The 47,011-nt window shown below is 70.4% G+C and carries 47 protein-coding genes; 17 read left to right on the top strand and 30 right to left on the bottom strand.

Features of this window, described 5'->3' with window-relative positions; translation table 11 throughout:
- Positions 1–120: 120 nt before the first annotated feature.
- From KUM49_RS37565 to KUM49_RS37550, 4 genes are read right to left on the bottom strand one after another with little or no spacing between them, the layout of a single operon-like run.
- Positions 121–798 (bottom strand): response regulator transcription factor, encoded by a 678-nt coding sequence (locus KUM49_RS37565; RefSeq protein WP_217241450.1) that lies wholly within the window; start codon positions 796–798, stop codon positions 121–123.
- On the bottom strand, positions 795–2,054 hold the full coding sequence (locus KUM49_RS37560; RefSeq protein ID WP_217241458.1) for a histidine kinase: 1,260 nt from the start codon (positions 2,052–2,054) through the stop codon (positions 795–797). Before KUM49_RS37560 ends, KUM49_RS37565 begins: the two co-directional genes overlap by 4 nt.
- Before the next feature lie 23 nt (positions 2,055–2,077).
- The gene (locus KUM49_RS37555) at positions 2,078–2,863 is read right to left on the bottom strand and encodes an ABC transporter permease (protein ID WP_217241449.1); all 786 of its coding nucleotides are present in this window, start codon (positions 2,861–2,863) and stop codon (positions 2,078–2,080) included.
- Positions 2,860–3,780: an ABC transporter ATP-binding protein gene (locus tag KUM49_RS37550; RefSeq protein WP_217241448.1), complete on the bottom strand. Its 921-nt coding sequence runs from the start codon at positions 3,778–3,780 to the stop codon at positions 2,860–2,862. The genes KUM49_RS37555 and KUM49_RS37550 overlap by 4 nt, the downstream gene beginning before the upstream one ends.
- Before the next feature lie 94 nt (positions 3,781–3,874).
- Between KUM49_RS37550 and KUM49_RS37545 the strand changes: the two genes are divergently transcribed.
- On the top strand, positions 3,875–4,435 hold the full coding sequence (locus KUM49_RS37545) for a GNAT family N-acetyltransferase (RefSeq protein WP_217241447.1): 561 nt from the start codon (positions 3,875–3,877) through the stop codon (positions 4,433–4,435).
- A gap of 5 nt (positions 4,436–4,440) precedes the next feature.
- On the opposite strand, the gene KUM49_RS37540 is transcribed toward KUM49_RS37545, so the two are convergent.
- From KUM49_RS37540 to KUM49_RS37490, 11 genes are all read right to left on the bottom strand, one after another.
- The gene (locus KUM49_RS37540) at positions 4,441–5,931 is read right to left on the bottom strand and encodes a type IV secretory system conjugative DNA transfer family protein (RefSeq protein WP_217241446.1); all 1,491 of its coding nucleotides are present in this window, start codon (positions 5,929–5,931) and stop codon (positions 4,441–4,443) included.
- A 20-nt stretch (positions 5,932–5,951) separates the two neighbouring features.
- Positions 5,952–7,367 (bottom strand): ATP-binding protein, encoded by a 1,416-nt coding sequence (locus KUM49_RS37535; protein ID WP_217241445.1) that lies wholly within the window; start codon positions 7,365–7,367, stop codon positions 5,952–5,954.
- 12 nt (positions 7,368–7,379) lie between these two features.
- Positions 7,380–8,939 (bottom strand): SCO6880 family protein, encoded by a 1,560-nt coding sequence (locus KUM49_RS37530; protein ID WP_217241444.1) that lies wholly within the window; start codon positions 8,937–8,939, stop codon positions 7,380–7,382.
- Complete coding sequence (locus KUM49_RS37525) at positions 8,936–10,264, bottom strand: hypothetical protein (RefSeq protein WP_217241443.1); 1,329 nt, start codon at positions 10,262–10,264, stop codon at positions 8,936–8,938. The genes KUM49_RS37530 and KUM49_RS37525 overlap by 4 nt, the downstream gene beginning before the upstream one ends.
- Positions 10,254–11,093 (bottom strand): hypothetical protein, encoded by an 840-nt coding sequence (locus tag KUM49_RS37520; protein ID WP_217241442.1) that lies wholly within the window; start codon positions 11,091–11,093, stop codon positions 10,254–10,256. The genes KUM49_RS37525 and KUM49_RS37520 overlap by 11 nt, the downstream gene beginning before the upstream one ends.
- 197 nt (positions 11,094–11,290) lie before the next feature.
- On the bottom strand, positions 11,291–11,599 hold the full coding sequence (locus KUM49_RS37515) for a hypothetical protein (RefSeq protein ID WP_019526682.1): 309 nt from the start codon (positions 11,597–11,599) through the stop codon (positions 11,291–11,293).
- A gap of 431 nt (positions 11,600–12,030) precedes the next feature.
- Entirely contained in the window at positions 12,031–13,362 is a 1,332-nt protein-coding gene (locus KUM49_RS37510; RefSeq protein WP_217241441.1) for a S53 family peptidase, read from the bottom strand.
- 478 nt (positions 13,363–13,840) lie between these two features.
- On the bottom strand, positions 13,841–14,494 hold the full coding sequence (locus KUM49_RS37505) for a DUF4328 domain-containing protein (protein WP_254402376.1): 654 nt from the start codon (positions 14,492–14,494) through the stop codon (positions 13,841–13,843).
- Positions 14,495–15,128: 634 nt separating this feature from the next.
- Complete coding sequence (locus KUM49_RS37500; protein WP_217241440.1) at positions 15,129–15,383, bottom strand: DUF397 domain-containing protein; 255 nt, start codon at positions 15,381–15,383, stop codon at positions 15,129–15,131.
- The gene (locus KUM49_RS37495; RefSeq protein ID WP_217241439.1) at positions 15,380–15,565 is read right to left on the bottom strand and encodes a DUF397 domain-containing protein; all 186 of its coding nucleotides are present in this window, start codon (positions 15,563–15,565) and stop codon (positions 15,380–15,382) included. The genes KUM49_RS37500 and KUM49_RS37495 overlap by 4 nt, the downstream gene beginning before the upstream one ends.
- A gap of 11 nt (positions 15,566–15,576) precedes the next feature.
- Positions 15,577–16,422, bottom strand: a complete 846-nt coding sequence (locus KUM49_RS37490; RefSeq protein WP_217241438.1) for a helix-turn-helix transcriptional regulator — start codon at positions 16,420–16,422, stop codon at positions 15,577–15,579.
- A 198-nt stretch (positions 16,423–16,620) separates the two neighbouring features.
- On the opposite strand from KUM49_RS37490, the gene KUM49_RS37485 reads away from it, so the two are divergent.
- The 4 genes from KUM49_RS37485 (at position 16,621) to KUM49_RS37470 (ending at position 20,063) form a co-directional block, all read left to right on the top strand.
- Complete coding sequence (locus KUM49_RS37485) at positions 16,621–17,058, top strand: ATP-binding protein (RefSeq protein WP_217241437.1); 438 nt, start codon at positions 16,621–16,623, stop codon at positions 17,056–17,058.
- Between the two features lie 227 nt (positions 17,059–17,285).
- Entirely contained in the window at positions 17,286–18,029 is a 744-nt protein-coding gene (locus tag KUM49_RS37480; protein ID WP_217241436.1) for a serine protease, read from the top strand.
- 151 nt (positions 18,030–18,180) lie between these two features.
- The gene (locus tag KUM49_RS37475; protein WP_374200248.1) at positions 18,181–19,125 is read left to right on the top strand and encodes an NlpC/P60 family protein; all 945 of its coding nucleotides are present in this window, start codon (positions 18,181–18,183) and stop codon (positions 19,123–19,125) included.
- 233 nt (positions 19,126–19,358) lie between these two features.
- Entirely contained in the window at positions 19,359–20,063 is a 705-nt protein-coding gene (locus KUM49_RS37470) for a phosphatase PAP2 family protein (protein WP_217241434.1), read from the top strand.
- Positions 20,064–20,082: 19 nt separating this feature from the next.
- Here KUM49_RS37470 and KUM49_RS37465 read toward each other — a convergent pair whose 3' ends face one another.
- Together KUM49_RS37465 and KUM49_RS49095 are read right to left on the bottom strand one after the other, a co-directional pair.
- Positions 20,083–21,645, bottom strand: coding sequence for an FAD-binding oxidoreductase (locus tag KUM49_RS37465; protein WP_217241433.1), 1,563 nt, complete (start codon positions 21,643–21,645; stop codon positions 20,083–20,085).
- A 196-nt stretch (positions 21,646–21,841) separates the two neighbouring features.
- Positions 21,842–22,030: a hypothetical protein gene (locus KUM49_RS49095; RefSeq protein ID WP_254402374.1), complete on the bottom strand. Its 189-nt coding sequence runs from the start codon at positions 22,028–22,030 to the stop codon at positions 21,842–21,844.
- A gap of 100 nt (positions 22,031–22,130) precedes the next feature.
- Here KUM49_RS49095 and KUM49_RS37460 point away from each other — a divergent pair, with 100 nt between their 5' ends.
- Together KUM49_RS37460 and KUM49_RS37455 are read left to right on the top strand one after the other, a co-directional pair.
- A complete protein-coding gene (locus KUM49_RS37460; RefSeq protein ID WP_217241432.1) occupies positions 22,131–22,973 on the top strand; it encodes a hypothetical protein in 843 nt (280 codons plus the stop codon).
- A 120-nt stretch (positions 22,974–23,093) separates the two neighbouring features.
- A complete protein-coding gene (locus KUM49_RS37455) occupies positions 23,094–23,273 on the top strand; it encodes a hypothetical protein (RefSeq protein ID WP_217241431.1) in 180 nt (59 codons plus the stop codon).
- Positions 23,274–23,547: 274 nt separating this feature from the next.
- On the opposite strand, the gene KUM49_RS37450 is transcribed toward KUM49_RS37455, so the two are convergent.
- Positions 23,548–23,907 (bottom strand): metal-sensitive transcriptional regulator, encoded by a 360-nt coding sequence (locus KUM49_RS37450; RefSeq protein ID WP_217241430.1) that lies wholly within the window; start codon positions 23,905–23,907, stop codon positions 23,548–23,550.
- Between the two features lie 199 nt (positions 23,908–24,106).
- Here KUM49_RS37450 and KUM49_RS37445 point away from each other — a divergent pair, with 199 nt between their 5' ends.
- The 3 genes from KUM49_RS37445 (at position 24,107) to KUM49_RS37435 (ending at position 26,244) form a co-directional block, all read left to right on the top strand.
- Entirely contained in the window at positions 24,107–24,727 is a 621-nt protein-coding gene (locus tag KUM49_RS37445; RefSeq protein ID WP_030043659.1) for a DUF47 domain-containing protein, read from the top strand.
- Positions 24,728–24,734: 7 nt separating this feature from the next.
- Positions 24,735–25,733, top strand: a complete 999-nt coding sequence (locus tag KUM49_RS37440; RefSeq protein WP_217241429.1) for an inorganic phosphate transporter — start codon at positions 24,735–24,737, stop codon at positions 25,731–25,733.
- A gap of 88 nt (positions 25,734–25,821) precedes the next feature.
- Complete coding sequence (locus KUM49_RS37435) at positions 25,822–26,244, top strand: hypothetical protein (protein ID WP_217241428.1); 423 nt, start codon at positions 25,822–25,824, stop codon at positions 26,242–26,244.
- A gap of 109 nt (positions 26,245–26,353) precedes the next feature.
- Here the strand turns inward: KUM49_RS37435 and pstB are convergent, their stop codons facing one another.
- From pstB to KUM49_RS37380, 11 genes are all read right to left on the bottom strand, one after another.
- Entirely contained in the window at positions 26,354–27,130 is a 777-nt protein-coding gene (pstB, locus tag KUM49_RS37430) for a phosphate ABC transporter ATP-binding protein PstB (RefSeq protein WP_217241427.1), read from the bottom strand.
- 39 nt (positions 27,131–27,169) lie between these two features.
- Positions 27,170–28,228 (bottom strand): phosphate ABC transporter permease PstA, encoded by a 1,059-nt coding sequence (gene pstA / locus KUM49_RS37425; protein ID WP_217241426.1) that lies wholly within the window; start codon positions 28,226–28,228, stop codon positions 27,170–27,172.
- Entirely contained in the window at positions 28,225–29,232 is a 1,008-nt protein-coding gene (pstC, locus tag KUM49_RS37420) for a phosphate ABC transporter permease subunit PstC (RefSeq protein ID WP_217241425.1), read from the bottom strand. Before pstC ends, pstA begins: the two co-directional genes overlap by 4 nt.
- 139 nt (positions 29,233–29,371) lie before the next feature.
- Complete coding sequence (gene pstS / locus KUM49_RS37415; RefSeq protein WP_217241424.1) at positions 29,372–30,490, bottom strand: phosphate ABC transporter substrate-binding protein PstS; 1,119 nt, start codon at positions 30,488–30,490, stop codon at positions 29,372–29,374.
- Positions 30,491–30,673: 183 nt separating this feature from the next.
- Positions 30,674–31,105 carry an NUDIX hydrolase gene (locus tag KUM49_RS37410; protein WP_217241423.1) on the bottom strand — a complete coding sequence of 144 codons (432 nt, stop codon included), beginning with the start codon at positions 31,103–31,105 and terminating at the stop codon, positions 30,674–30,676.
- 29 nt (positions 31,106–31,134) lie between these two features.
- Positions 31,135–32,322 carry a CHAD domain-containing protein gene (locus KUM49_RS37405; RefSeq protein ID WP_217241422.1) on the bottom strand — a complete coding sequence of 396 codons (1,188 nt, stop codon included), beginning with the start codon at positions 32,320–32,322 and terminating at the stop codon, positions 31,135–31,137.
- Positions 32,303–34,669: an RNA degradosome polyphosphate kinase gene (locus KUM49_RS37400; protein WP_217241421.1), complete on the bottom strand. Its 2,367-nt coding sequence runs from the start codon at positions 34,667–34,669 to the stop codon at positions 32,303–32,305. Before KUM49_RS37400 ends, KUM49_RS37405 begins: the two co-directional genes overlap by 20 nt.
- A 148-nt stretch (positions 34,670–34,817) precedes the next feature.
- Positions 34,818–35,645, bottom strand: coding sequence for a hypothetical protein (locus KUM49_RS37395; protein WP_217241420.1), 828 nt, complete (start codon positions 35,643–35,645; stop codon positions 34,818–34,820).
- On the bottom strand, positions 35,642–36,673 hold the full coding sequence (locus KUM49_RS37390) for an ABC transporter permease subunit (protein ID WP_217241457.1): 1,032 nt from the start codon (positions 36,671–36,673) through the stop codon (positions 35,642–35,644). Before KUM49_RS37390 ends, KUM49_RS37395 begins: the two co-directional genes overlap by 4 nt.
- Before the next feature lie 5 nt (positions 36,674–36,678).
- The gene (locus KUM49_RS37385; protein ID WP_217241419.1) at positions 36,679–37,569 is read right to left on the bottom strand and encodes an ABC transporter ATP-binding protein; all 891 of its coding nucleotides are present in this window, start codon (positions 37,567–37,569) and stop codon (positions 36,679–36,681) included.
- Positions 37,566–37,952 carry a GntR family transcriptional regulator gene (locus tag KUM49_RS37380; RefSeq protein ID WP_217241456.1) on the bottom strand — a complete coding sequence of 129 codons (387 nt, stop codon included), beginning with the start codon at positions 37,950–37,952 and terminating at the stop codon, positions 37,566–37,568. The genes KUM49_RS37385 and KUM49_RS37380 overlap by 4 nt, the downstream gene beginning before the upstream one ends.
- Positions 37,953–38,063: 111 nt before the next feature.
- Here KUM49_RS37380 and KUM49_RS37375 point away from each other — a divergent pair, with 111 nt between their 5' ends.
- From KUM49_RS37375 to KUM49_RS37355, 5 genes are all read left to right on the top strand, one after another.
- The gene (locus tag KUM49_RS37375; RefSeq protein ID WP_217241418.1) at positions 38,064–38,606 is read left to right on the top strand and encodes an RNA polymerase sigma factor; all 543 of its coding nucleotides are present in this window, start codon (positions 38,064–38,066) and stop codon (positions 38,604–38,606) included.
- A gap of 31 nt (positions 38,607–38,637) precedes the next feature.
- A complete protein-coding gene (locus tag KUM49_RS37370; protein ID WP_217241417.1) occupies positions 38,638–39,474 on the top strand; it encodes an anti-sigma factor in 837 nt (278 codons plus the stop codon).
- Entirely contained in the window at positions 39,471–40,334 is an 864-nt protein-coding gene (locus KUM49_RS37365) for an ABC transporter ATP-binding protein (RefSeq protein ID WP_217241416.1), read from the top strand. Before KUM49_RS37370 ends, KUM49_RS37365 begins: the two co-directional genes overlap by 4 nt.
- On the top strand, positions 40,331–41,875 hold the full coding sequence (locus tag KUM49_RS37360) for an ABC transporter permease (RefSeq protein WP_374200246.1): 1,545 nt from the start codon (positions 40,331–40,333) through the stop codon (positions 41,873–41,875). Before KUM49_RS37365 ends, KUM49_RS37360 begins: the two co-directional genes overlap by 4 nt.
- Before the next feature lie 66 nt (positions 41,876–41,941).
- Entirely contained in the window at positions 41,942–42,646 is a 705-nt protein-coding gene (locus KUM49_RS37355) for an ABC transporter (protein WP_217241415.1), read from the top strand.
- 238 nt (positions 42,647–42,884) lie between these two features.
- On the opposite strand, the gene mshD is transcribed toward KUM49_RS37355, so the two are convergent.
- Positions 42,885–43,811: a mycothiol synthase gene (gene mshD, locus KUM49_RS37350; RefSeq protein WP_217241414.1), complete on the bottom strand. Its 927-nt coding sequence runs from the start codon at positions 43,809–43,811 to the stop codon at positions 42,885–42,887.
- A 158-nt stretch (positions 43,812–43,969) separates the two neighbouring features.
- Here mshD and KUM49_RS37345 point away from each other — a divergent pair, with 158 nt between their 5' ends.
- Together KUM49_RS37345 and KUM49_RS37340 are read left to right on the top strand one after the other, a co-directional pair.
- Positions 43,970–45,784, top strand: coding sequence for a bifunctional UDP-sugar hydrolase/5'-nucleotidase (locus tag KUM49_RS37345; RefSeq protein WP_217241413.1), 1,815 nt, complete (start codon positions 43,970–43,972; stop codon positions 45,782–45,784).
- 81 nt (positions 45,785–45,865) lie between these two features.
- Positions 45,866–47,011: DUF2993 domain-containing protein (locus tag KUM49_RS37340; protein WP_217241412.1), on the top strand; the 1,146-nt coding region annotated here is incomplete at its 3' end.

Raw genomic sequence — 47,011 nt, 5'->3', positions numbered from 1 at the left:
ACAGCGCCGATGGTACTGCAGGGGGGACCCTGTGGGAGAGTAGGACGCCGCCGAACAATCATTCAGAAAAGGCCCACACCTCACGGTGTGGGCCTTTTCTGCGTTTCCAGGACGGCTTTATCAGGCTGGCTTTACCAGTCCCGTGTCGTACGCCAGGATCACCGCCTGCACGCGGTCCCGGCAGCCCGTCTTCGCGAGGACCCGGCCCACGTGGGTTTTCACCGTGGACTCGGCCAGGTGGAGGCGGGTGGCTATCTCGGTGTTGGTCCAGCCCTGGCCGATGACCGTCAGGATCTCGCGTTCGCGGTCGGTGAGGGGGGCGAGGCGAGGGTCGTTCTCCCTCTGGTCCGGGTTGTCCTTGGGGACTTTGGTGGGGAGGTGGTGGGCGTAGGTGTCCAGGAGCCGACGGGTGAGGCCGGGGGCCACCACCGCGTCGCCCGTGGCCACCGCGCGGATGCCGGAGAGGAGATCCTCGGGCTGGGCGTCTTTGACGAGGAAGCCGGAGGCGCCTGCGCGCAGGCCGGCGTAGGCGTACTCGTCCAGGTCGAACGTCGTGAGGATGAGGACGCGAGTGCGGGCGCCGGCGGCGACGATGCGGCGGGTGGCCTCGATGCCGTCCAGGCCGGGCATGCGGACGTCCATCAGAACGACATCGGGGTGGAGTTCGGCGGTCAGGCGGGTCGCCTCGGCGCCGTTCGTCGCCTCGCCCAGGACCGTCATGTCGTCCTGGCTCTCCAGCAGCATGCGGAAGCCGAAGCGTTGCAGGGGCTGGTCGTCGGCGATGAGGACCGTGGTCACTGCGGGGTTTCCTCCGGGAGGTGAAGGTGGACGCGCCAGCCCTGATCGGGGTGGAGGCGTGGGCCGGCCTCAAGTGTGCCGCCGTACAGGGCTGTTCGCTCGCGCATTCCGGGCAGGCCGCGGCCGCCGCCGGTGTCGTCCGTCTCGCCGCCACGGCCGGTGTCGGTCACCGTGGCGGTGACGGCGCCCTTCTCCTCGTACGAGATCTCTATCCGTGCCGTCGCCTCCGGGCCCGCGTGTTTGAGGGTGTTGGTGAGGGCTTCCTGGATGACGCGGTAGACGGTGAGCTGGCGGCCCTGGGGGAGGGTCGGGGTGCCGTGGACGGTGGTGCGGACGGAGAGGCCGGCGGAGCGTACGCCGTCGATGAGGTGGTCGAGGTCGGTGAGGGCGGGCTGGGGGGTCAGTTCCGGTGCCGGTTCTCCTTCGTCGTCGCGTAGGACGTCCAGGAGGCGGCGGAGTTCGGTGAGGGCCTGGCGGCTGGTGGTGGAGATGGCCGTGAGGGCCTGGGTGGCTCGCTCGGGGGACTTGGCGGACGCGTAGCGGCCGCCGTCGGCGAGGCCGGTGATGACGGAGAGGTTGTGGCCGATGATGTCGTGCATCTCGCGGGCTATGCGGGCGCGTTCGGCGGCGGCGGCGAGGCGTGCCTGCTGGTCGCGTTCGGTCTCCAGGCGGCGGGCGCGGTCCTCCAAGGCTTCGGTGTAGGCGCGGCGGGTGCGGACCGTGATACCGATGGCTGCCGCGACGACGATGGACATCAGTACCGGGACGATGTCCTGGTCGGGGCTTCCCCGAGGGTGGCGGGCGGCGGCCACCGCCACCGGCGTGATGACCACGGCCGTCGCCCACCACAGGTTGCGCGGGGGCCGGCGCAGGGCGATGTGGAAGATGACGAGCAGCTGGAGCAGGGAGGCCTGGAGTGTGGCGCCGGTCCAGGCGTTGACCAGGGCGGCCGGGGCGATGGCGAGGAGGACGGCCTGGGGGTGGGTGCGCCGCCGGAGGAGGGGGATCGTCAGGCCGAGGCTCAAGGTGAGGGCCAGCCAGCCCGGAGTGTCGGGGACGCGTGCGATGGTGCGCCAGCCGCCGTCGAAGTAGTGGAAGACGGCCGCCGTCACCCAGAAGCCGGTGAGGTGGAGGTCCCAGGCCAGGGGGTGGCGTCGGTCGAAGGCGCGTACGCGTCGGCTGACGCGTTGGACGTACTCGGTGAGGGGTTCCGCCGTTCGTTCCTCGGCCGTTCCTTCTTCCGCCACGGAGTCCATGGTGAGGGCTTTCTGTCGTGTCGTCACACGTCCCGTCGCTTCAGGACCGCCGCGGCTGCCGCGAGGGTGGCCGTCGTCCAAAGGAGCAGCGCCAGCAGTGCCGCGCCCGGTGCGACCGAGCCCGGCATCGGCTGGGCGGTGGTGAGGATTTCCAGGGCGCGGCCCGGGAAGTAGCGTACGGCGTCGTCGACGAGGTCGTACGGGAGCATGGCCAGGACTTCCGGCACGATCATCACGAGGCCGATGAACGCGCCTGTGGCGATCGGCACCGAGCGGGCCAGGGCGCCGATGCCGAGGGCCAGGACGGTGAGCAGGGCGAGGCCGGCCGCGTTGCCGACGAGGGCGCGCAGGATGCCCGGGTCGCCGAGGGAGGCGGCGTGGTCGGTGCCGGAGAGGAAGGACTGGGCGAGGGGGAAGGTGAGGAGGTTCGTCCACAGGGTGAGGACGAAGGCGACGGCGGCGAGGACGGCGGCTTTCGACCAGAGGACGGGCAGGCGGCTCGGGACCGCTGTCATCGTCGCCCTGATCTGGCCGGTGGAGTACTCGCCGGCGGTGGACAGGATGCCCAGGACGCCGAGGTTGACCTGGGCGAACTGGGTGCCGAGGAGGACCAGGACGACCGTGTCGAGCTCGGCTTCGCCGCTGCCGTCGTAGGCGGCGCTGATGCCCGCGCCCATGGCGAGGGTCAGGGCGCTCGTGGCGACGAGGGTGATCCAGGTGGAGCGCAGGGTCCAGAGCTTGTGCCACTCCGAGCGCAGGACCCGGGACGGGGTCACCCGGTACGTCGCCACAGGTGCGATGGTGCTCATGCCGCGGCTCCTTCCAGGGTCGCGGTGAACTCCACCGCGTCGCGCGTGAGGTCCATGAAGGCCTCCTCCAGCGAGGCGGTGTTCGGGGTGAGTTCGAAGAGGGGGATGCCGTGGGCGGCGGCGGTGCGGCCGATGTGTTCGGCGTCCGTGCCGCGGACTTCGAGGGTTCCCGGGGCGGGGGTGATGAGGTCGACGCCGGGTGCGGAGAGCAGTCGTAGGAGGGTTTCCGCTTCCGGGGTGAGGACCTTGACGGTGCCCGCTCCTGACTGTCGTACGAAGTCGGCGACCGTGGTGTCGGCCAGGAGGCGGCCGCGGCCGATGATGACCAGGTGCTCGGCGGTGAGGGCCATCTCGCTCATCAGGTGCGAGGAGACGAATACCGTACGGCCTTCCGCGGCGAGGGACTTGAGGAGGTTGCGGATCCACAGGACGCCCTCGGGGTCGAGGCCGTTGACCGGTTCGTCGAGGACGACGGTGGCCGGGTCGCCCAGCAACGCGGCGGCGATGCCGAGGCGTTGGCCCATGCCGAGGGAGAAGCCCTTGACGCGGCGGTGGGCGACTTCGGTCAGGCCGGTGAGGTCCAGGACGTGGTCGACGCGGGATTTCGGGATGCCGTGGGTGTGGGCGAGGGCGCGCAGGTGGTGGTGGGCGGTGCGGCCGGGGTGGACCGATCGGGCCTCCAGGAGGGCGCCGACCTCGTGGAGGGGCGCCGGGTGGGTGGCGTAGGCGCGTCCGCCGACGGTGGCGTGGCCGCGGGTGGGGGCGTCCAGGCCGAGAATCATGCGCATGGTCGTGGACTTGCCGGCGCCGTTCGGGCCGAGGAAGCCGGTGACCGTGCCGGGGCGGACGGTGAAGGAGAGGTCGGTGACGACGGTCTTGTCGCCGTAGCGTTTGGTGAGGTCCTGTGCCGTAATCATGCTTCGATGCTCGTCCGGGCGGGGGCGGCGGGCGTCCGACCGAGGGCAGTATTCGAGGTGAGAGGCGTAGTACCCGGGTATTACGGTGGCTGGCATGAGCAGCTATGTGATCCGGTCCGTGCGCGCTGACGAGTGGCCTGCCGCGAAGGTATTGCGGCTTGACGCGTTGCGGGACCCCGTGGCGCATCTCGCCTTCCTGGAGACGTACGAGGAGGCCGCGGCCAAGCCGGACTCGTTCTGGAAGGAGCGGGTGGCCGGGTCGGCGGAGGGCGCGGAAGGGGCGCAGCAGATCATCGCCGAGGGGCCGGACGGGCGGTGGGTCGGGACGCTGACCGTGCTGGTCGAGGAGCCCGGGACGACGGACTGGGCCGGGTTCGCGGTCGAGCGCAAGCAGACCCATCTCGTCGGGGTGTTCGTGCGGCCCGAGGAGCGGGGGAACGGGCTGACCGAGGTGTTGTTCGACGCCGCGCTGGAGTGGTCGTGGGAGCGGGGAGCCGAGCGGGTGCGGCTCATCGTGCACGAGGAGAACGGGCGGGCCCAGCGGTTCTACCGGAAGGTGGGGTTCGTGCCGAGCGGGGTGATCGTGCCGCTGGGGGACGCGGGGGACGCGGGGGAGCGGGAGCTGGAGTTCGTCCTGGACCGGGTGTGTGACTGAGGCCGCTACACCGGGAGTTCGGTGTCGGGCCAGCGGGTGCGGGCCTGTTCGCGGGAGCGGAGCAGGGCCAGGGTCGGCAGGCCGCGGTCGGTTCCGGCGGCCAGCAGGTCCGGGAGCTGGGGGAGCGGGGCCACGGCGGCGACGTCGTCCAGGACGAGGGTCAGTGGTGGGTCGAGGCGACCGGAGGATGACCGTTCGGCCATGCGCCGGCCGCGCTCGACCACGCTTGCGGCGAGAGCGGTGAGCAGAGGCATCGCGCCCGGGTTGGTCCGGGGGTCCTCGATGGATTCACCGACCACATAAAGCGTGCCCCCTTCGTCCACGAAGGAATCCAGGGCGAGGGCATCGGTTCGGTTGGGTGTGCAGGCCTCACGGATGTGGAGCGTGAAGAGGGCGGAGAGTGCCCTGCTCGTCAACTCCTGGGCGATGTCTCGGCGTTCGGTGTGGGCGGTGAGGGCGGCTTCGAGTTCGCCGGCGGAGCCGGGGGCTGCCTTGGGGTTCGTACGCAGGGTGCGTACGGCGTCCTGGATCTGGTTGCCCTGGGACCAGCGGTGGACGTGGCGGATGGTGCGGCCGTCGATGGCGGCGGCGTGCAGGTAGCTGCGCAGGAGCGTTTCGGCGGTGTCGCTGACCGCTTGGTCGAGCCGGGCGGTGGGGCGGATCGGGGCGAGGAGTGCGACGGCTCTCTTCGTTGCTGTCTGCTTGTCCTCGCAGCCCGAGGTGGGGGACCAGTGGAGGCGGGCCGGGGTGTCGCAGCGGTGGGTGGGGTCGTAGACGTGGACCGGGCCGAGTTTGGCGCGGGCGTCCTTGGTGTCCTGCCAGATGGCGGGGTTCGAGGTGACGACGAGGGCTGGGCCCTCCGCGTCGCGTACGGCCTGGGCCGCGGTTGTCCGACGGGTTTCCGGGGGGCCGTAGAGCACCGGGCCTTCCGCGCGGTGTGCTTCCCACCCACCTGCCTGTTCGCCGTTGCCCGAAAGGCTCGGCAGGGGAGCCGACTCCACCGGTGTCGCTTCCCGCAGCACCTTGGCCGGTTCCGGTTCCGGTTCCGGCTCGGCGCGTGGCACCGGGACCTCGGCGACCGTGGGCGTCCCGGGCTCCGGCACCGGCTCCACCAGTTGCATCCGCCTGCGCGCCCGCACCGCCCTCCAGCGCACCACCGTGCCGAGCACGAACACCGTCAGGACGATCAGGATCATGACCTGGCCGATGAACAGGCCCCAGAACAGGCCGTAGCCGGAGAGGCCGGACTCGGGCGCGTCGGGCCAGGCGCCGGGGATGTCGTGCGGCCGGGCGACGAGGTGGCGGATGGCCAGGGGGGTGCGGGTGAAGGTGACGCCTTCGGGCCAGGCGCCGTGGGCGAACAGGGCGGCCAGGCCCGTGGCGGACCAGGCCAGCAGGGTCATGCCGAGGAGGAAGGCGAGTATGCCGACCAGGAGGCCGTCGGGGATGCCTCCCTGGCCGCCCTGTCGCCGGTCGCGCTCGTCACCCGGTCTCATGGCTCTTCCCCCCGCTCTTCCTACGCCACCGTCGACTCGGAGTCGCCGAGGTGCTGTTCGACGAAGGCCGCCGCGCGTTCCTCGGCCTCCAGTTCGGCGGCGCGCAGGGCGTCGTCCGCGAGCTGGTGGTCGACGGACGACTCGGTCATGGCCCGGTCGGTGAAGACCAGGGGGCGTTCGGTCTCGGTGATCAGGTGTTTGACGACCTGGACGTTGCCGTTGACGTCCCAGACGGCGATGCCGGGAGTGAGCGACGGGATGATCTCCACCGCCCAGCGGGGCAGGCCCAGCACCCGGCCCGTCGCCCTGGCCTCGTCGGCCTTCTGGGCGTAGATCGTCCGGGTCGAGGCCATCTTGAGGATGGCCGCGGCCTCCTTCGCCGCCGCCCCGTCCACCACGTCGCTGAGGTGGTGCACCACCGCCACGAACGACAGGCCCAGTCGGCGGCCGAACTTCAGCAGCCGCTGGAAGAGCTGGGCCACGAACGGGCTGTTGATGATGTGCCAGGCCTCCTCGACCAGGAAGATGCGCTTCTTCCGGTCGGGGCGGATCCAGGTGTGCTCCAGCCACACGCCGACGATCGCCATGAGGATGGGCATGGCGATGGAGTTGCGGTCGATGTGGGACAGGTCGAAGACGATCAGCGGGGCGTCCAGGTCGATGCCGACCGTCGTGGGGCCGTCGAACATGCCCCGCAGGTCACCGTCGACCAGGCGGTCCAGGACCAGCGCCACGTCCAGGCCCCACGCCCGTACGTCGTCTATGTCGACGTTCATCGCCTCGGCGGACTCCGGCTCCGGGTGCCGCAGCTGCTCGACGATGTCCGTCAGCACCGGCTGGCGTTCGACGATCGTCTCGTTGACGTAGGCGTGGGCGACCTTGAGCGCGAAGCCGGAGCGCTCGTCGAGGCCGTGGCCCAGTGCGACCTCGATGATGGTCCTGAGCAGGGCGAGCTGCCCGGTCGTCGTGATCGCCGGGTCGAGCGGGTTGAGCCGGATCCCCATGTCCAGAGCCGCCATCGGGTCCAGCCGGATGGGAGTTATCCCCAGCTCCTGCGCGATGAGGTTCCATTCGCCCACTCCGTCCTCGCCCTGGGCGTCGAGGACGACGACCTGGCGGTCGCGGAAGCGCAGCTGGCGCAGGACGTACGTCTTCTCCAGCGCCGACTTGCCGTTGCCGGACTCTCCCAGGACCAGCCAGTGCGGGGCCGGGAGCTGCTGGCCGTACAGCTGGAAGGGGTCGTAGATGTACCCCTTCCCGGAGTAGACCTCGCGGCCGATGATGACGCCCGAGTCGCCGAGGCCCGGGGCGGCGGTCGGGAGGTAGACCGCCTGGGCCTGGCCCGTGGAGGTGCGTACCGGCAGGCGGGTCGTCTCGACCTTGCCGAAGAGGAAGGACGTGAAGGCGTCGGTGAGGATGGTCATCGGATCCCGCATGCGGCTGCCCCTCTACCTTCGAATGCCGGTGGCGAACGGAAGGGTGTTCACGAAGGCGCGATGGTGCTCGCGATCGCACCACTCCAGCTTCAGGTACGACTTTCCGGCCGAGGCCCGGATGGTCCGCTTGTCGCGGGCCAGGGCCTCGGGAGTGCGGGAGGAGACGGTGATGTAGCCGACCAGGTTGACGCCGGCCGCGCCGCTCGCGAGGTCTTCTCCCCGCTGGTCGAGGCGGTTGTGGGCGGCGATGTCGCGCGGGTCGACGGTGCGGTTCATCTTGGCGGCGCGGGAGGCCTCGGCCTCGTCGTTGGTCTTCTCGGTCAGCATGCGTTCAATGGCTACCTCGGTCGGCTCGAGATCCATCGTCACGGCGACCGTTCGGATGACGTCCGGGGTGTGGACGAGGAGCGGCGCGAGGAAGTTGACGCCGACCGGGGTCATCGGCCACTCCTTCACCCACGCCGTGGCGTGGCACCAGGGGGCGCGGGTCGAGGACTCCCGGGTCTTCGCCTGGAGGAAGTTGGGATCCATGGCGTCCAGTTCGGCCGGCCAGGCGTTGCGCTGGGTCATCGCCTGGATGTGGTCGATCGGGTGGTCGGGGTCGTACATGGAGTGGATGAGCGAGGCGAGGCGGCCCTGGCCCAGCGGCTGCCGGACCCGGATGTCGGCCTCCTGGAGGCGCGAGCAGATGTCGGTCAGCTCGCGGGCCATGACGACCGCGAGGCCCGCGTCCCGGTCCAGCTTGCGGCCGCCGTGCGGGCGTGCGGCGCGGGCCATGGCCTGGGCCTCGGCGGCGAGTTCGCGGGTGTAGTGCATGCAGGCGACCATGTAGGCGCGGTGCTGCTCGCTGCTCGTGGACACCATGGACTGCAGTTGGTCGTACGACTGCTGCAGCCAGCCCAGCGACTTCTCGTCGCCGCGCATGGCGACGTCCTTGGCGTGGGCGTCCGGGTCGGCGGGCAGGGTGCGGGCGAGCATCTGGAGCCGCGTGACGAAGCCGTCGCCGTTGGCCACGTGCTTGAGGAGGGTGCCGAAGCGGTCGACGAGGGATTCCTGGTCCTCGGAGTCGCGCAGGCCGACGCCGGGCCCCTCGATCTCGATCGCGGCGGTGACCGTGCGGCGGTCCGCGTGCAGCAGTACGGCGATCTCGTCGGGGCCGAACGGGGCGGCCAGCCAGTTGATGCGGCCGATGCCGGGCGGCGCGCCGATCTCCACCTCACGGCCGTCGAGGTGGGTGCCGGCCTCCATCACGCCGGAGCGGTAGGTGGTGCCCTGCTTGAGGGTGCGCTTGTAGCTGCGGTTGATCTCGAACCACTTGTAGAAGGTGCGGCGCTTGTACGGCACGTAGACCGCCGCCAGCGCGAGCATGGGGAAGCCCATCAGCAGCACGATGCGCAGGGTCAGTACCGGGACGAGGAGACCGCACATCATGCCGAGGAACGCGCCGCCGATGATGAGCGCGATCTCGCCGGTCTCACGATTCCTGCCGACGATCGCGTTCGGCCGGGCGCGGCCGATCAGATATGTACGGCGGGGCGTGACCGGATGGGACACGTGGGACTCGGTCGTCAACGCCCTTCACCTCCCGTGCGGTTGGTACTGCTGTTGCGTGTGTTGCTGGCGTGCGGGGTGTTCACCGGGCTGCCGGCGCGGGGAGCGGGTGCGGCGGAGGGGACAGATCCGCCGCCTCCGTTCGGTGTGCGGGTGCTGTGCGCGGCGACCCCGCCGGATACGGGGTTGCTCGGGCGGGCACCGCCGGAGTTGCCCCCGCCGCCGCCGTTGTCGGCGCGGGCGCTGTGCGTTTTGATGCCCTGGGCGACGAGGGTGGCGGGAGAGCTGATGGCGGCCGCCGCCTTGCCCTCCGCGCCCTGCATGATGCGGTTGCTGCGGGAGTTCGCGATCTCGTCGCCGAAGCCGGGGACGAAACGGTAGATCATCGCGCTGGCGAAGATCGCGAGCAGGATGATGGCGAGGCCGGAGACGACGGCGGAGAAGGCGTCGGGGCCGTCCTCCGCGGAGAGCGCGCCGGCCAGACCGAGCACGATGACGATGACCGGTTTGACGAGGATGACGGCGATCATGATGCCCGCCCAGCGGCGGACGTGGCCCCACAGGTTCTTGTCGACCAGGCCGGCGTAGACGACGGTGCCGAGGAGGGCGCCGACGTAGAGGAGCGCGGCCCTGATGACCAGCTCCAGCCACAGCACGCCGGCGGCCAGGATGCTGACCAGCGACACGACGATCAGCATGATGGGGCCGCCGCCGATGTCCTCGCCCTTGCTGAGGGCGCCGGAGAACGTGCCGAAGAAGGTGTCGGTCTGATCGCCGGTGGTCTTCGCGAGGACCTCTGAGACGCCGTCCGTCGCCGATACGACCGTGTAGAGGATCAGGGGCGTGAAGGCGGACGCCAGGACGGTCAGCCAGAGGAACCCGATCGCCTCGGAGATGGCGGTCGTGACGGGCACGCCCCTGACGGCTCGCTTGGCCACGGCCAGCAGCCACAGCAGAAGCGTGAGGATCGTCGACGCGGCGAAGACGACGGCGTACTGCTGGAGGAACTTCGCGTTCGTGAAGTCGACGTTCGCGGTCTCTTTCACGGCTTCGCTGAGCTTGTCGACGGTCCAGGCGGCGGCGTCGGCGCAGCCTTTGGCGAGGGAGGAGAGGGGGTCGAGGGTGCTGGTGGGGTCGAGGGTGGAGGTGCCGCCGGAACGGTCGGTGCCCTTGCCGTTTTCGCAGTACTTCTTGGCGGGGCCGATCAGGAGGTCGCAGGGGTTGTCGCTCGTCGTAGGCGTAGGCGTAGGTGCCGCGACGGCGCGGGTGGCCAGCAGGACGACGGTTGTCTGTACGGCGGCCAGCAGGCCGGTGAGCTTGAGTACGCGACTCGGGTTACCGGGCATACGTGAACCCTCCGTACTCCTCGATGGCCTTGCTGATTTCGTCCGAGCTGGCGGCCCTGTCGTCTCCTGGGACCGGCGCGGGTCCGTCCGTCTGGGTGTCCGCGTTGATCTTCCAGTCCCCGTCGGCCCATTGCAGGTCGAAGGTCCAGGTCTTCCACGTCGAGCTGACCGGGTCGGTGGAACCTTGGCCGGACATGCCGATGAGGCCCATGTACCAGACCGCCACCTTGGCCTTGGTGTCGCTGAACTGCTCGACCTTGGCGCCCACCGGAACCGTGCGGGATACGAACGTGCTTCCCTTGGGGGCGCTGCCGTTCACGTCGAGGCCCATCTTGCTGAGGAAGTCAGCCGAATACGCCTGATCCATGGCGCTCTGCAGCTTCGCAGCCGCGGTGGGTGTGTAGATGCCGTCCACGATGGAGTGCCGCGTGGCCTTGTTGAACATGCCTGTCGAGCCCAGGGCCACCGCGTAATTCGTCGCCGCACTCTGCGCACCCTGCTCGTCGTGTGCGAAGCCCGTCGGAATCCCGCCCGCCTTCTTGGTCACCGGACGGCTTCCGCTCGCCGCCGTCGACGCGGCCTCCGGCTGGGAGGCCGCGTCGTCCGTGGATGCGGAATTGTCTCCTCCGCGGTTCGCGAAGGCGATCGCTGCGATGAGGAGGACGATGACGCCGACGACCGTGACCAGGCTCCGGGAGGAGGAGCGGCCGCCTCTTCGCGCGCCGCCGTAGACGTCGTGGTCGCGGTCGGGCAGGCGGGTGGTGCGGGTCTGGCCGGTACCGCCGTAGCCGCCGGAGGCACCCGCCTCGTGGTCGTCCCCGAGAGTCATGCCGCGTACGCCCCCTCGACGTCGTGCGGAAACACGTAGGAGTACGACGGTAGCCGTGCTGGTTCCCGCGCGGGCGCGGTGTGGTGACTCGACATCAGGGAAACGCAACCTCAGCCGGTGGGCACGACGGACGGGTGGGGTAGGGGGAAACCGGGCGCGCCCGGCCGGAGTGGAGGTGCGTCGACCGGACGCCGTGCCTACACGGCCATGCCGTACACGATGGTGAAGAGCGTGCCGAGGGAGCCGATGATGAAGACTCCGGTGAGGCCCGCGATGATGAGGCCTTTGCCCTGTTCCGCGCTGAAGGTGTCCCGCAGGGCGGTGGCGCCGATGCGCTGTTTGGCCGCGCCCCAGATGGCGATTCCGAGGCAGAGCAGGATGGCCACCGCCATCACGACCTCGATCATCACCTTCGCCTCGTTGCCCAGGCTGCCGAAGGGGCCCCAGTCCGGAGCGATCCCCCCGATGATGGTGTTGATGTCTCCCTCGTCGGCCGCAAAGAGCATGTAAGTCACCGCCCCTGGTGGGTAGTCTGCGTCCCCTGCACGGACGCAGAGGTCAGGCATCATTCTCGCCGACAATGTCGCTGTCGTATGTCGACTTGGCGTCATCGGTTGGCGGTTTTCATACGAATACCTTGTCACCGGCCCGCGACGGTCCCTCGGACGGGTGCGGGACGGTATACGAGGAATCGTATCGTCACTCTGTGTATCACGGCAGGTCACGCCGGGCAATGAGGCCTGAGCGGAACCTGTCGTGTGGTTCCGTCGTTGACCCCTATTCGCGACCGGACGCGGTGGGTGACGGCCAGTCGGGTGAGTGGTCGGGAAGAATGTTCTCATGGCGAACGGGCCGCGGCGGGATGCCGCGGCCCGTTCGTCCCCATGCCGCCGGTGGGCCCCCACGGCCCGGTCCGGCGCGATCTGATGACGGTGAGTCAGCCGGTGAAGGCGCCGGTGCCCTCCGGGGTGCCCCAGCCGGTCGGTCCGTCGTAGCCGGAGCCGGCGGTGCAGAAGTAGCTCGTGGAGCAGCTGCCGTTGTTGCCGGAGGTCACGTCGTTGAGCGCCGAGGTGCCGGCGGCCTTGTACGGGAACTGGGCCGGGTAGGAGCTGCTGGACGGCGTGCCGGCGAGGGCGTAGACGCCCGCGATGATGGGCGAGGAGGCGCTGGTGCCGCCGAAGGTGTACCAGCCGGCGGTGATGCCGTAGGAGTCGTAGACCGAAACGCCGGTCGCCGGGTCGGCGACGGCCGACACGTCCGAGATCATGCGCTTGGTGCAGCCGGTGTCGGTCTGCCAGCTCGGCTTGGCGTCGTACTTGGAGCAGCCGGAGCCGGTGCCCTCGGTGGTGCTGGTCTTCCACACGCTCTCGGTCCAGCCGCGGGTGGTGGAGGAGGTGGCGAGCTTGGTGCCGCCGACGGAGGTGACGTACTTGGAGGCGGCCGGGTATTCGGCGCCGTAGGCGGAGTCGCCGGCGCTGACGGTGATGGCGACTCCGGGGTGGTTGAAGTACGAGGAGTCGTACGACGTGTCCGACGAGGACTCCGAGCCGCCGTAGCTGTTGGAGACGAACCTGGCGCCGAGCTTGACGGCCTCGTTCACGGAGGTGCCGAGGTCGGCCATGCTGGCGGAGGTCGCCTCGACGAGCGTGATGCTGCAGTTCGGGCAGGTGGCGCTGGCCATGTCGAGGTCGAGGGAGATCTCCTCGGCCCAGCCGCTGTCGGCGGCGGGCAGCGAGGTCGTGGAACCGGTCTGGCCGACCTTCTTGAAGCAGCCGTTGGCGGTGGTGCAGGAGGTGAGGCCGTAGTACGAGCGGTACTTCGCGAGGTCGGCCTCGGCGTTCGGGTCGTCGTAGGCGTCGACGATCGCGATGGTCTCGCCGGAACCCTTGGAGGCGGCGGCGGAGGTCAGGCCGTAGGCGGACTGGAGGTTCGAGGGGCCGTAGCCGGAGGGGCTGGTGGCGTCGGCGGCCTTCGGGGTGACGCCGTCCTTTGTCGCCTGCTGCTTCTGGAAGGCGGTGAGGCCGCCGGTGACGCGCAGGGAGTTACAGGCCAGTTCGCCCTTTTTCTTGGGCGTGGCGCAGGGGGTGGCCGACCAGGTGACCTTGGAGGAGGTGGTCTTGGCGGCGGTGGTGGCTTCGGGGGTGGCGTTCGCCTGGGCGGCCGCGGTGCCGAGTCCGGCGAGCACGAGCGCGGCGGTGGCCACGGCGGCGGATGCGCTGCGGGTCCATCTGCGGCGCGCGGCGGGGGGGTTGGGCGGTGTCGTACGCAACGTACAGCCTCCTGAGAGTGGTTGACAGGGGCAGTGCGGGTGCTGATGCCGCCGGTACGTGGTCCCCGGCGGCGGGCGGCGGCCCGCCGACGACTGTTGCTTGTTGAGTACGTGACAACAAGATGGGCTGCGGAATCCTGACTTCCGCCTTACTGAAGGGGGTTGGGTGATTGCTGATCAATGGCCGCGTGATGGCGGGGAGATGGCCGCGGCTTGACCCGGGGCACAGCCGGTGCACAGCTTCCGGCGGGGGCCGGCGGGCTCAGCGGGGCTTGAGGCCGTGGACCAGGTGGTGGATCAGGTCGCCGAGAAGAACCATCGAAGCCGGTTGGAGCGTGTGGCTCGGGAGGCCGGCCGAGCGCATAGCTTGCCTTCAGCGAGATCGACTCACCTCGACTTGCTCCGACCTACTTCGACGCAGGCTTCCGCACGGCCGTCCCATACGGCCCCTCGGTCGTCTTCAGCCGATGCATGGCCGTCAGCCGTACGGCGAAGTACACCGCGGCCGTCGCGGCGGCGAGGCCCAGGATTCGGCCGCCATGTACTGCATCACCGCGGTACGGATTTCGGCGATGCTCTCGGCGTCGGCGTAGCGCGATTCGGCGTACCGGTCGAACAATGTGCTGGAGACGAACAGTCCCCACCACAGATTCACCGGCCAGATCGATGATCGGTACGGCTCGCCGTCGTCCGGCAGCGGTGTGGCGGCTCCCCACATGTCGACGGCGACGCGGTACGGGATCCAGAAGTTCGCCAGCGGGATGAGCCAGCCCCCGATGGCCCAGCCGGCGCCCTTGCGGAATCGGTCGGGTGCCAGCAGTCCGGCGCTGCGGCGCATCAGGAAGAACCAGGTGACGAAGAGGATCGCGCACGGCAGGTACACCTGTACCTGGACGTTCCCGGCCGTCTGATACAGCGAGTACGCGGCATCCAGTCCCTGCTGCGGACCGGTGACGAAGCCCTCGTCCTCGTCGATGAGGGCGTAGACCCGGGCCCCGACGAACACAGCGAACAGATCGGTGAGGGCGACGACAGCGAGCCCCGCCGACACCGCGACCAGAAGGCCGCGCGACGAGCGCGGCACTCCGCCGGGCAGCAAGGGACGAGGACGGAGATCACTGGATCCGGACATGACGGCGGGTCCCCACGGGCGAGAGAACGGAATGGCCCGCGGAAGAACGCGTGCTGAGGCACGGTACGCCCGGCATGTGATTCCGTCCATGACAATCCGCAGGCCAGAGCGGTGCGGGGACGCGGCCGTCGCCCGCCGACTCACCGTTCGCCGCCGACCTGACCGGGCGTACAGGCGAGGCGCGACCGCGCGCCTCCCATCTCGCCGACTGCCGACACCGATGCAAGGGATCGCCCAACAGTTCTGCCCTCCCACGACCACCGCCTCAAAAGTGGTCCAGGCAGCGGCTTTTGGCCAGAACCGCGTTGCGGATGCAACGCGCCGATTGATACAGATGATCGAGTCGGTGGCGTGTGGGAGCAGTGGGGGCGAGTGGCGGGCTGCTCAAGCCGGGGGGAGATACCGCAGTTCCAGGGCGAGGCAGGCCGAGTTGTCGCGTCTCCCGGACGAAAACGGCTCGGGCCAGCTGAAGGCGACCGGCAGGCCGCGTCTCGCAAGCCTCTCCGACCTGTGAGAATCCGAGACCGGCCAGGGATCCGCTCCCGCGGAGTGATTCCGGCGGCGCCCCGAGCGCCGCCGACCATGGGCGGCCTCCTGCTCGGGCGCGTCGATCCGGAGCGCGTACACGCGGCTTCTATGCGTGCGGCGGACTGTCTTCCAGACCCTCGACGAAGTGGTCGAACTCGCCCGCCTGTACGCCGAGTACGAAGGCGTCCCACTTGCGGCGGTTGGTGGTGACCACGTTGTCCGGGGCGCTGGTCTCACGGAGGTAGACGGGGGCGTCCCCGTCGTCTCCTTCGCCGAAGGCGACCTCGATCCAGGGACCGGGACCGGTTGCCTCCGGCGGGGCGGCTCGGGTCCAGGTGAGGTCGGGGGGGATGTCGCTCAACGGTGGCTTCCCTTCTTCAGTACGGCGAGGAGGGCGTCGAAGGCGGCCGGGTGGGCGTCGAGTATGACCCCGCCGGGGTCGGCGCTTTCGGTGAGATGGATCGTTTCGGTTCCTTCGGCAACGTGCACGCATGAGTCGCCCTGGGCGCAGTAGGTCGACTTCTGCCAGGTGAGGTGTGTCATCTTGGTGTTCCTCACAGGTCCTTGGCGAGTTTGTGGATGAAGTCGCGCGACTGTCCGGGGGAGAGGGCGCCGGCCTCCATCCGGTCGAGAAGTACGCGGTACTTGTCGAGTTGGGCCTCGGAGTCGAGGAAGACCGGGCCGTGCGACTGGTCGAGGTGAACGGTGTCGAGCTGGGGTACCGATCCCGTGGAGTAGTAGAAGGACTGGCCCGATCCGGGAAGCGTGGCGGCGTCGAACGTGATCACGCGGACGGTGATGTGGTCGCGCTCGCTCATGTCCAGCAGGTGTCGCAGTTGCGCCCGGGTCACAGCAGAGCCGCCGAACCTCATGCGCAGCGCGGCCTCGTGGATGATCGCGTGGTGAGGTGTCGGCGAGTCCCGATAGAGGACGGTCTGCCGCTTCATGCGGAAGGAGATCCGGTGCTCGATGTCGGGAGGGGACATCTCCGGCACGTCCTGGCGGAAGATCGCGCGGGCGTAGTCCGTGGTCTGGAAGAGGCCGGGGATGTGCACGGTGAGGGCGGCGCGTAGCCGGGTTGCGTGGTGCTCGACTTCGGCGAGGTCCAGCAAGGCGGCAGGCAGGATCTCCCGGTACTCCTCCCACCAGCCCCGGGTCCGCTCGGTCGCCATGTCGCCGAGAGCCTCGACAAAGGCCTTGTCCCCGCAGTCGTAGTGGCAGGCAAGGGTGCGCACTCGCTCTGGGCTCACTCCTGCGCGTCCGGCCTCCACGTTGCTGATCTGGTTCTGCTGTACGCCGAGCAAGCGGCTGGCCTGCGTTGAGGTCAGGCCGGCACGCTCGCGCAGCTTCCGCAGCTCGGCGCCCAGACGGAGCTGACGACCCGTCGGATTGCTTCTCACGGGTGCCCTGCCTCCCTTTGTCACCCACACGGGTGGTCTATCAGTTCTTGCACCGAATCCGTATAAGACCTTTGACGTCTTCCGTTAGTTTATAGCTCGGCGCCCTCGCCCAGAAGCACACCGCCCGACGGGGCGGCATCGTCACTGGACGGCAACCATCCGCATGCCACCAACTCCCCTCAGTGATCGGAGACTTCCATGGCAACCGTATCCCCGTCCTGGGCCTACACCCTTCACCTACCGCACGATCCACGCGCACCGGGGATCGCCCGCGCAACCCTCCGTACCGTCCTAGCCGCCCACGACCTCACCGCCCTCGCCCCCACCGCGGAACTCCTCGCCTCCGAACTCCTCACCAACGCCCACCTCCACACCCGCGGCCCCTACGCCCTCCGCCTCCGCGCGATGGAACCCGGCCGGCTGAGGGTCGCCGTATGGGACAGCGACACGAGAGTCCCGCCCGGATTCGGCGTTGGGGACGGGCCCGGTGCCGTCCCTCCGTATGACGCTGAGGACGGTCGCGGTCTGCACCTTGTGCGGGCCTGTGCGGACTCGGTCGGCGTCTCCGTGCTGCGGGAGCTGGGCGCGTCGAAGGGCGGAAAGCTGCTGTGGGCGGAGTGTCATGGCGAAGGTTGAGCAGCGGCACGGGAGGGACGGTGACCCGCGCAGGCGCACCTGGGCCTTGCACACCCAGCCCGGACAAGGGCGCCTACCGGGACGTGGTGCCCGGGAAGTTCGGAGAGGTCGTGCGGCTTCCTGAACCTCTGGACATCGAGATCACCACCGACGGCTTCCCGGTGTACGGCACAATGCCCCCACCCGTTTGACGCTTCTCTCACCTTCATGCGGAACGCTGGGTTCCGATGAAGCGCACGCCACGCCCCTTCCTGTACGCCGTCGTTGTCCTGCTCGCCTTCACCTCTGCCTCCGAGGCGACCGCCGACGACGGTCCCGGCCCCTTCGATGTGACCGCCGTGGCCGCCCCGACCGCGCAGACCGCTCGAGTGGGGGCCCTGTTCACCGCGGGCCGGCACTTCTGTACCGCGTCCATCGTGGACAGTCCGCATCGGGATCTCCTCGTCACCGCGGCGCACTGTCTCGACGGGAGTGCCCGCGACCTCGTGTTCGTGCCGGGGTACCGGGACGGACGTGCGCCGTACGGGGTGTGGCGGGTGGAGCGGCGGTTTCTGCCCGGCGGGTGGGCCGAAGGGCAGGACGAGGACAGTGATGTCGCCTTCGCGGTCCTCGCCGACCGGGACGGCAAGGGCGTGGAGGACGTGGTCGGCGGTGGGAATCGGTTCGTTGCCGGGGTGGCTCCCGGGGCGACCGCGGTGACCGTCACCGGGTATCCCGACTCCCGCGAGGTGCCCGTCCGCTGCGTCAACAAGCCGACGGTCCATAGCCGTACGCAGCAGCGCATCGAGTGCCCCGGCTTCAGTGGTGGGACCAGCGGCAGCCCGTGGGTGAACGGGGACGGGGAGGTCGTCGGGGTTCTGGGCGGGCATGAGGGGGGTGGGGCCACGGCGGATGTTTCGTACAGCGTTGTTCTTGGGGCCGAGGCCACCTCGTTGTACCGGGCAGCGGAGAGGGGGACCGCGTCCAATTGATCCCCCTGACCACGAGAGCGTCGGTTGCACCGGATTCCCGGGGGGAAGCTCCTAGACTGACGCGGGACTCCCAGTGGCCGAGGGGCGGTTGACGGTGCGTAAGGCGTGGATCGTGGGGGGCGCCGCTCTCGCGGCGGGGCTCAGCTTCGTGATGCTGCTCGTCGTCGGGGTGTACGTCGTCGCCGGGAACCTCGTCAACGGCGTGAGCGGGGGCACCAAGGCGTTGGCCAAGGGGGCCGTGCCGGCCGCCTACCAGTCCCTTGTGCAGAAGTGGGGCAACCTGTGCCCCGCCATCAACCCGGCACTGCTCGCCGCCCAGCTCTACCAGGAGAGCGGATTCAACCCCAAGGCCCAGAGCCACGCGGCGGCCCAGGGGATAGCGCAGTTCATCCCCGGGACCTGGGCCACGCACGGAGTCGACGGCGACGGGGACGGCGACAAGGACGTATGGGATCCGAATGACGCGATTCCGTCGGCCGCGTCCTACGACTGCTCGCTCGCCTCGTACGTGAAGGACGTCCCGGGGAATCTGACCGAAAACATGCTGGCCTCGTACAACGCGGGGGCCTACGCGGTCATCAAGTACGGGGGCGTGCCGCCGTACGAGGAGACCCAGAACTACGTGAAGACGATCACGACCCTGGAGGAGAGCTTCGCCGCTCCCGTCAGCCGGGTCGATCCGTCGAAGCAGGCCGCCGGTGCCATCTACTACGCGCAGAAGAAGCTGGGCACGCCCTATCTGTGGGGCGGTACCGGTACCGCCGAGCAGGGCGGGCGGTTCGACTGTTCGGGGCTGACGCAGGCCGCGTACGAGAGTGTGGGGATCACGCTGCCGCGGGTCGCCAACGACCAGTACAACGCGGGGCCGCATCCGGCCAGGAGCGAGCTGCTGCCCGGGGACCTGGTGTTCTTCTCGGACGACCTGACCAACTCGCGGGCCATCCGGCATGTGGGCATTTATGTGGGTGGCGGGTACATGATCGATGCGCCGAGAACGGGTGCTGTGATCCGGTTCGACCCGATCGACACCCCTGACTACTTCGGAGCCACCCGGGTCACCGAAGATGGCGCGAAAGCGCTGCCCACAACGGTGTGAACCGAGCGTGAACCTGCCCCCTGAGCTGCAGTGATGAGTCTCTCTTCGATAACGTCTGAGTGATCATTCGGTGGAGTGTGGAACGTATCAACGGGAGTCGTGCGTTCCTGATGACGTAGCTGAGCGGACGACGGACGTCACAGTCGGCGTATGCGGATCTACACACCACGGGGGTGGGCAACAGCGATGCGCGCAAGGGCGCGCCGGGAGAGACGACGAAGGGGCCGTGCGCCATGGCTGGACTCGCAGAATCCGGGTCGAACCCTGACGTCGATCTGCTGTACGACATCAACGGCCTCGCCAAGGACGCGCCGGCCTGGTTCGACCGGGCCATGGAGTACGTCGGTGAGTACGGACTGCTGCTCGCCATGGTGCTGCTCGTGGTGTGGTGCTGGTGGTCCGTGCGGCGGCGGGGCGGTGAGGACGCGGCGTCGTCCGTGGCCGCCCTGATCTGGGCGCCGCTCGCCGCCGGCATCGCGGTACTGGTGAACGTGCCGATACGAGGATTCGTGGAGCGGCCCCGGCCCTTCCTCACCCATCAGGGGCTGGACGTCCTCGTCTCCGGCAAGACCGACTACTCCTTCGTGAGCGACCACGCCACCATCACCATGGCCATGGGCGTCGGGCTCTTCGTCGCCAACCGGAAGTTCGGGTTCTTCGGGCTCGGGCTCGCCCTGCTCGAAGGGTTCTGCCGGATCTACATGGGCGTGCACTATCCGACCGACGTCGTCGGCGGATTCGCGCTCGGTACGGCTGTCGCGCTGCTGCTCTCACCCGTGGCCATGGCTCTGCTGACGCCCGTGGTCAAGGCCGTCGAGCGGTCACCGCGGGCCGGGTGGCTGGTCCGGGCGCGGGGGCGGTCGTACGACGGGCAGGACGCGGTGATTCCGGGAGCTCGGCGCGAGGCCGGGACCGAGGAGCGGGACCTGGCCGCGTAGCTGCGGGTGCTCCGGTGATCTAAAGAGCCTGGGGAAAGGTGAAGAAGCGGTTCGGGTCGTACTGCTTCTTCAGCTGTGCCAGGCGGGTCGCCGCATCGCCGTAGTACGCCCTGCGCCAGTCCTTGAGGGTCGGGTCCGTGTAGTTCTGGTACGCCGCGCCCGAGGCGTACGGCTTCATCGCCGTGTGGGCCCCGGTCAGCCAGGCCTCGGCGGTCGAGCCGTTCGTGCCGGCCCGCCAGGAGGCGATGTACTGGGCCAGCATCCGGGAGCGGCGGTGGACGAACGCCGTCGCCGTGGGGGAGACGCGGTTGACGGCCCCGCCGAGGGCCGTGAACGCGACGCTGCCCGAGCCACCGCGGACGGACCTCAGCTGTTTGAGGAGGGTCTGGACCGCGGCGGGGGAGAGCGACCTGTCGAAGAAGTCGGACCTTGCCGCGTAGGTCTCCCGGCCCAGGGCTCCCTGCGGGGAGCGGCCGGGGGTCGCGCCGGGCAGGTGGCACATCGCGTCCGTCGAGAAGGACGAGCAGCCCGCGTAGATCTCCATCGCCTCCTCGTAGCCACGGCGGCGGAGGGCGACGCTGCTTGCCGGGGCGCCCACCTTGTCCGCGAGGCGGTCGACCGCGTTCTGGAGTTCGCCGTACGTGCCGAGGGAGAAGGCGGCGACCGAGACGGTGGCGTGGCCGCCGGAGCTTCCCGCCAGGTGCAGGGACGACCAGATCTCGTCCGGCTGGCTGGGGCCCCACTCCTGCCAGGCCCGGACGACGGCCGCGGCCCTCGACCACGGCCAGGACAGGTACGCCGTCACCGCCTGCGGGGCCGGGTGGGTCCTGAAGCGCAGTTCCGTCACGACGCCGAAGTTGCCGTTGCCCGCGCCTCGCAGGGCCCAGAACAGGTCCTTGTGATCCGTGGCGTTCACGGTGAGCTGCCTGCCGTCAGCGGTGATCAGGGTGGCCTGGGTGAGGCTGTCGCAGGTCAGGCCGTAGGCGCGGGAGACGACTCCGTGGCCGCCGCCGAGGGCGAGACCGGAGACGCCGACGGTGGGGCAGGAGCCGGCCGGGATGGTCACGCCCTTCGCGGCGAGGGCGCGGTAGACGTCGATCAGCTTGGCGCCGGCGCCGATGACTGCCGTGTTGCCGCTTGCTCGGACCCGGTTGAGTTTCGAGACGTCGATGATCAGGCGGCCGTTGCCCGAGGACCAGCCGGCGTAGGAGTGGCCGCCGTTGCGGATCGCCACGTGGAGGGTGTGGGCTCGGGCGTAGGAGAGGGCCGTGCGGATGTCGTCGGGGTGCGCGACGTAGGCGACCGCGGCCGGTTTCAGGGCGTCGAAGCGGGTGTTGTACAGCTGGCGGGCCGCCGGCCAGTCGGTGTCGCCGGGGCGGACGAGGGGGCCGTCGAGGGTGCGGGCGAGGGCGGACCAGGTGGCGGGGGTGGTGGCGGTGGTCGACTTGAACGCGGGTTGCGAGGGGGAGCGGGAGGTTGTCGTCGATGTCCCGTTGTCCGAGCCCGCGTCGCCGGCCGTGCAGGCTGTGGCCGCGGCAGTGAGGGCGGCTGCGCCGGCGGCGATGAGTGTGCGCCGTTCCATGTCCCTGCCTGTGCCTTTCGTCGGGCCTTCGCGGAACGAGACGGGGGATGGGGGGTGGGGGTTCCATGGGGCCGGCGCTGGGGGTGGGTGCGCAGCCCGGCGTTGCGGGGTGCCGGCTGCGCCCACCCGTGCCGCCCCAGCGGCACGACTGCCCGCAGCTCGACGGCGCGGGTGCCCGCAGGCTGACGGGGTTGGTTCAGTTGGGCAGGTGGGCCTCCGCGTCTGCTCTTGCTGAGCTTCTTGCTCTGCGGGCCGGGCCGCGCCAGCCGCAGGTGCAGTGGGCTGTGCAGAAGCGGCCCTGTTCGACGGTTGTCGTGCGGTGGGTCGTTCGGTCGGGGGGCGGGGGGATCCTGTCCTGCTGCGCCACGCCGACAACGTTACCCATGCCGGGTAAAGGGTTGGTACGTGCGTGACGACCCCCGTCTGCTCGTCGTTAGGCGGAACGACAGTGGGCCCGTGACGGCGTACCGGCTGGGGGTAAGGCGATGGCGGAGCGGCAGCACGGTCGGGTGGGTCGTGTGGTCGTCGCGGTGGGGGTCTTGGCCGGTGTCTGCTTCGGGGCCGTGGGGTGTTCCGGGAGCGGTGCCGCTCTCGACGCGGACGCGCGGGCCGGGGATCCGGTCGAGACCTTGCACCGGGCCGCCGACACCCTGGTGGACGCGGGGAGTTCAAAGGCCCGTACGTCCATGGAGATGGCCACCGGCGGGACCCGGGTCACCATTCGCGGCCACGGTGTGTACGACTACCGGCGCCGGCTGGGGCGGTTGAAGGTGATGCTGCCGCAGGATCCGGCGGGCACCAGCAGGCATCGGCCCATCACCGAACTGCTCGCTCCCGGGGCGCTGTTCATGAAGAACCGGGGCGCCGGGGTGCCCGCCGACAAGTGGGTGCGGGTCGACACCGCCACGCTGACCGACGGGAACCTCGTGACCGGCGGGGCCACGGACCCGTTCGCCGCCGCCGAGGTGCTGCGCGGGACGCGGACGGCGACGTATGTGGGAAAGACCGAGGTCGCGGGGGCGGCGGTGCGGCACTATCGGGGGGTCGCGGATCTTCGGCGGGCGGCGCACGAGGCGTCCGCCGGGAACAAGGGGCCGCTCGCGGCGGCGGCGAAAGGGTTCGCCACGGCGCGCGTGCCGTTCGACGTCTATCTCGACGATGAAGGGCGCATCCGCAAGATCCGGCACCGGTTCAGCTTCCTGAACGGGCAACGGGAGGGGACGGTGGCGGTCGCTTCCACGACGCTGCTGTACGACTTCGGGATCGCCGCCGACGTACGGCTGCCGGCCACCGGTGACATCTACACGGGCAGGATCGCTGAGGAGTGAGGGCGGGTTCGGCCAGGGGCGCGGGCCCGTGACGGGCGTCAAGGACTAGCCCGTCCGTGCCATGCGCGGCGTGTGTGCCGCTCCCTACTCTAGGAAGTCGGTGACGGCAGAGAAGAGGTGATGCGCGTGGCTCCGGTCGGCGGTACGGCAGTTCAGGACCACGTGGCCCTCGCCGAGATCGAGCTGTGCGGAGAGCTGATCATCGCGGCCTCGGCCGCCGACGAGGACCGGCTCAGCCTGGAGAGCATCGACGAGGTGCTGAAAGTGGCCGAAGAACGCGCGAACGCCTTCGGCTACTAGGGCCTGTCCGGCGGATCAGGTCGCAGGACATCCGCGGCGCCTCATCGGCGCAGGTGAGCGGGGCCTGGTGCGTCGAGCTGCAAGGCGGAGGAGGGCGTCGACGCGATGGGGGTCCCACCGCTCGAGCGAAGTCGAGAGTGGGGGAGTCGGCAACCGACGACAACGCCGCAGATCGGCGTGCCAGGCCCCGCGTCTGCGGCATGATCCGCCGGACAGGCCCTAGCCGGAGGCGCCCCAGTCCCCTGCCCTCTGTCCTGTTTTCAGCGGCGAGCCGTCACGTCCGCAGCAGGCGGGCGATCGCCTTGGTCGCCTCTTCCACCTTGGCGTCGACCTCAGCGCCGCCCTTGACGGCCGCGTCGGCGACGCAGTGGCGCAGGTGTTCCTCCAGGAGCTGCAGGGCGAAGGACTGGAGGGCCTTGGTGGAGGCGGAGACCTGCGTGAGTATGTCGATGCAGTAGGTGTCCTCGTCGACCATCCGCTGAAGGCCCCTGATCTGGCCCTCGATGCGGCGCAGGCGCTTGAGGTGTTCGTCCTTCTGCTTGTGGTACCCGTGCACGCCGCGGTCGTGGTCCGTCACGAGCTTCGGCTCCGCGGCGGCGGAGGGCGCTTCCGCGCCGGCCTCGGTGGTCGTCATCGCGTCCTCCACATCATGGGCAGACATATACCCCTACTGGGTATATGGTACCGAACTTTGCGGGGTATGTGGCCTGCAGGCGGCCCCCGTGTCGAACACTCTGCCTGATGGGCGACACTGGTGGACGGCCCATTAGCCGTGGCCGGATGATGCACCTAGCATCAGCCTGACCGAAACCGATGCACCCCGAGGACCCCTTGTGCGCTTTCGTCTGACCCCCAGGGAGACGAGCTTCTATGACATGTTCGCCGCATCCGCGGACAACATCGTCACGGGCTCGAAGCTCCTCATGGAACTGCTCGGAGCGGACACCGCCGGCCGGGCCGAGATCGCAGAGCGTATGCGGGCCGCGGAACACGCGGGTGACGATGCCACGCACGCGATCTTCCACCAGCTGAACTCCTCGTTCATCACGCCGTTCGACCGTGAGGACATCTACAACCTCGCGTCGTCCCTCGACGACATCATGGACTTCATGGAGGAGGCCGTCGATTTGGTCGTCCTCTACAACGTGGAGGAACTGCCCAAGGGCGTCGAGCAGCAGATCGAGGTGCTGGCCCGGGCCGCCGAGCTGACCGCCGAGGCGATGCCGAACCTGCGGACCATGGACAACCTCACCGAGTACTGGATCGAGGTCAACCGGCTGGAGAACCAGGCCGACCAGATCCACCGCAAGCTGCTCGCCATGCTCTTCAACGGCAAGTACGAGGCCATCGAGGTGCTGAAACTCAAGCAGATCGTGGACGTGCTCGAAGAGGCCGCCGACGCCTTCGAGCACGTGGCCAACACGGTGGAGACCATCGCGGTCAAGGAGTCCTGACCCCTTCATGGACACCTTCGCCTTGATCGTGACCATCGGGGTCGCGCTCGGATTCACCTACACCAACGGCTTCCACGACTCGGCCAACGCCATCGCCACATCCGTGTCCACGCGTGCGCTGACACCGCGTGCGGCGCTCGCGATGGCCGCGGTGATGAACCTCGCCGGCGCCTTCATGGGCAGCGGGGTCGCCAAGACCGTCAGCGAGGGCCTGATCGAGACGCCGCACGGCAACCGGGGCATGTGGATCCTGTTCGCCGCCCTGGTGGGCGCGATCGTGTGGAACCTGGTCACCTGGTACTTCGGTCTGCCCTCGTCCTCCTCCCACGCGCTGTTCGGCGGCATGGTGGGCGCGGCGCTCGCGGGCGGTATCGACGTTCTCTGGTCCGGCGTCCTGGAGAAGGTCGTCATCCCCATGTTCATCTCCCCGGTCGTCGGTCTGATCGCCGGTTACCTGGTGATGTGCGCGATCCTGTGGATGTTCCGCAAGTCCAACCCGCACAAGGCCAAGCGCGGCTTCCGCATAGCCCAGACCGTGTCGGCGGCGGGCATGGCCCTCGGCCACGGCCTCCAGGACGCCCAGAAGACGATGGGCATCGTGGTGATGGCCCTGGTCATCGCGGATGTCGAGCAGGCGGGCGATCCCATCCCGATCTGGGTCAAGGTCGCCTGTGCGCTCATGCTCTCGCTCGGTACCTACGCGGGCGGCTGGCGCATCATGCGCACGCTCGGGCGGAAGATCATCGAGCTGGACCCGCCGCAGGGGTTCGCGGCCGAGACCACCGGCGCGTCGATCATGTTCACCACGGCGTTCATCTTCCACGCCCCCATCTCCACCACCCACGTCATCACCTCCGCGATCATGGGCGTCGGCGCCACGAAGCGAGTGAACGCGGTGCGGTGGGGTGTCGCCAAGAACATCATTCTGGGCTGGTTCATCACGATGCCGGCGGCGGCGCTTGTTGCGGCGTGTGCGTTCGGTGTGGTGAATCTGGCGTTCCTGTAAAAAATCCCGGTCCGTTCGCCCCTCCTCTGGGATCATGGCGGCCACACGTGCCATGAACATGTGTTCAGCTACTTGACGGGGGATTCTCATGGCCATTCTTGCCAGGCGACTGCTGTCCGCCGCGGGCGCGGTCGGTGCCGCGACCGCCACCATGCTCTACGTGGCCTCGCCCGCGTCGGCGGCGATCGAGCGCTACACCTCGAGCACCGTCAATGCGGGCGGCTACGTGTCCGCGGCCGGCTCGAACGACTTCTACACGGACGGCGACTACTTCGCCATCTGTGACAACTCGACCGACGGCGCCGGTGTCATCGGCTACTGGAAGGTCGGCAGCTCCGGCACCATCCAGTCCAAGTACAACGGCAACGGCTTCGCGGAGTGCGTGACGTCCAACCAGGACTTCGCCGAGTCGGCCACGATCTACTTCAAGGTCTGTATCCGGGACAACGGCGTGGTGCAGGACAACACCTGCAGCGGCTGGAAGACGGGCTACGCCGACGGCGTGGCGTGAACCTCGGGTGAACGAACGGGCCCGCCCCCCGGAAACCGGGGGGCGGGCCCTTTTGCGTCCTCGCGGTGGCACCGCCATGCAGCACCGCGAGGGGATCGGGGGGTGTCGGTCAGCCGAAGCGGCCGGAGATGTAGTCCTCCGTGGCCTGGACCGACGGGTTGGAGAAGATGCGCTCCGTGTCGTCTATCTCGATCAGCCGGCCGGGCTGGCCGACCGCCGCGAGGTTGAAGAAGGCCGTGCGGTCGGAGACGCGGGCCGCCTGCTGCATGTTGTGCGTGACGATGACGATCGTGAAGCGTTCCTTCAGCTCGCCGATCAGGTCCTCGATCGCGAGCGTGGAGATCGGGTCGAGCGCCGAGCAGGGCTCGTCCATCAGGAGCACGTTCGGCTCCACCGCGATCGCCCGCGCGATGCACAGGCGCTGCTGCTGGCCGCCGGAGAGGCCCGAGCCCGGCTTGTTGAGGCGGTCCTTGACCTCGTTCCACAGGTTCGCGCCCTTGAGGGACTTCTCGACGACGTCCTGCAACTCGCTCTTCTTGTAGTTGCCGTTCAGGCGCAGGCCCGCCGCCACGTTGTCGAAGATCGACATCGTGGGGAAGGGGTTGGGACGCTGGAACACCATGCCGACCTCGCGGCGGACCGACACCGGGTCGATGCCGTGACCATAGAGGTCCTCGTCGTCCAGGAGCACCTTGCCCTCGACGCGGCCGCCCGAGGTGACTTCGTGCATCCGGTTCAGCGTGCGCAGGAACGTCGACTTTCCGCAGCCGGAGGGGCCGATGAAGGCCGTCACCGAGCGGGGCTCGACCGTCATCGAGATGTCCTCGATCGCCTTGTGGGCGCTGTAGTAGGCGGTCAGTCCGCTTACGTCGATTCGCTTGGCCATGTCTACTTCACTTCCAGGATCAGTCGCCGTGGGGCCGCGTCAGCGACCGGTCTTCGGGGCCTTCCAGCGGGCGATGCCGCGGGCCCCCAGGTTGAGGATCATCACGAAGGCGATCAGGGTCAGCGACGCCGCCCAGGCACGGTCGTACGCCGCTCCGGAGCCCGCGCTGTTCGCGTACTGCTGGTAGATGTACAGCGGCAGCGAGGCCTGCGCCCCCTCGAAGGGGTTGGCGTTGATGAACGGGTTGCCCCACACCAGCAGCAGCACCGGCGCGGTCTCACCGGCGATACGGGCGATCGCCAGCATGATGCCGGTGGTGATGCCGCCGATGGAGGTCGGCAGGACCACCTTCAGGATGGTGCGCCACTTCGGGACGCCGAGCGCGAGGGAGGCCTCGCGCAGCTCGTTCGGGACGAGCTTGAGCATCTCCTCCGTGGAGCGGACGACGACCGGCATCATCAGGATCGCGAGCGCCAGCGAGCCGGCGAAGCCGAACGGCTCCAAGTCGAGCATAAGCATCAGACTGAGGATGAACAGTCCGGCGACGATCGACGGGATACCGGTCATCACGTCGACGAAGAACGTGATGGCCCGGGAGAGGTTGCCGCGCCCGTACTCGACCAGGTAGATCGCGGTGAGCACGCCGATCGGCGCACCGATCAGCGTGGCGAGGCCGACCTGCTCCAGGCTGCCGAGGATGGCGGCGTAGATGCCGCCGCCCGGCTCGGTGTCGGCGACGACCCCCATGGAGTGGGTCAGGAAGTAGACGTCGAGGACCTTCAGGCCGCGCGCGACGGTCACCCAGACCAGGGAGACCAGCGGCACCACGGCGAGCAGGAAGGCCACCCAGACCAGCGAGGTCGCGAGGCGGTCCTTGGCCTGACGGACGCCCTCGACGCGGGCGGCGATGACGTACGAACCGAGGATGAAGACGATCGCGGCGATCAGGCCCCACTGGACGCGGCTGTGGAGTCCGGCGGCCAGGCCGATGCCGACCGCCACGGCGACGGAGCCGGCGGCGATGGCGTAGGGGGACCACTTCGGGAGGCGGGCCCCCTGCAGGGTGCTGGGGTGCTTGTCGGCGAGTGCGGTGCTCATGCGTTGGCCCCCGAGTACTCCTTGCGGCGGGCGATGATCATGCGGGCCGCGCCGTTGACCACCAGGGTGATCACGAACAGGACGAGGCCGGAGGCGATGAGCGCGTCACGGCCCTGCTCGGTGGCCTCACCGAACTTGCTGGCGATGTTCTGGGCGAAGGTGCCGCCGCCCGGATCGAGCAGGCTGGACTGGATGTCGAAGGTCGGCGAGAGCACGGTGGCGACGGCCATCGTCTCGCCGAGGGCGCGGCCGAGGCCGAGCATCGAGGCGGAGATCACACCGGAGCGGCCGAAGGGCAGGACAGCCATGCGGATGACCTCCCAGCGGGTGGCGCCGAGGGCGAGGGCCGCCTCCTCGATCATCAGCGGGGCCTGGCGGAACACCTCGCGGCTCACGTTGGTGACGATCGGCAGGATCATGATCGCGAGCAGGATGCCGACCGTGAGCATCGACCGGGGGGCGCCGCCCTCCCAGGAGAAGATGCCGGTCCAGCCGAGGTAGGTGTCCAGCCAGCCGAAGAGGCCGTTCATGTGCGGGACGAGGATCAGCGCGCCCCACAGGCCGTACACGATGGACGGCACGGCGGCGAGCAGGTCGACCACGTAGGCGATGGGGCCGCTCAGCCTGCGCGGGGCGTAGTGCGAGAGGAACAGCGCGATGGCCACCGCGATCGGGACCGCGATGACCATGGCGACGATCGAGGAGACCACCGTGCCGAAGGCCAGGACGGCGATGCCGAACTTCGGCGGGATGGCGGTGGCGTTCCACTCGAAGGTGGTGAGGAAGTTGGCCTCGTCCTTGCTGATCGCGAGGGAGGCACGGTAGGTGAGGAAGACCGCGATCGCGGCCATGATCACCAGCAGCAGGATGCCCGACCCGCGGGACAGACCGAGGAAGATCCGGTCACCGGGTCGGGTGGCGCCACGGGCCGCGCGCTTCTGCTCGGTCGCGGTCTGTGGCTCGGTCGGGGGAGGTGCTGGGGTGTTCTTCGTGGTTATGTCCATCGGGTTCTCCGGTCTGCGGGCCGTACGCGCCGTACGGCCCTGGGGAGCCGTACGCGATGTGCGGGTGGCTCCTGGCGGCGGTGCACCGGACGGTGCGGTCCACCCGGGTTTCAAAGCCCCCGGGCGGACCGCACTCGGATCAGCTCAGGCCCTCGATGGTGGTGCGGACCTTGGCGATGATGTCGTCGGGGATGGGGGCGTAGTCGTTCTCGGCGAGGATCTTCTGGCCGTCCTCGGAGGCGATGTAGCGCAGGAACGCCTTGGTGGCGGGCAGCGTGTCGGCCTTGTTGCCCTTGTCACAGACGATCTCGTACGTGACCAGGACCATCGGGTAGGCACCCTCGGCCTTGGTCGCGTAGTTCAGCTCCAGCGCGTAGTCGTTGCCGGTGCCGACGACCTTGGCGTCCGAGATGGCCTTGGTGGCGTTGTCGATGGTGGCCTCGACCGGGGTGCCGGCACCGGTGTCGAGGGCGACCGTCTTGATGCCGTCCTTGGCGTACGACAGCTCGAAGTAGCCGATCGCGCCGTTGGTCTGCTTCACCTGCTGGGCGACACCGGAGGACTGCGGAGCGGACTGGCCGCCCTTGGCCTGCCAGGCCTTGCCGCCCTCGTAGGGGAAGTCGCTCTTGGCGGTGGCGATCAGGTACTTGGTGAAGTTGTCCGTCGTGCCGGACTCGTCCGAGCGGTGGAACGCCTGGATCTTGAGGTTGGGCAGGTCGACGTCGGGGTTCAGCTTCTTGATCGCCTCGTCGTTCCAGTTGGTGATCTCGTTGTTGAAGATCTTGGCGAGGGTCGGGGCGTCCAGGGTGAGCTTGTCGACACCGGAGACGTTGAAGCCGACCGCGATCGGGCCGCCGACCATCGGGAGGTCGATGCCCTGGCCGCCGGAGCAGATCTTCTTCGAGGCGGTGACCTCTTCGGGCTTCAGCGCGGAGTCGGAACCGGCGAAGGCCACCTGACCCTGCGTGAACGCGGTGACGCCGGCGCCCGAGCCGCCGCCCTTGTAGTTGATCTGCACGCCACACGCGGCGGAGAACTGCTTGACCCAGGCGTCGATCGCGTTCTTCTGCGCGGAGGAGCCGTCGGCGAGGAGCTGGCCCTTGGCGTCGTCGCACTTGATGTTGCCGGCGGCCGCGGTCGACGTGGCGCCGCCGCCGCCACCGGTGTCGTCGGAGCCGCACGCCGTGAGGGCCAGGGCGCCGGAGACGGCGAGAGCACCGAGGGTGAGGGCCCGCCGGTTCATGCGCTGAAGCTTCACTTGAGGGAGTTCCTTCCGAGAGCCGCCGTCCTGAACCGGCGGCGTGCGAAGTCTGTACGGCTGAAATTAGGCAGAACAGGTGAAGGCGCCGAAGGCCGTGAATGAACGGGGGGTGAACCCCTGAGAAAGGTGCGGTGAGGTCACGGAACGCTCACGTCGAGGACACGGAGTGATTTCCGCCGACTATCTCAGGTGGAGGGTCCGGAGCAGGGCATCGATGAGAGCGCGGTCCCTCGGTTGGGTGAGGCGGTTTCGGGCCGCTTTCGGAGGGAGCCACAGGATGCGGTCCACCTCGTCGTTCGGGGTGAAGACGCCGGTCGTGGCCTCGGCCGCCCAGTAGCGGACCTCTTTGGGGCGGCCGTTCGCCAGGTAGCGGACGGTGGGCAGGCGGGCGCCGGCCACGGCCCGGTGACCCGTCTCCTCCTCCACCTCGCGCAGGGCGCCGGACAGGTGGGCCTCGCCGCGCTTCAGCTTGCCCTTGGGGTGCGACCAGTCGTCGTACTTCGGCCGGTGGACGAGACAGACCTCCAGCTCGCCGTCGACGGGGGAGCGGCGCCACAGGACGCAGCCGGCCGCCAGGACGGAGGGCTCCCCGGCCTCGTTCGCTTGGGGCATCGGTGTCACCGCCTCCACGAGGAGATGGGTCAGGGTGTGCCGAGCGCCTGCCTCAGCCAGGACTGCTGGAAGGCGAAACGTGCCGCCTCCACCTCGTGCCGCTGGTCGGCGTGGAGCACGCCGAGGGCGTACGCCGTCGCGGGGGCGATACGGGGGGTACGGGCCGCCTGGGCCGCGGCCGCCGCCGCCTCCGAGGCGTCGCGGTGGCGGTCGAGGGCCTGGCCCGCGGTGAGCAGCCGGACGTCGACGGGCTCGTCCCCGCCGTCCAGGACCTCGCGGGCGTAGCGGTGCAGGCGCAGGAGGAGACGGACCTGGTGCCAGGGGGCGTCCTGGGGGTGCGGGGCCGGGTCCGGGGAGAGGCCGTGGATCAGGGCCTCCGCGTTGTAGGGGCTGCCGGCGGTGACGAGGGGCAGGGCCGCGATCGCGTCCGTGAGGCGGTCCTCGGCGGCGGCGGCGAAGGAGTGCAGGCCGGTGGTGGTCGCCGTGGGAGTGAGGGGGACCTCGCTGGCGAGTAAGGCGATGTTGTCGGCGACCGCGTGGAAGCGGGAGGAGCCGAGGGTCTGGAGGGCGGTGCTGTGCGCCCGGGTCCGGGCGAGGGTGAGCTGGCGTTCGAGCAGGGCGCCCGCCTTCGCCGCGCCGACGGTGAGGTTGCCGCGGTCGGGGTCGGGCGCCGGGCGGGGGCCGGCGCTGCCGGTTTCCTCCCCCAGTGCCCTGAGGGCCTGGGAGGTGCCCCCAGTGCCCACCCGTTCCGCCCCAGCGGAACGACTGCCCACAGCTCCGTAGGCGGCGGGAGCGGCGCTCGTGGCTGCGTCGAGGGGCGGGGTCGTGACCGGTGGCTGGGTCGGGAACACCGTTCCCGACAAGCGGTGCAGCGCCAGGAGGAGACGGTCCAGCCGGGCCCCGTACGCGTGCTCCATCGCCAGCGTTCCCGACAGCCAGGCCAGCTCGGGGCGCATCGCGTCCGACCACTCGGCGTCGAGGAGAGGGCGGAAGGTGTGCAGGCTGCCGCTGATGCGGCGGACCGAGCGGCGCAGGGCTCGGGCCGCGTCGGCGGAGTCCTCCGCGCCGTTCGCGCCGGAAGTGCCGCCGCCGGTCTCGCGGTGCAGCCGGAGCGCGCGCAGGAACTCCGTGGCCCGGGACCGCAGGTAGCCCGCGAGGGCGTCCCCCGTCACGGGCCCGGTCACGGGGTTCGTCGGGTCAAGGTGTTGCTGTGCCACGCCGGCGCCTCCGGGCGTCTATGAGCATCTCCTGGACGTTGCGCAGGGGCTGGCCGTCCTGGTCGGTCGCGTGCCGGGTCCACTCACCGTCCGGGCCGAGGTGCCAGGACGCGGTGGTGTCCGACATGCCCGTCTCCAGCAGCCGGTTGAGGGCCGCCCGGTGGGCCGGGTCGGTGACCCTCACCAGTGCCTCGATACGGCGGTCGAGGTTGCGGTGCATCATGTCGGCGCTGCCGAACCACACCTCCGGCTCGCCCCCGTTGCCGAAGGCGAACACCCGGGAGTGTTCGAGGAAGCGGCCGAGGATCGAGCGGACCCGGATGTTCTCGGACATGCCCGTGACGCCGGGGCGGACCGCGCAGATGCCGCGCACCCACACGTCACAGGGCACGCCCGCCTGGGACGCCCGGTACATGGCGTCGATGATCGCCTCGTCCACCATCGAGTTGACCTTGATGCGGACGAAGGCGGGGCGTCCGGCACGGTGGTGCTGGACTTCCTTGTTGATCCGCGCGATCAGGCCGTCCCGCAGGGACTTGGGGGCGACCAGGAGGCGGCGGTACGTCTCGCGGCGGGAGTAGCCCGAGAGGCGGTTGAAGAGGTCCGAGAGGTCCGCGCCGACCTGCGGGTCCGCCGTCAGCAGGCCCAGGTCCTCGTACAGCCTCGCCGTCTTCGGGTGGTAGTTGCCCGTGCCCACGTGGCTGTACCGCCGTAGCGTGTCGCCCTCCTGACGGACCACCAGGGACAGCTTGCAGTGGGTCTTCAGGCCGACCAGGCCGTAGACGACGTGGCAGCCCGCCTCCTCCAGCTTGCGCGCCCACTTGATGTTGGCGTGCTCGTCGAAGCGGGCCTTGATCTCCACCAGGACGAGGACCTGCTTGCCGGCCTCGGCGGCGTCGATGAGCGCGTCGACTATGGGGGAGTCGCCCGAGGTCCGGTACAGGGTCTGCTTGATGGCGAGGACGTCCGGGTCGTCGGCGGCCTGCTGCAGGAACGCCTGCACCGACGTCGAGAACGAGTCGTAGGGGTGGTGCAGCAGCACGTCCCGGGTGCGCAGGGCGGCGAAGATGTCGGCCGCGGACGCCGACTCGACCTCGGCCAGGTCGCGGTGGACACCGGCGATGAACTTCTTGTACTTCAGCTCGGGCCGGTCGAGGGAGGCGATGCGGAAGAGGCCCGTGAGGTCCAGGGGACCGGGCAGCGGGTACACCTCCGCCTCGCTGATCTTCAGCTCGCGGACGAGGAGGTCGAGGACCTCGCGGTCGATCGACTCCTCCACCTCCAGACGCACCGGCGGTCCGAAGCGGCGCCGCATGAGTTCCTTCTCCAGGGCCTGGAGGAGGTTCTCGGCGTCGTCCTCCTCGACCTCCAGGTCCTCGTTGCGGGTGAGGCGGAAGGCGTGGTGCTCCAGGACCTCCATGCCCGGGAACAGCTCCTCCAGGTGGGCGGCGATGACGTCCTCGATGGGGACGTAGCGGCCCGGGGAGCTCTCCAGGAAGCGGGACAGCAGCGGCGGCACCTTGACGCGGGCGAAGTGGCGGTGCCCGGTGACGGGGTTGCGTACGACGACGGCCAGGTTGAGGGACAGCCCCGAGATGTACGGGAAGGGGTGCGCCGGGTCGACCGCCAGCGGGGTCAGCACGGGGAAGATCTGGTGGCGGAAGAGGGTGAACAGGCGGGCCTGTTCCTTCTCCTGGAGCTCGCTCCAGCGCACCAGGTGGACGCCCTCCTCGGCGAGGGCGGGGGCGACGTCCTCGTGGTAGCAGGCGGCGTGCCGGGCCATGAGCTCGCGCGAGCGGGCCCAGATCATCTCCAGGACCTCGCGGGGCTGGAGGCCGGACGCGGACCGGGTCGCGACCCCGGTGGCGATCCGGCGCTTCAGGCCGGCCACCCGGACCATGAAGAACTCGTCCAGGTTGCTGGCGAAGATCGCGAGGAAGTTCGCGCGCTCCAGCAGCGGGGTGTTCGGGTCCTCCGCGAGTTCGAGGACCCGCTCGTTGAACGCGAGCCAGCTGCGTTCCCGGTCGAGGAAGCGGCCCTGGGGGAGCTGGGGGCCGTCGAACGGCGCCTCCTCGTACGCGTCGAGGTCGGCGTCGATGTCGGGTTCCAGGTCGGAGACGGCGGCCGACACGGTGTGCGGGCGGTGCGCGGCGATGGAACCCACGGAGGGCTGGGCGTGCTGGACCTGTGCCTGGGTGTTTGGCTGGCTCATGGACCCATTCTTCCGCGCCACGAGCGATACAGGCGCGTCGGACAGGGCGGGCGGGAGCGCGGGGGCGACACGGGCCTCCCCGTTCCCCGCTGTCCCGTCGGGGGGCGGCGCGGGCTCTGGCACGGCGGGCTTCATCCACTGAGCCTTGCAAGCCTGTCTGAACCAGCGGTTACGGCGACATGGCGTGTGGGACACCGGGGGACGGCTCACGGGCGTCCGCGCCCGGCGGCGGACGCCCCGAACCGCACGTTCCTCCCCCTCCGTGAGGGAGGTACGGCCCGTTTCAGCGGGTGCGGCGGCGCAGCAGCCAGAAGGCGGTGGTGGTGGCCGCGGCGGTGACGGCGAGGAGGATGCCGGTCTCGACGAGGTGCAGGGGCCAGAAGTGGGACGGGGGGTGGTAGGTGCCGTCGCCCACGTGCCACCACTCGTTGGTCACCTTGGGCCGGCCGGAGCCGCCGGTCACCGTCGGCCAGAAATCCTCCCGCTGCCGTTCCAGGTACTGGTTGAGCACCACCATCACGGCGACGGAGACCCCGAGCGCGGGCAGCGAGCGGCGCAGCAGGAGCGCGGTGAGCGTGCCGACGGCGAGGGCGCACAGGCCGTACGCCACCACCGCCGGGCCGTGGGCGGCGAACACGTCGGGGAAGCTCCAGTCGTCGCCCATCAGGTCCCGGTTCGCCGACCAGGCCCACCGGTAGACGGGGACGAAGACCGCGCCGCCGAGGACGATCAGCAGGGCCGGCACCGCGAGTTTGACGGCCAGCCAGCGGGTGGGCGTGACGCCCTGCGTCCAGGCGAGCCGGGCGGTGCCGCTCTCCAGTTCGCGGCCGATCAGTGAGCCGCCCGCCCAGGCGGCGACGGCCCAGAAGCTGTAGTACATGAGCGTGCTGATCCAGCTCGTCGGCCCGCTGTAGTCGAGGCTGGCCCAGACGGCGTCGCAGATGCCGGAGTTCCTGGGGCAGCTGTCCAGCGTGGCGCGCACCGAGTCCGCGGTGACCTGGTTCAGCCACACCAGCCAGGCGACGGCGCCGAGGACGAAGACCGCCCACACGATCCCGGCCGTGCGGTGCAGGCGCAGCACCGTGCGCGGCAGGCCCCCGACGGCGGTCATACGGCGGCTCCCTTGTGGCCGGCGGTCCGGTGCCGCAGTACCCGGAACGCCGACACGGTCAGCAGCGCGGTGACGGCGAGGAGGACGGCGGTCGCCATGAGCTGGAGGGCCCAGTAGTGGGACTCGGGGTGGTAGTCCTTGTAGAAGCTGACGGCGTTCAGGCGGTCGAAGAGCGTGGCGCACGAGGGGTCGTGGCTGCTGCCGCAGTACCGGGGGATGTCGAGGCGGTCGCCGTCGGCGGTGAGCAGGCCCTCCGCGACGCCGAGGCCGGAGCCCGAGGGGCCTTCCCGCAGGCTGCTGACGCGGGTGGCGGTCGGCCAGAGGTGGGGCAGGGCAAGGAACATCGCGATCCACAGGACGCCCGTGGTGCAGGCCGCGCCGATCAGGGCGGCGAGCGACCGGCGCAGCAGCAGGCCCAGGAGAGCGCCGGCGGCCAGGCCCGCCAGGGCGAGGGCGACGATCACGGGGCCGCCCGCGTAGAGGGTTTCGACGCTGTACCAGGGCTTGGCGGTGTCGACGCGGCCCCGGCCCGCCGACCACGCCAGGTGGTGCAGCAGGGCCGCGAGGGCGGTGCCGGTGGTGATCAGGGCCGCGGGCAGGGCGAGCTTCGCGGCCAGCCAGCGGGTGGGCGTCACGCCCTGCGTCCACGCGAGCCGGGCGGTGCCGCTCTCCAGTTCGCGGCCGATCAGCGAGGCGCCGGCCCAGGCGGCGACGAGGAACGGCACCACCAGGAGGGCGACGCTCGTGTACTGGGAGACGTCCTTGTAGAGGAGGATCGCGTCCTGGTCGTACGCCTTTGCCGCGTCCGCCTGGTAGGCGTTGTACTGCTGCCATCCGGCCGCCGACGCGTCGGTGAGCGGCCCGCCGAGCCACAGGAGCAGGCCGGCGAGGGCGAGGACCAGCCCCGTCCAGGCGTACAGGGCCGGGCGGTGCAGGCGCAGCAGCCAGCGGAACTGCCGGGGCGGTGCGGCGGGGGCGGGCGGCGGGGCGGCGGGGCCCGGTACTGCCGCCGGGGTGGGTGCGGTCATCGTGCTCACGCGGCCTTCTCCTCGAGCTCGGCCGGGGTCAGGGCCGGCGCCTCGGGGTTGCGCAGATGGGCGAGGACCAGCTCCTCCAGGGAGAGGCGGCCGTCGACGCGCCAGTCTTCGGGAACCGGGCCCGCCGGGCGGATCAGGGCGGTGAGCTGGCGGCCGGTGGTGCGGGACTCGACGACGGTGTGCGGGGCCAGGCCGGTCTCCGCGGGGGCGGACACACGCGCGTGGGCGGCGAGGAGTTCGTCGATCTCGCCGGCGAGGCGCACCCGGCCGCCGCCGATCAGCAGCAGGTGGTCGCAGGAGTCCTCCAGTTCGGCGACCACGTGCGAGGACATCACGATCGTGGTGCCGTGCTCGGCGGCCCGCACCATCAGGACGCCCATCAGCTCGTGCCGGGCCAGCGGGTCGAGGTCGGCCATCGGCTCGTCCAGCAGCAGCAGTTCGGGGCGCTTGGCCAGGGCCAGGGCGAGTGCGACGCGGGTGCGCTGGCCGCCGGAGAGGGAGCGTATGCGGGACGTGGGGTTCAGCTCGCCGTCGGCCACGATCCGCTCGGCGGCGGCCGCGTCCCAGCGGCCGGGGTTGAGGTCGGCGCCCATCCGCAGCGTCTCGGCGACGCTGAGCTGCGGGTACAGCGGCTTGTCCTGGCCGACGAAGCCCACGCGTGCGCGTGCCTCGCCCGGGGTCGTCCCGAGGACGGTCACCGTGCCCTCGCTGGGGACCAGCAGGCCGGCGGCGAGGGCGAGCAGGGTGGACTTGCCCGCCCCGTTGGGGCCGACGACCGCGCAGACGCGGCCGGCGGGCAGCCGGAAGGTGCACGACTTCAGTGCCCAGCCTCCTCGGCGGCCGAAGCGCTTGCCCAGCGCGGTCGCGGCCATCGCCGTGTCGGTCATGACGGGTCTCCTTGGAAGTGTTTCTCGAGTACGGCGGTGAACAGTGCGGCCACGTCCTCCCGGCCCAGCCCGGCCTCGCGGGCCCGGGCCGTCCAGGTGTCCAGCTCGCCGTGCAGGGGTGAGTCGGCCGGTGCGGTGCCCAGCGTGCGCCGGACGAAGGTGCCGAGGCCTCGTCGTGCCTCGACCAGGCCCTCCCGTTCCAGTTCGCGGTAGGCCTTGAGCACGGTGTTCGGGTTGATGGCGGTGGCGGCGACGACCTCGCGGGCCGTCGGCAGTCTGTCGCCGGGTTCGAGCAGGCCGAGACGGAGTGCCTGCTTGGTCTGCTGGACGATCTGGACGTAGGTGGCTACGCCGCTGTGCCGGTCGATGCGGTACTCGACCACGCGTTCCACCACCCTTTCACTAATTGAGTAGTGAAAGGGTGGTGGAAGGGGCGTGGAAAAGTCAAGCGTGATCGCGTGAACCGATCGACCGGGCTCGTCCGATGAGGAGACGTGAGCGAAACGAGAAGCGACGGGGAGCTGCTGCGGGCCATCGCGGCGGACGGGGACCGGCGCGCCTTCGAAGAGCTGTACCGGCGCTTCGCGCCGTGGCTCACCGCACGACTGCGCGGCCGGTGCTCCGACGCCGGGATCGTCGACGACGTCGTCCAGGAGACGTTCCTGGCGGTGTGGCGGGGGACCGCCCGCTACCACGCGGAGGGCGATGTCGCCGGGTGGCTGTGGCGCATCGGCTCGCGGCGGCTGGTCGACGCGCTGCGCGGCGACGGGGCACGGGGGCGGCTGCGGCAGGCGCTGGCGCGGCTGCGGCACCGGGACGAGGCGTCCGCGGAGGAACGCGTGCTCGCGGGGGTGGAGCACGGGGACCTCGCGGGCGCCCTGGTCCGGCTCTCACCGGAGTTGCGCGCCGTGCTGCAGGCGACGGTCATCGACGGGCTGACCACCCGGGAGGCGGCCGTCCTCCTCGGCATCCCGCCGGGCACGGTCAAGACGCGGGCGATGCGCGCCCGGAAGCAGTTGCGGGAGGCGCTGGCATGAGGACGAACCGACGATCGCGGGAGGTGGCGGCATGACCTGGCATGTGTCCGAGGAGGATCTGCGGGCCTACGCCCAGGGCGAGTTGGCGCCCCCGGCCCTGTGGTCCGCCGACGCGCATCTCACCGCCTGCGCAAGGTGCCGGGGTGTGCTCGCCGACGTGAGCGACCCGGTCGCCCTCGACGCGGGGTGGGAACGGCTCGACGCCGAACTCGACGCCCCCCGGCCGGGCCTGTTCGAGTCGCTGCTGATCCGGGTCGGGGTCGCCGACCACACCGCGCGGCTGCTCGCGGCCACGCCGGTGCTGCGCGCGTCCTGGCTCGGTTCGGTCGTCGCCGTCCTGGTGATGACCGTGCTCGTGGCGAACACCCGCCCGGACGCCGGCACGCCCACGCTCTTCCTGGCGCTCGCGCCGCTGCTGCCGCTCGCCGGGGTCGCGCTGTCGTACGGACCCGCACTGGACCCGACGTACGAGATGGCCGTCGTCTCGCCGACGCACGGCTTCCGGCTGCTGATGGTCCGTACGGTCGCCGTCCTCGTCACCGGACTCGGCCTCAACGGGCTCGCCACGCTCGCGCTCCCCGGCTACGGGCTGCGTGCCCTCGCCTGGCTGCTGCCCGCGCTCGCCCTCACCGCGACCGGCCTGGCGCTCACGCCGAGGCTGGGACCGGTACTCGCGCCGGCCCTGGTCGGCGGGTCCTGGATCGCCCTGCTGCTGACGGCACACGCCCATCAGGCGGCCGACGGCGACCCACTCGCACCGTTCACCGCCGCCGGGCAGGGCGCGGCCGCGGCGGTCGCCGCGCTCGCCGCCGGGCTGCTCTTCCTTCTTCGTGACCGTTTCGACCTCTTCAACGGGAGTTCCGTATGACCCCCACCGTCTCCGCCTCCGGGCTGAGCCTTCGCTACGGCGGTACCCGCGCCCTCGACGACGTGTCGCTGCGGCTGACCCGGGGCGTCACCGGACTGCTCGGACCCAACGGGGCCGGGAAGACCACCCTGTTGCGGGTGCTGGCCACGGCCGTGCCGCCGGACCACGGGGCGTTCACCGTGCTCGGGAGCGACCCGGGCACCTCACGCGGGCGGCAGGAGGTGCGGCGCTCGCTCGGCTATCTGCCGCAGACCCCCGGCTTCCACCCCGACTTCACTGCCTTCGAGTTCGTCGACTACGTGGCGATCCTGAAGGAGCTGACCGACCGGGGTGCCCGCCACCGCGAGGTGCGGCGCGTTCTCGAAGAGGTCGACCTGGGTGACGTACGCGGCCGGCGCATCAAGAGGCTGTCCGGCGGCATGCGGCAGCGGGTCGCGCTGGCGGCCGCGCTCGTCGGCGACCCCGGCTTCCTCGTCCTCGACGAGCCGACCGTCGGCCTCGACCCCGAACAGCGCATGCGCTTCAGGGAGCTGATCGCGCAGGCGGGCGAGGGGCGGACCGTACTGCTGTCCACCCACCAGACGGAGGACGTGGCGATGCTCTGCAACCGGGTCGTCGTCCTGGCCGCCGGCCGGGTCCGTTTCGACGGCACCCCGGCCGAACTGACCGCCCGGGCCGCCGGCCGGGTGTGGAGCAGCACGGAACGCGACCCCGGCGCACTGGCCGGCTGGCGCACCGGCACCGGCTCCTTCCGCAACGTCGGCGATCCACCGCCGGGCGCCGACCTCCTCGAACCCACCCTGGAGGACGGCTACCTGCTCACCCTCGACGGCGCGGACACGGAGGTGGCGGCAGCATGAACACGGTCATGGAACCGGACGGCCTCCGGACGACCCCGCCCGTCGTGCCCGGCGAACCGCACCGGCCCTGGGCGGCCGTGGCCGCCCTCGCCCGCTTCGAGGCACGCGACCTCCTGCGGTACATCCCGGTCCTGGTCACCCTCCTCGTCTACGTCGGCTACACCCTCTGGACGCTGCTGAGCGAACGCGAGGGCATGAACGCCTTCCCCGCCCTCCAGGACGTCGACCGGGGAACGCAGTCCGCGCCCCTGCTCCTCGGCATCGCGCTGCTCGTCTGCGTCAACCGGGGCGCGCTGCGCTCCCGTCGGCACGGCACCGACCGGCACTTCGACGTGCTGGTGATGGAGCCGTGGCGGCGAACGGTCGCGCACGTCCTGTCGGTCCTGCCGTTCGCCGTGCTCACCGCGCTGGTGGTGCTGGGCGAGTTCACCTGGCAGGCCCTCAGGCCGGGCGCGGTGGGCCACGGATCGGTCGCCGAACTCGCCGTCGGGCCCCTGTACGTGCTGCTGTGCGGCGCCCTCGGCGTGCTGATCGCCCGCCTGGTGCCGACCGTGTTCGCCGCGCCGATCCTGGTGCTCGGCCTGTTCACCGCCGCCACGTTCATCTCCGCCGGCACGGGCGGCGCCGAGTGGAGCCGCTGGCTGTCGCCGGTCGTCGGCGAGAACAGCTCCAAGACACTGCCGTCCGACCTGATCGGGCGGCCCGCCGCCTGGCACGCCCTCTACCTGATCGGCCTCGTCCTGCTCCTGGCCACGGCTGCCGTACTGGCCGGCGGCGGCCGGGCCTGGCCCGTCAAGGCGGGCCTCGCGGGCGCACTCGCCCTCACGGCGACCGGTGCGGTCGCCCAGTCCGGGGGCGTCTCGGCCGAGCTGAGCGCGGCCCGGGAGCGGGCCACCCTCAGCCCGGAGAAGCAACAGTCCTGCACCCGGCACGGCGCCTCGACGTACTGCGCGTTCCCGGAGTGGACCGGCCGGGCGGACACCTGGGCCGGTGTCGTCGACCGGGTCCAGTCCCTCGCGGCCGGCCCGGCAGCCGAGCAGCGGTTGCTGGTACGGCAGCGGATCGACGCCACCTACGGCTACACCTCCGACAGCACGATCACCCCGGCCACCACGCCCCACCAGGTCACCGTCGGCACGCGCTGGGGCGGCAACCGCGTCCCGGAGTTCGCGGCGGCCGTCGCCTCCGTGCTGGTCGCGGGCGACGAGACCAAGGGCGGCGAACTGTGCGACGGCCGGATGGTGACCGTCATGTGGCTCGCCCTCGGCGGCGCCGCCGACCCGACGGCCGACCTGCGGGACGTCCGCCTCGACGACAGCCTCAGCGGCTCCGCGATCGTCCTGACGCCCACCCACCCGCTGTCCATGTCCGCCGGACAGACGTCGGTGGTGGTCGAACTGCTCAAGCGTCCGCGGGATGAGGTCACCGCCACGGTCAAGAAGCACTGGGCCGAACTGACGGCCCCGGGAGTGACCACGGCTGAGGCGGCCCGAGTGCTGGGAGCCGAGGTGCCCAAGGAGGACGACGAGTGCGGGGAGTGACGGAGTGAGGGAGCGACGGAGTGAGGGGGCGTGGTGGTGCGGGACCGGGGTGCGAGTGGGTGGGGCATGGCTGTGCAGGGCGTCGAGGGGGGCCGTCACGTGCGTGGTGTGAGCGGGGACTTGGTGTGGGCTGTCGGGCGTACCGTGCCCTGGCGGGCGCTGGGCGCGGGGGCCGTCGTGGGGCTGCTGATCGTCGCGCTGCCGCGGCTGGCCGACGGCCCGCCGGACGCATGGCTGGCCCTCAACCTGCTGCGGGCCGCCGCCCTCGCCTTCGCCCTCGGCCTGTCGTTCCTGCTGGACGACCCCGCCCGGCACCTCACCGTGCCCGTCACCACCCGGCGCTGGGTGCGGGCGGGACTGCGGGTGGCGTGGGTCGCGCCGGTGGCCGTGCTGTGGTGGACGGCCGTACTGGCCCTCGTACCGCATGAGGTGCGCCCCCCGGTCGGAGCCCTCACCCTGGAGGCCGCCGCGGCCGCCGCCCTCGCACTCGCCGCCGCCGCGACAGCCGTGCGCTTCGCGAACGAGCCCGAGCCGGGACCGTCCGTCGCGGCCGGCCTCCTGACGACGGCGATCCTGGCCCAACTCCTGCTGCCGGACCGCTGGTCCCTGTTCGTACCGACCGGCGACCCGCAGTGGCAGGCCGCCCACGAACGCTGGGCGCTGGTCCTGGCGGCGGCGACGCTGGTGTGGGGCGCGTGCGGCCCGGAACCGCTACGGCGGGGCCTGCCGCTGCGTCGTCGGTCCGCGGTGGCGGGCCCGACGAGCGGGTGACGTCCGGGGGGCCTGCGGGCGCCTGAGGCTGGGGGCGGAGCCGGGCTGCGGGCTGGGCGCCGAGTGGAGGGCTTGGCTTGGCCGCTCGCCGAGTCGGGTCCTGGGCGGTCCGTTGAGACGCCCCGGTCGTCCGACCGAGTCGGCCACCTCTCGACCGACCGAGTCGGGTGGTGGGTGGGCACAGACCGGGGGTCTGAGGCGGAGCCCCCAGCAAGACCCGCACTGACGCCGCCCGGCGTCACGTCTCCGTGCGGTACATCAGGTCCGTCTCGTACGTCACGAACCCCAGCCGCTCGTACACCGACACCGCCGCCTTGTTGTCGGCGTCGACATACAGCATCACCGTCGGCAGCCCCCGCCTCGCGAGGTGCCGCAACCCGATCGCCGTAAGGGCCTTGCCCAGCCCCCCGCCCTGGGCCCCGGGCCGTACGCCCACCACGTACACCTCGCCGAGCCGTTCGTCCGAGTGGACCTTCGTCCAGTGGAACCCGACCAGTTCGTCGCCGCGGAAGGCGAGGAAGAACCCGGAGGGGTCGAACCACGGTTCGGCCTTGCGGTCGTCGAGGTCCCGCTGCGTGAGCGAACCCTGCTCGGGATGGTGGGCGAAGGCGGCCGCGTTGGCCGCGAGCCAGGCCGCGTCGTCGGCGCCGGGGACGAAGGTGCGGACGGTCACGCCCTCGGGAAGCACCGGGTCCGCAAGGTCCAGGTCCGTCAAGGAACGCCGCATTTGGCGCAGTTCGCGGAAGAGGGTGAGTCCGAGGACCTGCGCCAGATGCCGCGCGGCGGAGTGGCCACCGTGCGCCCACACCCGCAGCCGCTTGCCGGACGCGGCGAGAAGCGCCGAGCCCAGCGCCCGCCCGTGGCCGTGACCGCGGTGCGCGGGGTGGACGACGAGTTCGGCGGCCGGCGCCTCCACCGGGTCGGTGTCCTCCAACTGCGCGTAGCCGACCAGTTCGGCCCCCACAGACAGCAGCAAATGGGACACGCCCTCGCGCGCTCCGCCCCGCAACTGCAGCCGCCCTTGTTCGGAGACTGCCTGCTGCCCGTCGTTACGGGCGGCCTCCGCGAGCAGCCCGAGCACGGCCTCGGTCCGGTCCGGGGGAAGCGCGAAGTGGGTTTCGATCGAGCGGGAGCTGCCGGGGAGTGCGGTGTCGTCGCTGGTCATGCGTACGAGGGTAAGGGGAGGTACCGGCAAAGTGGCGGCAAAGAAGCAACCAGGATGTAACCACGAAACCTCTGTCGCGCTACGCGCGTTGACCCTAGGCTGCGCCGGGACGGGGCCACTTCCTCACCCACTTCCTCACCAGAAACTCAGGGGGGCGTATGCCAGCCACATCCCAGTCGTACGAGCACCGCAGACGTCGTACGTATCGTCTGGTGGCCGCGGCCGCCGGTCTCGCCACGGTCGGCGCGCTGGCGGCCGCGCTGCCGTCGTCGGCGAGCGCGGGCGAGAGCAAGGGCAGGCCCGGCGGTCAGGCGCCGGGCCGCTACCAGGACGTACAGCTGCTGTCGTTCAACGACCTGCACGGCAACCTGGAGCCGCCGTCCGGCTCGTCCGGCCGGGTCACCGAAGTCCACGCGGACGGCACCACCAAGACGATCGACGCCGGTGGTGTCGAGTACCTCGCCACCCACCTGCGCCAGGCCCGCGAGGGCAACAAGTACTCCATCACGGCGGCCGGCGGCGACATGGTCGGTGCCTCCCCGCTGATCTCGGGCCTCTTCCACGACGAGCCCACCATCGAGGCGCTGAACAAGCTCGACCTCGACGTGACGAGCGTCGGCAACCACGAGTTCGACGAGGGCGCCAGGGAGCTGGGCCGCCTGCAGAACGGCGGCTGCCACCCGACCGCCGGCTGCTACACCGACGAGGAGTTCGAGGGCGCCGACTTCCCGTACCTCGCGGCGAACGTGCTGAACGAGAAGACCGGAAAGCCGATCCTCAAGCCCTACTGGGTGTGGAAGAAGAAGGACGTCAAGGTCGGCTTCATCGGTGTGACCCTGGAGGACACCCCGGGCGTCGTCTCCGCCGAGGGCGTCAAGGGCCTCAAGTTCAAGGACGAGGTCGAGACGATCAACAAGTACGCCAAGGTGCTGCAGAAGCAGGGCGTCAAGTCGATCGTCGCGCTCATCCACGAGGGCGGCCTGCCCGCCTCGGCGTCGTACAACTACGACTGCGACTCCCCGGGCGCCGGCGACGGCATCTCCGGCCCGATCGTCGACATCGCCAAGAACATCACCCCGCAGGTCGACGCGCTGGTCACGGGCCACACGCACGCCGCGTACGCGTGCACGATCAACGACCCGTCGGGCAAGCCGCGCACGGTCACCTCGGCCGCGTCCTTCGGCCGTCTCTACACGGACACCACGCTCACCTACGACCGTTGGACGGGCGACATCGCCCGTACGGCCGTGGCGTCCGCCAACCACGTGGTCACCCGGACCGTCCCCAAGGCGACGGACATGACCGAGCTGATCAGCAAGTGGAACACCCTCGCGGCGCCCATCGGCAACCAGGCGATCGGCTACATCTCCGCCGACATACCGAGCGCCGGCACCGAGTCCCCGATGGGCGACCTCATCGCCGACGCGCAACTGGCGTACGGCAAGGAGCTCGACCCGGAGACGGACCTCGCGCTGATGAACCCGGGCGGAGTCCGCGCGGGCCTCACCTACGCGGCCAAGGGCACCGAGGGCGACGGCGTGGTGACCTACGCCGAGGGATTCACGGTGCAGCCGTTCTCCAACACCGTGAACCTGCAGGACTTCACCGGCACCCAGCTGATCCAGATCCTCAAGGAGCAGGTGAGCGGCTCGAACACGGCCGCGCCGAAGATCCTGCTGCCGTCGACCGGCCTGACGTACACGCTCGACCTGACGAAGGCCGGCGCCGACCGCGTGGTCGCCGACACCGTCAAGCTCAACGGCACGGCCATCGACCCGGCGGCCACCTACCGCGTCGCGACGAACAGCTTCCTCGCGGGCGGCGGTGACGGCATCCTCACCCTGGGGCAGGGCACCAACGACCTCGTCGGCGGAGACGACCTGGCGGCCCTGGAGAAGTACCTGAAGGCCAACTCCTCGGCGGCGAACCCGATCGCGCCGCCGGTGACGAACCGGATCACGGTCGTGCAGTAGTGCGCGTGGTGATCGTGAGCTGAGTCGCATACCTCGGGTTGAGGTTGCGGGTGGGGGGCACACGCGTGGTCGGATGGATCGATGCGCGCCCCCCACCACATATCGACACAGCCCTACGCAGACCCGTATGAAGCACCTGAAGCACCTGAAGCACCTGAAGTGCTGGGCGGGGACGAGTCATGGTCCCCGCCCCAGCACCGCCGGGGCGGCCGACGCCGTCGGCGCGGTCGCTTCGCCGGACTGCCGTTCGCGCTGAAGGCGGTGGCGGGCCTGTCGGTGCTCGCCGCCTTCCTCACCCTCGGTGACCGCTGGGCCGTGCTCTACGCCGAACAGCGGGCGGCGGACGCCCTCAAGGACCGTATGAAGCTGTCCGCGGCACCCGAGGTGCAGATCGACGGCTTCCCCTTCCTGCCCCAACTCGTCGGCGGACACCTGGAGGCGGTGAAGGTGACCGTCCCGGACGTGGCGGCCGACCGGGTCACGCTGGCCTCGGTGTCGGCGACGGCACGGGACATCACCCTCGAGGGCGACGGGCCGACCTCCGTGCGCGGGGCCCGCATTCCCGAGCTGCGCGGTGACGTGCTGCTCTCCTTCGCCGACATGAATCGCGAACTCGGCGCGTCCCAGGTGACGTTCACGGGAACCGGCCGCGACCGGATCCTGGCGCGCGGCACGCTCCCGGTCGCCGGACACGATCTGCGGCTGCGGGCCGACGTACGCATCGGGCGCGACGGCGACCAGGCCATCACCACGACGATCGGCGGAATGCTCCTGAACGTGGGCGACCTGGCCACGTACCGGCCCGGTGTCCGCGCCTCGGAGGGCCTGCACCTGACGCCCGAGTCGGCCGCCGGACTGGCCCGTGAGACCCGCAAGGTGCGCGCACTGCTGGCCGTGCCGTCGGTCGTACGGCGCATGGGAGTACCGGACACGACCGTCCGCCAGGCGCTGCGCAACGACGACAAACTCGCCGAGCTGACCGGCTCCCGCGACTTCGTCCACCAGGCCATGCGGGTCAACCTCCTCGACCTGACCCTGGCCCACCCCGAGGTGCTCGACCGCCTCGGCCTCGACCCGGCGCTCCTCGACGCCCTCTCCCGCCTCACCCGCCCGGTCCTCGCCGACCGGCTCTCCCTCGGCTTCCAGCTCCCCGAGCCACCCCGGGGCGAGCTGCGACTGCGGGACGTACGGGTGGAGAAGGCGGGAATCAGGGTCCGGCTGTCGGGG

It is taken from the genome of Streptomyces sp. AC555_RSS877, assembly GCF_019049245.1.
In the GTDB taxonomy this organism is placed as follows: Bacteria; Actinomycetota; Actinomycetes; order Streptomycetales; family Streptomycetaceae; genus Streptomyces.
The sequence above is the reverse complement of the archived record's forward strand: the minus strand, read 5'-3'. Positions and strand labels throughout refer to the sequence as shown.

Coding starts and splice junctions, on each gene's coding strand:
- KUM49_RS37560 (WP_217241458.1), bottom strand. CDS start 2,054: ATGGACTCCGTGGCGGAAGAAGGAACGGCCGAGGAACGAACGGCGGAA.
- KUM49_RS37555 (WP_217241449.1), bottom strand. CDS start 2,863: ATGAGCACCATCGCACCTGTGGCGACGTACCGGGTGACCCCGTCCCGG.
- KUM49_RS37550 (WP_217241448.1), bottom strand. CDS start 3,780: ATGATTACGGCACAGGACCTCACCAAACGCTACGGCGACAAGACCGTC.
- KUM49_RS37545 (WP_217241447.1), top strand. CDS start 3,875: ATGAGCAGCTATGTGATCCGGTCCGTGCGCGCTGACGAGTGGCCTGCC.
- KUM49_RS37540 (WP_217241446.1), bottom strand. CDS start 5,931: ATGAGACCGGGTGACGAGCGCGACCGGCGACAGGGCGGCCAGGGAGGC.
- KUM49_RS37535 (WP_217241445.1), bottom strand. CDS start 7,367: ATGCGGGATCCGATGACCATCCTCACCGACGCCTTCACGTCCTTCCTC.
- KUM49_RS37525 (WP_217241443.1), bottom strand. CDS start 10,264: ATGCCCGGTAACCCGAGTCGCGTACTCAAGCTCACCGGCCTGCTGGCC.
- KUM49_RS37520 (WP_217241442.1), bottom strand. CDS start 11,093: ATGACTCTCGGGGACGACCACGAGGCGGGTGCCTCCGGCGGCTACGGC.
- KUM49_RS37515 (WP_019526682.1), bottom strand. CDS start 11,599: ATGCTCTTTGCGGCCGACGAGGGAGACATCAACACCATCATCGGGGGG.
- KUM49_RS37505 (WP_254402376.1), bottom strand. CDS start 14,494: ATGTCCGGATCCAGTGATCTCCGTCCTCGTCCCTTGCTGCCCGGCGGA.
- KUM49_RS37495 (WP_217241439.1), bottom strand. CDS start 15,565: ATGACACACCTCACCTGGCAGAAGTCGACCTACTGCGCCCAGGGCGAC.
- KUM49_RS37485 (WP_217241437.1), top strand. CDS start 16,621: ATGGCAACCGTATCCCCGTCCTGGGCCTACACCCTTCACCTACCGCAC.
- KUM49_RS37480 (WP_217241436.1), top strand. CDS start 17,286: ATGAAGCGCACGCCACGCCCCTTCCTGTACGCCGTCGTTGTCCTGCTC.
- KUM49_RS37475 (WP_374200248.1), top strand. CDS start 18,181: ATGCTGCTCGTCGTCGGGGTGTACGTCGTCGCCGGGAACCTCGTCAAC.
- KUM49_RS37470 (WP_217241434.1), top strand. CDS start 19,359: ATGGCTGGACTCGCAGAATCCGGGTCGAACCCTGACGTCGATCTGCTG.
- KUM49_RS37465 (WP_217241433.1), bottom strand. CDS start 21,645: ATGGAACGGCGCACACTCATCGCCGCCGGCGCAGCCGCCCTCACTGCC.
- KUM49_RS49095 (WP_254402374.1), bottom strand. CDS start 22,030: ATGGGTAACGTTGTCGGCGTGGCGCAGCAGGACAGGATCCCCCCGCCC.
- KUM49_RS37460 (WP_217241432.1), top strand. CDS start 22,131: ATGGCGGAGCGGCAGCACGGTCGGGTGGGTCGTGTGGTCGTCGCGGTG.
- KUM49_RS37455 (WP_217241431.1), top strand. CDS start 23,094: ATGCGCGTGGCTCCGGTCGGCGGTACGGCAGTTCAGGACCACGTGGCC.
- KUM49_RS37450 (WP_217241430.1), bottom strand. CDS start 23,907: ATGACGACCACCGAGGCCGGCGCGGAAGCGCCCTCCGCCGCCGCGGAG.
- KUM49_RS37440 (WP_217241429.1), top strand. CDS start 24,735: ATGGACACCTTCGCCTTGATCGTGACCATCGGGGTCGCGCTCGGATTC.
- KUM49_RS37435 (WP_217241428.1), top strand. CDS start 25,822: ATGGCCATTCTTGCCAGGCGACTGCTGTCCGCCGCGGGCGCGGTCGGT.
- pstB (WP_217241427.1), bottom strand. CDS start 27,130: ATGGCCAAGCGAATCGACGTAAGCGGACTGACCGCCTACTACAGCGCC.
- pstA (WP_217241426.1), bottom strand. CDS start 28,228: ATGAGCACCGCACTCGCCGACAAGCACCCCAGCACCCTGCAGGGGGCC.
- pstC (WP_217241425.1), bottom strand. CDS start 29,232: ATGGACATAACCACGAAGAACACCCCAGCACCTCCCCCGACCGAGCCA.
- KUM49_RS37410 (WP_217241423.1), bottom strand. CDS start 31,105: ATGCCCCAAGCGAACGAGGCCGGGGAGCCCTCCGTCCTGGCGGCCGGC.
- KUM49_RS37400 (WP_217241421.1), bottom strand. CDS start 34,669: ATGAAGCCCGCCGTGCCAGAGCCCGCGCCGCCCCCCGACGGGACAGCG.
- KUM49_RS37395 (WP_217241420.1), bottom strand. CDS start 35,645: ATGACCGCCGTCGGGGGCCTGCCGCGCACGGTGCTGCGCCTGCACCGC.
- KUM49_RS37390 (WP_217241457.1), bottom strand. CDS start 36,673: ATGACCGCACCCACCCCGGCGGCAGTACCGGGCCCCGCCGCCCCGCCG.
- KUM49_RS37385 (WP_217241419.1), bottom strand. CDS start 37,569: ATGACCGACACGGCGATGGCCGCGACCGCGCTGGGCAAGCGCTTCGGC.
- KUM49_RS37370 (WP_217241417.1), top strand. CDS start 38,638: ATGACCTGGCATGTGTCCGAGGAGGATCTGCGGGCCTACGCCCAGGGC.
- KUM49_RS37365 (WP_217241416.1), top strand. CDS start 39,471: ATGACCCCCACCGTCTCCGCCTCCGGGCTGAGCCTTCGCTACGGCGGT.
- KUM49_RS37360 (WP_374200246.1), top strand. CDS start 40,331: ATGAACACGGTCATGGAACCGGACGGCCTCCGGACGACCCCGCCCGTC.
- KUM49_RS37355 (WP_217241415.1), top strand. CDS start 41,942: ATGGCTGTGCAGGGCGTCGAGGGGGGCCGTCACGTGCGTGGTGTGAGC.
- mshD (WP_217241414.1), bottom strand. CDS start 43,811: ATGACCAGCGACGACACCGCACTCCCCGGCAGCTCCCGCTCGATCGAA.
- KUM49_RS37345 (WP_217241413.1), top strand. CDS start 43,970: ATGCCAGCCACATCCCAGTCGTACGAGCACCGCAGACGTCGTACGTAT.